This window comes from Actinoplanes sp. NPDC051411 (genome assembly GCF_040682075.1).
GTDB lineage: Bacteria > Actinomycetota > Actinomycetes > Mycobacteriales > Micromonosporaceae > Actinoplanes.
In genome coordinates this window covers 1-50,824 of the sequence record NZ_JBFBAD010000074.1, presented here as the reverse complement: position 1 = coordinate 50,824, position 50,824 = coordinate 1, and the positions used below count along the sequence as shown (strand labels likewise).

Here is a 50,824-nt window from a genome sequence, read left to right as displayed (position 1 = left end):
CGCCGGTATTTAATCCCAGCGGCGAGCCCTCCAGACCCGCCGCGGCTGCCGCGCGCGGGGGGCCCGGCTGGGGCCCGCGCCCCGCCACCACCGAGCTGGTGTCGTTGACCGCCGTGCCGGCGAACAGGCCGAACGCGTGCTGGCTCAGCCCCAGCAGGTGACCCAGAATGGGGAAGATCAGCACGGCGGCGACATTGAAGAGGAAGATCGTCGAGATCGCGTAGGCCACGTCGTTGCTCTTCGCCCGGATCGCCGGCGTCGTGGCGGCGATGGCCGAGGCACCGCAGATGCCGGTGCCGACGCCGATCAGCGTGCGCAGGTCGCGCGGCACGCCGAGCCTCCGGCCGACCAGCCAGGCGAGCAGCAGGCACACCCCGAGCGTGCCCAGCATGACCGGCAGCGATCCGGCCCCGACCGACACCACCTCGCCGAGCGACAGCTGCGCGCCGAGCAGCACCACCGACAGTTGCAGCACCGGCCCTTTGGCCACGTCGACGTTCCAGGCCGACCGCCGGGCCAGCGGGCTCAGCAGCACTCCGGCGGCGACCGCGAAGACGGGCGCGCCGACCACCGGCACCAGCATCCCGATCAGAGTCGCGAAAACCCCGATCACCAGGGCCGCCGCCAGGCCGGCAGCTTTCGGGAGTACGCGGTGACGAGCGGGAGCCTCGGCCAGGACGATCACGATTCCAGGCTTCGCCGCGACGAGCGCACCCGGTAGCGGCTATTACCGGACCACTGTCATAGCCAACTCCTATGACAAGCACCCTGGTTCGACAAGGGGCGGCGTTATGTACGCTCGTACACATGACCGCCACCCTCACCGCCCGGTCCGACGTGCGGGCCGCCACCACGGCCACCTACACCGCGTTCCTCGGCTCGGGCTTCGCGTTCGCCAGCTGGGCGTCCCGGATCCCGCAGGTCCGCGACAGCCTCGGCCTCGATCCGGGCGCGCTCGGCCTGGTGCTGCTCGCGATCGCCGCCGGGTCGCTGCTGGCACTCCCGCTCTCCGGCCCGGTGGTCAGCCGGATCGGCTCGTCCCGCACCGTGCTGTCGATGGCGGTGCTGCTCGGCGCCGGCCTGACCGTCGCCGCCCTGGGCGCGACCACCAACGTCGTGCCGGTGGTGATCGGGCTGTTCCTGCTCGGCTTCGCCAACGGCGCCTGGGACGTGGCGATGAACGTGCAGGCCACCGTCGTCGAGCGCCGCCTCGGCCGGTCGATCATGTCGCGCTTCCACGCCGGATTCAGCCTCGGCACGGTGGCCGGCGCGCTCCTCGGCGCCGCCATGGTCGCCCTGCACGTGCCGGTCGCGGCCCATCTGATCGTGGTCGCCGGGCTGGTGGTGCTGGGCGTGACCGGGCAGGCCCGGCGGTTCATCCCCGACGAGGCCGGCACCGAGCCCGGCACCTCCCCGAAAGCGAGCGCCCTGACCGCCTGGCTGGAACCCCGCACCCTGCTCATCGGGGTGTTCGTGCTCGCCTTCGCCTTCGCCGAGGGCGCCGGCAACGACTGGACCAGCGTGGCCGCCATCGACGGCCACCACGTCCCGGCCGCGCTCGGCACGCTGGCGTTCGCCGCCTTCCTGACCGCGATGACCATCGGCCGGTGGTTCGGGCCGGCCCTGCTCGACCGCTACGGCCGCACCCCGGTCGTCCGGGTCCTCGCGCTGATCGGCATCGCCGGGCTGGCGCTGTTCGTCTTCGGCCCGTCACCGGCCTACGCCTACGCCGGCTCGCTGCTCTGGGGCCTCGGCTCCTCGCTCGGCTTCCCGGTCGGCATGAGCGCCGGCGGCGACGACCCGCGCCGGGCGGCCGGCCGCGTCAGCGTGATCGCCTCGATCGGTTACTGCGCATTCCTCGCCGGCCCGCCCACCATCGGCTTCCTCGGCGACCACGTCACCGTCCTGCGCGCCCTGCTGACCGTCGCCGTCCTCCTGGGCCTCGCCGCCCTGATCTCGTCGAGCGTCGCCAAGCCGGCCGAGCAGGGCTGACCATCGCGGTCAGTCGAGCCAGGCCGAGTCCAGGGAGCGTTCCAGCACCCGCCGCCAGCCGGGCGGGACGGCCGGGTCGCGGCCCGCGGTGCCGGCCAGCCAGAGCAGGTTGACCAGGTCGTCCTCGGTGAAGTCGGGCGAGAGCGACCCGTCGGCGTGCGCCTCGCGGACCAGGCGGCGGCCCAGGTCGGTGGTGACCGTGCAGATGTCGAGGAGGGCCACGGCGTCGGGGTAGCGGCGGAGCACGGCATCGTTCAGGGCCGGGTCGCCGATCTGCTGATCGATCATCCCGCGTACGAAAGCCGCGAGCCGCAGTCGCGGCGTGGGTAACGCGGTCGCCGAGGCCGCGAGGGTTTGGAGCCGGGCCCCGACCACCTCGGGAATGACCGCGTCGATGAGGCCCTCGCGGGAGCCGAAGTGGTTGTAGAGCGTGCCGATGCTGACGCCCGCCGCCTTCACGATCTCGTTGAGTGACACGTCGAGGCCGTTGGCCAGGAACCGGTCGAGCGCGACCGAGCGCAGCTTGGCCGCGTTGTCGCGCGCGTCACGCCGGGGTTCCCTGCGGGCTGCCGCCGGCCCAGGCCCGGGAGATGGAGGAGGGCATGGTGCGGCTCGCCGCCGCCGACGGCCTTCCGTACGCGGTGGACCGCCCCGCCTCGAGCACGCTCGACATGTTGCGGGCCGTCCAGTTCGGCGTCGAGCACGGGGTCGGCTGGGACTATCTGCGGGCCCTGCAGGCCGAGGTCTTCGGCGGCAACCCGAAGGCGTTCGAGCACGACACGATCGTCGAGGCGGGGGCGAAGCTCGGGCTGGACGCCGACGAGATCCGCGCGGTGCTGGCCTCCGACCGCTACGCCGACGCCGTCCGCGCCGACCACAACGCGGCGATCCGGCTCGGCGCGCGGGGTGTGCCGTTCACCGTCCTCGGCGGACGGCTGGGCATCCCGGGCGCGGTCAGCGTCGAGCAGTACGCGGCGGCCATCGACCAGGCCTGGGAGAAGACCCATGCCTGACGCTCCGCTGGAGTTCGTGGTCGTCGAGCCGGCCGGCTATTGCGACCCGGAGACCGGCCTGTGCGTGCCCGAGGCCGAGGAAGCCCCCGACCTCGAGCCCGAAGGATCGGGGTCTCGCCGGCGAGCGCGTGACATCGCGAGGAGGCCATCGTCCGGCGTCCCGGCTCCTGGCCGGCTCCGGTGAGGACTGTCCGATCACGGCATTCGCCGCCGACGCCGGCCACGCCCCGGGCGATCCGGTGCTTCGGCGGGCGTTCGCGGCCCGGATCGTCACCGCTACCACATCCGCCGCGCGAGCGGACCCGCCTAAGTGGTAATGGTTTAGGCTCTCCCCCCGCTCCGGAACGGCGTACCGTGCCCGTGTGCCTTCGTCGTGGAGGTTGTTTCTGACGTACGCCGGGGCCAGCTTGGTCCCGGTGGCGCTGCTGGGACTCATGTTGTCGTTCGCGCTCGCCGGCGAGGCCCACAGCCGCGGCCTCGGCGAGGGCCGCGACGAGGCCGCCATGATCGCCCGCACCGCCGTCGAGCCGCAACTCGACGGCCGCCCCCTCAACCTCGCCATGCCCGGCGGCGAGGTGCAGGCGCTGCGCCGCCTCGCCGACCGGGCGGTCACCGCGGGCTCGGTCGTACGCATCCGGCTGCGCGACACCAACGGCCACGTCGTCTTCTCCGACGACGGCTCCGGCTTCAACGACGAGATCGAGGACGAGGCGCTCGACGCGGCCCACGGCGAGGTCGTGGCCCACCTCACCCGTCTCAACGCCGACAGCAACGACACCGGGCCGGTCGGCGAACGGGTCGTCGAGGTCTACGTGCCGCTCAGCACCGGCGGCCCGGTGCTCGGCGTGCTCGAGATCTACCTGCCCTACGCGCCGATCGCCACCGAGGTCAGCGCCGGCCTGCGCACCCTCTATCTCGTCCTCGGCGTCGGCCTGGCCGCGCTCTGGGCGATCCTCGCCCTCATCTCCGCCTCGACCATGCGCCGCATGGTCCACCTCGCCGAGCACGACGCGCTGACCGGCCTACCCAACCGCATCCTGTTCCAGCGCCGGGCGGCCGCCGCGATCGAGGCGGCCAAGCGCGACGGCGGCATCGCGGCCGTGGTGCTGGCCGACGTCGACCGGTTCAAGGAGGTCAACGACACGCTGGGCCACCACAACGGCGACGCCCTGCTGCGCGAGCTGGCCTCCCGCCTGGCCGCCGGGGTCCGCTCGGGCGACACCGTGGCCCGGCTCGGCGGCGACGAGTTCGGGCTGGTGCTGCCGGGCATCGGAAACGACGAGATCCAGCCTCTGCTGGACCGCCTCCGGGCGGTCCTCGAGGCGGAGGCCATCGTGGGCACGCTCCCCCTTTCGCCGGAGGCGAGCTTCGGGTACGCGCTGGCCCCGGCCGACGGCACGGACGTCGACACGCTGCTGCGCCGGGCCGACATGGCGATGTATCTGGCGAAGGGCACGCGCACCGGCACCGCCCGCTATGACCAGAAACGCGACCACTACGACGCCGGCCAGCTCGCCCTGGTCGCCGAGCTGCGCCGCGCGATCGAGACCGGCGAGCTGGTGCTGTTCTACCAGCCCAAGGCCGAGCTGCGCACCGGCCGGGTCTGCGCGGTCGAGGCCCTGATCCGCTGGCGGCACCCGGTGCGGGGCCTGGTCCCGCCCGACGCGTTCCTGCCGGTGGCCGAGCAGACCGGTCTCATCGACGCGCTCACCCGGTGGGTGCTGGCGACCGCGCTGGCCCAGGTCGTGGCGTGGGGCCCGGCCTTCGAGGGCCTCTCGATGTCGGTGAACGTGTCGGCTCGCAACCTGGCCCGGGCCGACTTCGCCGACACCGTGCTGGCCGCTCTGACCACCGCGGGCGTGCCGGCGACCCTCCTGGTCGTCGAGATCACCGAGACCGCGCTGATGACCGACCCCGAGGTGGTGGCCGACGTGCTGGCCCGGCTGTCGACGGCCGGCGTGCGCATCAGTGTCGACGACTTCGGCCAGGGCCAGACCTCGCTCGGCTACCTGTCGACCCTGCCCCTGCACGAACTGAAAATCGACAAGAGCTTCATCTGCGACCTGCCCGACAACATGGGCCACGCGGCGATCGTCCGGTCGGTCGTCGACCTGGGCCACAACCTGGGCCTGCAGGTGGTGGCCGAGGGCGTCGAGACCCAGCCGACGGTCGACCTGCTGACCGCGACCGGCTGCGACGTCGCCCAGGGCTACCTGCTGGCCCGCCCGATGCCGGCCGACGACCTGGCGCCCTGGCTGGCCGACCACCGGGCGGGCGCCCTGACCGTCGAGCACTAGCCCAAGCCGACCCGCACGCGATGCCGGCCAGCCCGGACCCGACCGCGATGCCGGCCGCACGCGATGGCGGCTGGCCCCGGCCGGGCGCGGTGAGGGCCGGGCGCGGTGCCGGCCGGGCGGGCGCGGCGTGTCGGCCGGGCGCGGTGCGGGCCGGGCGCGGTGCCGGCCGCACGCGATGGTGGCCGGCCCCGGCCGGGCCCGGTGTGTCGGCCGGGCGCGGTGAGGGCCGGGCGCGGTGCCGGCCGGCCGAGCGCGGAGCCAGCCGAGCGCGGAGCCAGCCGAGCGCGGAGCCAGCCGAGCGCGGAGCCAGCCGGGCGCGGGGCCGGCCGCGTGGGGCTGGTCCCTTGACGGGCGGGAGTGGGGCGGAAAGGCTGGGCGCCGTGTCGACATCACAGGTCGGGCCCGGGCGGTTGCGGCAAGCGACGATCTATCGGGCCGGGGTGCTCGGGCGGCGACCGGCGGTGCCGGCCGACTTCGCCACCCTCGAGGAGGCGGCGCGGCGCGCTTCGAGCGCCCGCGCCTGGGCGTACGTGGCGGGTGGCGCCGGCGAGGGCCGCACCATGCGCAACAACCGCCGGGCCTTCGACCGCTGGGTGAGCGTTCCGCGGATGGCCCACGGCATCGGCGGCCGTGACCTGTCCACGCGCGTACTGGGAACGGAGCTGGCGTCGCCGCTCCTCCTCGCGCCGATCGGCGCCGGCGCGCTGATGCGCCGCGACAGCGACCTCGCGATCGCCCGGGCGGCCGCCGCGACCGGCGTGCCCTACATCTTCTCCAATCAGGGCTGCAACCCGATGGAGGACTGCGCCGCCGTGATGGGCGACTCTCCGCGCTGGGTGCAGCTCTACTGGAGCACCGACGAGCAGCTGGTCGACAGCTTCATCCAGCGGGCCGAGAAGGTCGGCGCGGGGGCGCTGGTCGTCACGCTGGACACCACGATCCTGGGCTGGCGGCCGCACGATCTCAACCTCGGTTCACTGCCGTTCGCGCGGGCCGAGGGCATCGCGCAGTACACATCGGACCCGCGTTTCCTGTCCCTCGCCGCCGAGCGTCCTCCGGCGACGTCGAAGACGACGGTCACGCTCGGCGCGCTGCGGACGCTGGCCGCCATGGCCCGCAACTATCCCGGTGGCTTCTGGTCCAACCTGGTCTCCAAGGCGCCGCGCGCGGCCGTCGAGACCTTCCTCGACGTCTATTCCAACCCGGGGCTGAGCTGGGGTCACCTGGCGACGCTGCGGGACCGCACCCGGTTGCCGATCGTCCTCAAGGGAATCCTGCATCCCGACGACGCGCGCCGCGCCTTCGACGAGCTGGGCGTCGACGCGATCGTCGTCTCCAACCACGGCGGCCGCCAGGTCGACAGTTCGATCGCCTCGCTGGACGCCCTGGTCGACATCCGTGAGGCGGTCGGCCCCTCGAAGACGGTGCTGTTCGACAGCGGCATCCGCAGCGGCGCCGACGTCTTCACGGCGCTGGCCCTGGGCGCCGACGCGGTGCTGCTCGGCCGCCCGTACATGTATGGCCTGGCGCTCGCCGGCGAGCGCGGCGTCGCCGAGGTCATCCGGAACATCGTCGCCGAGTTCGACCTGACGATGGCCCTGACCGGCACCCGCCGGATCGCCGACATCGACCGGAGGCTGCTCCGCCGGGCCTGGTCCGCTCAGGCCGACAGCACGTAGATCCGCGGGTTCAGCTTGCCGATCATCTGGTAGACGCCCCACAGGCTGTCGGTGAGCACGTATTCGTACGCGACGGTGCCGAACCGCTCCACGAAGGCCTCGCGGTTGCGCAGCATCCGCGACACCCACAGCAGCTGCTTGGAGCTGGAGGCGACGCCGTCCTCCTCGCTGCGCTCGCGCGCCTCGCCGTGCAGCTGAATGCACTGCGCGACGGTCAATCCGGCGCCGGTGATCGCGGCCTCGATGCGCTGCGGGTCGAGGCTTCCGGCGTGGATGCCGGCCGGTGGCCACATGAACGCCGCCTCGGCCGGTGTGAGCCAGTCGGTGGCGGTCATCTGGTAGACCACCGCCCGGCCGCCCGGCTTGAGGACCCGGCGGAACTCCGCGAACGCGGTCTCCAGGTCCTCGACGTGAACGAGCACGTCCTTGCACCAGATCAGGTCGACCGAGCCGCTGGGGTCGGCCAGCTTCTCGGCGACGCCCTCGTCGATGCGGACCCGGGCCGCCACCTCGGGCTCCTCGACCACCAGCGCGGCGAGGTCGCGGGCCGCGTTGTCGAGATGACGGCGGACCGGCTCGACCCCCCGCACCGTGAACCCGAAACGACGCGACAGCTCGAAGCTGTGACGCCCCTCGCGCGCGCCGACGTCCAGCACGGTCGAACCGGGCGGCAGCCCGGCCTCGGCGACCAGGTCGAACAGCAGCTCGTTCAGGCTGCGCGGCGACAGGCTCTCGTTCAGCGCCGCCTCGACCTCGTCGTCGTCGAACGTGTCGCCGTAGACGTCGTCCATGCTGCGAAAGACCCGAGGAGCCGGAGTGTCGGTCATAGCCGCGGATGCTAGGTGCGGCGATGCGGGCCCGCAACGGACTTTTCGACCGGTTCGTCAGAGGTTCAAGGCCGGCAGCAGGGCGGCCCCGACCAGGCCGCCGGCGACGACGACCGCGGCCGTGGCGGTGGTGACGCGCCAGCCGAAGGTGCGGCCGACCATCGCGATGCCGGGCAGGCTGACCGCCGGCAGGGTGACCAGCAGGGCGCCCGCGGCCCCGAGCGACAGCCCGGCCAGCACCAGGCCCTGCACGATCGGGATCTCGCCCGCGGTCGGGATGACCATGAGCGTGCCCACGATCGCGGCCACGACGACCACGAGCAGGCCGGACCGCAGGTCGCCGCCGAGCGGGAACAGCCAGCCCCGGAACGCGCCGATCAGCATGACGACGACCAGGTATTCGGGGACCAGGGTCAGGACCAGCCGCAGCAGGGCACCCAGGTAACGCCTCAGCGAGGGCGCCTCGTCGGCCGCGGGACCGGGGACGGCCACCTCCTCCGGCACACGCCGGTCGGTCAGCCGCGCGACCAGCACCGCCCCGCCGACCACGACGGCGGCACCGACGACCAGGCGGGTCAGCGTCCACTGCCAGGGCGCCACGAAGACCAGGAAGACCAGGACCGCCGGGTTGAGCAGCGGATTGCCCAGCCAGTACGCCACGACCGCGGCGGTCGGAACCCCGTTACGCCGCAGGGTCACCGCGACCGGCGCCGCACAGCACGTACACATCATCGACGGTGTGGCGGCCAGGCCGCCGGCCACCGCGGCCGACACCGGGCGCCGCCGGTTCAGGACGCGGAGCAGCCAGGTGCGCGGGACGAGGGTCTGGAGGGCGGCGCTGATGAGCAGGGCGGCCACCAGCGCCTTCCAGATCGCCCGCAGGTAGGCCGAGGTGAACGAGGTCGCCGCCGACCAGGACGGCGCGTCGCCCGGCTGGACCCCGCCGACGCCGAAGATGCCCGAGCCGGCCCAGGTGTGCGTGGTCGCCAGGCCGTGGGCCTTCGCCTGGTAGGGCCACCACTTCGCCCACAGCAGCCCGGCGATCGCCACGGCGACCGCGACCAGCACACCGGGCATCGCCGGGTGCTTGCGTTGCTGGACAGACGCCTCGGCCACGATCACCCTCCACTGTCGGTGATCGATCTTATGCCGGCCGCCCGAGGGCGGCGAGGCGGCTGCGGCCGGCCGTACGCTCCAGAGTGATCCGGTCGATCTCGGTGTACGGCTGGGCGCTCCCGGGCAGCGCGTCGGCGAGCGTACGGATCGTGAAGGTGGTGCGCTGCCCCTTCCGGGCCGGCACCACGTCGACCGCGATGAACGCGTAGTCGTCGTAGCGCACCTGCGACCAGTCGACGGCCTCGGGCACCCGGGTGCCGGTCAGATATCCGGACGCGTTGACCGCGGTGCCGTCCTTCGACCAGACGTAGCCGTTGACGATGTTCTCGGTCGTGTTCTCGCCGCCCGGCGCCCGGTATCCGCGGTAGCGCTGCCCCTCCGGCAGCAGCTGCGGACCGGCCGGCGTGATCCCTGGGGGCGCGGGCGCCGCGACGCCGGGGGCGGGCCGGAACGGATACCGCGGGCGGCCGCCCGAGCCGACGCACAGGTAGGTCACGCCGTCGTCGGCCGGCCTGATCGTGGAACCGTCCGGGGCCGCCTTCGACCGCCGGCCGAAACGGATCGGGTCGGTCCGTTCGAGCAGGTGGTTGTGGCCCTGCACGACCAGGTCGACCTGATATCTGCTGAACAGCGGGTCGAGCCGGTCCCGCACACCACCGTCCGAGGCGTGGTTGTTCGCCGTCGAATAGGCGCAGTGGTGGAAGAACGCGACCACGAAGTCGACCGTTTCGGCGAGGGTGCCCTGCCGCCACTTCTGGAGCGTCTCTTCGAGCCACCGCAGCTGGGCGCCGCCGGAGTAGCCGGTGTTGGTCTGCACCTCGTAGGACAGCTCGTTGGCGTCGACCGAGATCACGCCGACGTTGCCGTATACGAAGCGGTAGACCGACGGGCAGCCGTGGGGGCCGTTCCCGGGCATGTCGAGGCGCTTGATATGACCGCCGTACCCGTGGTCGCCGTAGAGCGCCTCCATGTCGTGGTTGCCGGTGGCGAACATCCACGGGGTGGACGCGGCCTGCGGCTCGATCTGGTCGAGGAACACGTCCCAGACGTACGGGTTGAAGCGGTTCCGGCCGCGCGGAGCCTTGGTGATCGCGGTGTTGTCGGCCGGCAGGCCGGAGCCGTCCGGGTCGGCGTAGCAGATGTCGCCGGCCAGCAGCGTGAACACCGGCTTCTGGGTGGCCATCCGGTTGGTCTGGGTGATCGCCGGGTGGGGGTCGAGGCCGGCCACCGGGTCGGTCGGCAGGTAGGCGTTGTCGTCGAACACGCCGGCCGGCCAGGGTCCGCCGGCCGGGGCGACGTTGGTGCCGACGTCGGCGAACGCGGTGAAGGTGAACGGCCGCGGGACACCGGTGGCCGGCGCGGCCGTGAAGTGGGCGTCGCCGCTGACCGTCCCGTCGGACAGCCGGACCCGGTAGTGGTAGAGCGTGCCCGCCCGCAGCCCGGTCATCGTGGTCTTGAGGTAGTACTGGCTGCTCGCCGGTCCGCCGGCGATCGCGTACCGCCCGACCAGGTGCTGGATGTCGGCCTCGTGGCGCTGCCCGTACTGCCCGGGCGCGGTGCCGACCTCGACGAACGCGCGCAGCCCGCGGGGCAGAGTTCCGGTCTTGCTGGCCAGTTGGGCGCTGATCGCCATGGCCGGCTGGAGCAGGCCGTCGGCGCCGGGCACGAACGAGAGGTGCCGGCCGGAGACGACGACCCCGGCCGGGCCGGCCACGCCGCCCGCGGCCGCGAACGCCGCGCCGGCCGCCCCGAACCGGGCGACGACGATGCCGCCGGCCGCCTTCAACATGGAGCGGCGGCTGACCGGTTGTCGCCTCAGGGCCTGGGCGTTCCACTCGGCGTATTCGTCCACGGTGCCGGGTCGCTGGAGGTTCATACCGGAATAATCGGGCAATATTGCCACGCAGTCGGACTATGACTCGCTCAAATAGGCCCTCGCCTGCAGGGCGAACAGCTGGGCGTACGTGCCGCCGGCCGCCAGGAGCTGTTCGTGGCCGCCGGTCTCGGTGATGCGGCCGCCCTCGACGACCACGATCAGGTCGGCGATGCGGACGGTCGAGAAGCGGTGCGAGACCAGCACGGTCACCGCTCCGGCGGCCGAGGAGCGCTCGGCGGCGCCGGCGAAGCGTTCGAACAGGGCCGCCTCGGTCGGGGCGTCGAGGGCCGCGGTCGGCTCGTCGAGAACGGTCAGCAGGGGCGCCGGGCGCATCATGCCGCGGGCCAGGCCGACCCGCTGCCACTGGCCGCCCGAGAGGTCGCGGCCACCGGCGAAGAAGCGGCCGAGCAGCGTCGAAGGGTCGAGCTTCAGGGCGTCGGCACCGGCCCGCGCCAGCGCCGCCCGCAGGGCGGGATCATCGGAGCGCCGCGGCAGGTCGCCCATGCCGACCGCGTCACGCAGGATCATCTGGGGACGCATGAAATCCTGGAAGATGGCCGTGATGTGCCGCCGCCACTCCCCCGGCTCGACCGCGGCCAGGTCGACGCCGTCGACCGTGATGCGGCCGCCGGTCGGTTCATACATCCCGGTGAGCAGCTTGACCAGGGTGGTCTTGCCGGCTCCGTTCTCGCCGATCACCGCCACCGTGGCACCGGCCGGGAGCAGCAGGTCGACGCCGTGCAGCACCGGCTCGTCGCCGCCGGGATAGGTGAACGACACGCCCTCGAACCGGATGCCCTCGCCGAGGGTCTCCGGCACCGGCTCGCCCGCCGCGGCGGCCGGGGCGAGGTAACGCTCGGCCCACACCAGGCGCCGGGCCGAACGCATCGCCGAAGCGAGACTGTCGGCCGTTCCGGTCGAGCGCGAGACCTGGCTCTGGGCCCGCCGGATGAGGCTGGCCGCCATCACGACCTGCCCCGGGCTGACGTTGCCGTGAGCGGCCTGGAGAACGAGCACGACGATCGCGCCGACGAAGCCACCCGCGTACGCGAGCCAGCCGGCGGCCTCCCAGAGGCCGCCGCGAATCGCCGCCCGCACCGACCCGGCCCGGACCTCCTCGCTCAGCGCCGCGTGCCGCTCGGTGAGGGCCTCGGTCATGCCGTAGGTGCGCAGCTCCATCGCCGACGCGGCGGTCGTGGCCACGCTGAACAGGTCGCCGGTGAGACGCTTCTTCTCCGCCAGATCGTCGTCGGCCCGCTGCTGGAGCTTGGCCGCCCGGCGCCCGGCCAGCCAGGGCAGCACCGCGAGCACCGGCACGGCGAGCACCGGCGGATAGATCCAGGCGAGCAGCGCGACCGTGCCGACCGCCTGGACGCCGATCTGCAGCCCGCTGAGCACCTGGGCGGGCGACGAGGCGAGCGCCCGGCGGTTGTCGCGCAACTGGTCGATCTCGCGCAGGTCGTCCGGATTTTCGAAGTGGTTGAGCCGGGGCGCGTGGGCGACCGTGCGGCCGATCCGCGCGCCCAGTTCGAGGTTGATGCGGTCGGTGAGCACCTGATTCTGCTGGGCGCCGACGACCGCGAGCACCCAGCTCGTGCACGCGAGGACCGAGGCGACGAGCACGCCGGCGAGGACCCCGCGGCCGTCGTGCTCGAGCCCGGCGTCGACGATCAGCCGGAAGCCGATCGAGTAGGAGATGCCGGCGACTGCCATGATGAGGCCCCGGATCAGCGCCCAGGTCATCTGCCGCGGCGCGACCCGCCAGCCGAGGGTCAGGAAGAACCAGATGGCGGTGCGGCGGGGAACGTCGTCCGGCCTCATCGGAACCTCGCCGCCTGCTGGTTGAACATGCGCGCGTAGGTGCCGCCGGTTTCCAGCAGCTCGTCGTGGCGGCCGAGCTCGGTGATGTGGCCGCCGTCGAGGACGGCGATCCGGTCGGCGCGGCGGACGGTCGAGAAGCGGTGCGAGATGACGACGCTGGTCACCCCGGCGGTGATCTTCAAAAACCGGTCGTAGAACGCGGCCTCGGCGCGGACGTCGAGCTGGGCGGTGGGCTCGTCCAGCACGAGTACGGTGGCGCCCTGCTCGACGGCGTAGAGCGCGCGGGCCAGCGCGAGCCGTTGCCACTGGCCGCCGGAGAGGTCCTGGCCCCCGGAGTATTGCGGCGACAGCACGGTCTCGAGGCCCCCGGGCAGCCCGTCGATCACCTCGGCCGAGCCGGACCGGCGGATGGCCTTCTCGATCGCCGCCGGGTCGTCCGGCGCGCCGTCCAGGTTCATGGTGATGTTTTCCCGGGCGGTCAGCGGCAGGCGCGTGAAGTCCTGATAGACCACGGCGACCCGGCGCTGCCAGACGTCGGCCGGGAGCGTGGTCAGCGGGACGCCGCCGACCGTGATGCGGCCGCCGGTCGGGTCGCGCATGCGGGCCAGCAGCGAGACCAGCGTGGTCTTGCCGGCCCCGTTGACCCCGACCAGCGCGAGCGAGTGGCCCTCGGCCAGCTCCAGGTCGAGCTCGCTGAGCACGTCGCGGTCGCCCTCGGGGTAGCGGAAGCTCACCCGCTCGAACCGGATCGCGCCGCCCGGCGGCTTCCCGGCCGTCCCGGTGAGTGTCGTGTGCTCCCGCAGCTCCTCGGTGAGCGAGTCGAGGTCGGGCAGCGCGGTCAGCATCGCCTCGATCTTGTAGTCGTTGATCGAGATGCTGCCGACGTTCATCGTGGCCGGCAGCATCGGCAGCATGACCGCGAGCGTGCGCAGGTCGACCGAGCGGTGGTAGGCCGCCCAGCCCAGCGCGCCCGCGACCAGAACATAGGCCCCGAGCACGGGCAGGCAGAGCAGCAGCGCCCGGCGGGTCAGCGCGCGCTGCTGGGCCCACGACTCGGCCATCGCCTCGACGTACGACCCGCGGTAGCCCTCGATCAGCCAGTCGGCGAGCCCGAACGTGCGCACCTCCTTGGCGTGCGGCGCCTTGCCGGCCAGGGCGAAGAGGTACCAACTGCGGCGCAGCGTCGAGGTGGCCCGGCGGAACATGTGCACCCGGGACAGCACCAGCTGGCGCAACGGCCGCCGGACGCCGAGCCAGACCGCGATCAGCACGACCGCGAGCCACCAGTGGAACGTGCCGATGACCAGGCACGCGAGAAATCCCGACAGCCGGTCGCCGACCATCGACAGCGTGGTCATCGGGGCGTCGGCGGGCCGGTCCGAGGAGAGCTCTCCCCCGGCCCGGGCCAGCCGGTCGAGCACCTCGGGGTCTTCCAGGTGGCCGATGCCGGACGGCGCGTTGACCGCCCGCACCAGGCGCCGCTGCATGAGCGCGGTCAGCCGGGCCCGCGACGTCGTGGCGAGCATGTCTTCGGCCGGGCCGCGCAGCAGATAGAGCGCGTAGGCCACGCCGGCCAGCACCAGAGCGCCGTCGAGCCGGTGGCCCTCGGGCGAGCCGAGCCCGTGTGTCACCGCGCCCGGGATGTCACCGGTGACGTGCCCGATGACGATCAGGGTGAACGGCGGCAGCACCGACTCGGCGACCACGAAGATCACGGCGGCGACCAGCAGCGGCGGCGACGCCTCGGCCAGCAGGCGCAGCGCGCGCACCCGCCGGGACCGCCGCAGCGAAGCCAGCGGATGTCGCGCGATGTCGCGCCAGCCGGGCGCTTCGGGTGAAGTCACGCGGCCCAAGGTAGGCCGTTCGGCACGCCGACAGCACCTAGATAACCGTCTTGACAGCTACTCCTCGATCGTGATGGCCAAAGCGGGACAGACCGCGGCCGCCTGGCGTACGTCATCGTCCTGGGCGGCCGGCGGCGCGGGGTCGAGCAGCACGACCACGCCGTCGGAGTCCCGCTGGTCGAAGACGTCGGGCGCGGCGACCACGCACTGCCCCGAGGCGACGCACTTCTCCTGATCCACCAGAACCTTCATCGTATCCTCCCTCACCACGTCACGGGCAGTTCGTAGACGCCGTAGACGGCGCCGTCGTGCTTGAACGGGATCTCCTCGACCGTGGTCGCCAGCCGCAGGCCGGGGAGGCGCTTGTAGAGGGTGCCGTAGACGACCTGCAGCTCCATCCGGGCCAGCGGCTGGCCGAGGCACTGGTGCACGCCGAAGCCGAACGCGACGTGCTTGCGGGCGTCGCGGCCCACGTCGAGCCGGTCCGGGTCGTCGAAGACGCCGGGGTCGCGGTTGCCGATGTCGTTGGGCAGGATGATGCCGTCGCCGGCCCGGATGGTCGTCCCGCCGATCTCGATGTCCTCCAGCGCGACCCGCCGCCGGCCGTTGTGGGTGATGTTGAGATAGCGCAGCAGTTCCTCGACCGCGAGCGCGATCTGCTTCGGCTCCGTGAAACCACGCAACCGCTCGAGCTGGTCGGGATGTTCGAGCAGGGCCAGCGTGCCCAGCGCGATCATGTTGGCCGTGGTCTCGTGGCCGGCGATCAGCAGCAGCACGCCGATCCCGGCCGCGTCGCGCCGGGTCAGCTCGCCGCTCGCGATCCGCTCGACCAGGGTGGAGAGCAGGTCGTCGCCCGGGTTCTCGATCTTGAAGCCGATCAGCTCGTCGAGATAGTCGTAGAGCCGCTTGAACGAGGCGCTGCGCTCCTCGACCGGGATCGAGATGCGAATCAGGTTGCGGCTGTTCTCCTGGAAGAAGTCGTGGTCGGTGTAGGGCACGCCGAGCAGCGTGCAGATGACCAGCGACGGCACCGGCAGCGCGAACACCTCGACCAGGTCGACCGGCTTCGGCCCGGCCAGCATCGAGTCGATCAGGTCGTCGACGATCTTCTGGACCGCGGGACGCATCGCCTCGACCCGCTTGATCATGAAGGGCGCGGTCACCATCCGGCGCAGCCGGGCGTGTTCGGGGTCGTCCATCAGGATAAAGCCGATCGACGTGTCGTCCCCGCGCGGCCGGGCTGGCCCCGACATCGGGTAGCCGGGGCGGTCCGGGTCGGCGCTGACCCGCTGGTCGGCGAGCAGCGCGCGCTGGTCGGCATAGCGCGTGACCAGCCACGCGCTGCTGCCGTCCCAGATCTCCACCCGCGAGAGCGGCTCCTCGCGCTGCAGCTCACCCAGCTCGGGCGGCGGATCGAACGGGCAGCCCTCCGCCCTGGTCATCGGATAGGTCGTCATCGTTTTTCCCTTCCTCGAAGGACAAAACCGACTTGTCGAATGACAGAACCGACTTTCGGAGCCGGGCCTGCTTGGGCATGTTCCAGCCGAGCACCCCGACCGGGCGCCCGGCCCGGTGATAGACGCCGACGAACCGGCCGGCCGCCGGATCGCCCTCGACCACGTCGAACTCGGCCTCCGGCCCGGGAACGCCATAGACGTGGATCCGAGCGTCGAACTGCTCGGTCCAGAAGTACGGAACCGGGGTGTAGGCGCGGGCCGCCCCGAGGATGTTGGCCGCCACGGCATCAGCCTGTTCGACGGCGTTGGTGCGGTTCTCGAGCCGGACCGAGGCGCCCAGACCGGCGTGCCACCAGCGCGCGACGTCACCGACCGCCCAGACGCCGTCGGCCGCCCGGCACTGCTCGTCGCAGACCACGCCGTCGTCGACGGTGAGCCCGCTGCCGGCCAGCCAGTCGGTGGCCGGCGCCGCGCCGAAGGCGACCACCACGACGTCGGCCGGCAGCAGCTCGCCACTGGCGAGCGTGACCGCGAAAGCCGGCGGGCCGGCGGGACCGGCGTCGGGCACCGCGCCGGCCGGCGGCGGGCCGTCGAGACCCGCGACCCCGGCGGGCGCACAACCGGTGACTCCGGAGCCGAGTCGGAGCCGGACGCCACCCCGCGTGTGCAGGCCGGCGAGCAGGCCCGACACGACCGGACCGAGCTGCAGGCGCATCGGGGCGGGCTGCGGGCCGGCCAGGGTCACGTCGGCGCCGAGCTTGGCCGCGGTGGCGGCGATCTCGGTGCCGAGCACTCCGTCACCGACCACCACCAGTCGGCGCCCGCCGACGAGAGCGGCCCGCAACGACAGGGCATCGTCGAGACTTCTCAGCGCGTACGCGTCGAGCGCACCCGGCAGTCGCCGGGGGTGAGCCCCGGTGGCCAGCACCACCGAATCGGCTTGAAAGATCCTGCCGGCGGCGGTGGTGACCCGGTGGGACGCCGCGTCGAAGGCGACCGCCGGGTCATCCGGATAAAGGGTCGCGTCGACCGGGCGCAACCGGGCCCGCTCCGGCTCCCATTCGCCGGCCAGCACCTGCTTGGAGAGCGGCGGACGATCATAGGGAAGGTGCGGCTCGGCGCCGAGGATCGTGATCGGACCGGTGAAACCGCGGCGCCGCAACGCCTCGGCGGTCGCGATGCCACCCGCGGCAGCGCCGACCACCAGCACGTCGGTCATGGCCGTGCTCCCTTCGAAAGGAAGGCGTACGTCCATATTTCCGCCGCTTTGCGAAGCGACGGCCCCAGACTAAGTCAGTTGACTGACTTAGACAACCGCGACGTGACCAGCCAGAATGTCCGCGTGGCGGCGTTTAACCTGCGCACATCGCGGGCCGAGACCACCCGGGAAAGAATCCTGACGGTGGCCGAGCGGCTGTTCGCCGAGCGCGGGGTGTTCGCCGTCTCCAACCGCCAGATCGGCGAGGCGGCCGGGCAGGGCAACAACACCGCCGTCGGCTACCACTTCGGCACCAAGATCGATCTGATCCGGGCGATCATGGCCGAGCACACGCGGCACATCGACCAGATCCGGGCCCGGCTGCTCGCCGCGCACCAGGGCAGTTCCGACCTGCGCGACTGGGTGGTGGTGACGGTCCGGCCGCTGACCGATCACCTCGCCGCGCTCGGCACCCCGAGCTGGTATGCGAGGTTCGCCGCCCAGCTGATGACCGACCCGGCGCTGCGCGACATCATGACCGCCGACGCGCTGCACTCGCCGGCCACCCAGGCCGCCGCGGCCGGCATCACCCGCACGATGCCGGCGCTGCCCGACGAGGTTCGGGCGGAGCGTCACGAGATGGTCCGCGCGCTGATCGTGCACACCTGCGCCGAGCGCGAGCGGACGCTGACGAACGGGAGCGCCTGGACGTCGGTGGAGGCCCACCTCACCGACGCGATCGTGGGCCTGCTGAGTGCCCCGGTCTCCGCCGGGGCACCCGGCGACGGTTAAGCGGGAATCTCGGCCGTGGCCACCAGGGTCGCCCGGCCCAGAATGTGCGAGGCGATGTTGAAGTTGAAGAACGCGGGCGACGCGTCGGCCGGCACGCCCAGGTCGGCCACGTCGAGCGCGTGCACGGTGATGAAGTAGCGGTGCGGGCCGTGCCCGGCCGGCGGGGCGGCCCCGATGAAGCGGGCGCCGCCGCCGTCGTTGCGCAGCTGGAAGGCCCCGTCCGGAAGGCCGGAACCGGCGTCGTCGCCCGCGCCCTCGGGCAGCGACGTGACGCCGGCCGGGATGTTCGCGACCGACCAGTGCCAGAACCCGGACTGCGTCGGCGCGTCGGGGTCGTAGACGGTGACGGCGTAGCTCTGCGTGCCCTCGGGCGCGCCGGACCAGCTCAGCTGGGGCGAGCGGTCCTCGCCGCCCGGCACCCCGAACGCGCCCGACATCTGCGCGGCCGGGAACGGGTCCCCGTCGTTCACGGTCGTGCTGGTCACGGTGAAACTGGCCGCCGGCGGCAGGCCGGCGAACGGGTCGTTGCCGTAGCTCATTCCTCAGTCCTCTCCAAGGCTCGGACAACCGATCATTACACCGTGGGGCGGCGGCCGGCTCACCGCGCCGCTAAGCTCCCCGATCGTGACGGGGATGGATGAAAGCCGGGATATCCGCGGCTGGTTGGTGACACCGCTGGTGACCCTGCTGGTCGCGCCGGCCCTGGCCGTCAGCGTGGGCATCCTGGTCGCCGCCTCGTCCACCTCGACGACGGCCGAGCACACCGCCGACTCGACCCTGGTGCTGCACGCCCGCATCTTCGCGGCCGGCTGGCTGCTGCTGTGGGCCCTGCCGTGGTGGCGCGGCCTGCGGGACATCCGGATCGGCGCGGCCGCCGTGATCGGGGCGGTGCTCGTCGCCGGGCCGTTGCGGCTGATCGACGCGAACCTGGTGTTCGAGGAGCACAGCCCCGACATTCCCGCGTACATCCTGGTCGTCATCGTGCTCATCGGAGTGCCGATCGTCGGCTTCGTCCTGTCGGCGATCAAGCGCCACTTCCTGCTGGCCGGAGCGTTCGTGATCATCGCGCTCGTCATGGGTCTGCCGATCTACGCGCTGGCCGCGCGTCACGCCGGCGGCGAGCACCGCGACCCCGCCGGATCGGCGGGACCGGTGTGCGTCATGCACAGCGGAAGCCACGATGTCTGCCCCGGCGGCTGAAAACCCGGGAGGCTAGAGGAGGGCGCGCAAGGCGCGCAGGGCTCCCGCGTACGCGTGATCCGGCGGCCGTGCATAGCCGACGACCAGCCCGCCCGGGGTCCCGAAGGTGCCCAGCCCGTGCAGCGCGAGGCCCCGCCGCGCGCCCCGGGCGACGACCGCGTCCTCGTCGTCGACCGGCACCAGCGCGTGCAGCCCGGCCGAGACGCCGGTGACCGAGGCACGCCCGTCGAGCGCCCGCACCAGGGCGTCGCGCCGGCGCCGGTAGCGCAGCCGGGACCGGCGGATATGCCGGTCGTAGCCGCCACTCCGGATGAACGCGGCCAGCGTGAGCTGGTCGAACACCCCGGCCCCGCCGCCGCTGAGCAACTTCGCGCGCACCACCCCGCGCAGCAGGCCGGGCGGCGCGGCGATCCACCCCAGGCGGAGCCCCGGCGCCAGGGTCTTGCTGACCGTCCCGACGTAGGCGACCTGCTCCGGGTCGAGGCCCTGCAACGCGCCGACCGGCCGCCGGTCGTACCGGAACTCGCCGTCGTAGTCGTCCTCGATCACCAGACCGCCGGTGCGCCGGGCCCAGGCCAGCGCGTGCGCCCGCCGGGCCGGGGACAGCGCGACGCCGAACGGGAACTGATGCGCCGCGGTCAGCACGACGCCACGCTCCGAGCCGAGCACCGACACGTCCGCGCCGTCCTCGTCGACCGCCATCGGCACCAGCCGGCCACCGCCCTCCTCCAGCACCCGCCGGTGATAGCGCAGCCCGTGCGACTCGACCGCGACCGGTCCCCCGCCGAGCGCCTTGGCCAGCAGGAAGAACGCCTGGCTGGTGCCGGTGCAGACCACGATGTGGTCCGGCCCGGCGCGCACGCCGCGCACGCGCCCGAGGTACGCCGAGAGCTCCTCCCGCAGAGTCAGGGAGCCGAGGGGGTCCGGGTAGTCGAGCGTGTCGTGTGGCGCGTCGCCGAGCGCCTGCCGGACGGCCCGCAGCCAGGCCGCCCGGGGAAAGGCGCTGACGTCCGGGACACCCGAGGTGAGGTCGTACGCGGGCTTGGCCGAGGCCGGCCCGGCCGGGGTGACCGAAGGCGCCCGGCCGTGGGCCGCCACCCGGGTGGCCGACCCGTGCCGGGCCACCAGCCATCCCTCGGCGACCAGTTGCGCATAGGCGTCGGCGACCGTGTTGCGCGACAGCCCGAGCTGGACCGCGAGCGACCGCGACGACGGCAGCCGGCTCCCCTCGGCCAGGCGCCCGCCACTCACCGCGGCGCGCAGCGCGTCTTCGAGCCCGGCCCGGCGCGGCCCGCCGGCGGGCAGGTCGAGCAGCAGATCGAGCGAAGTGGCCCAGGATTCCCGCATCGGAGTGGATCCTAACTCCGGTCCGCCTGGGCCCTAGCGTGGGAGAAGGCGGGACGGGGGATCCGGACGGCGGGCCTGCCGTCCGGATGCCCGCCACACAGTGCGAGGCTCAGCCGCCTATGGCGCGCAACTGTTCGGTCAGCCGCTCACTTTCCCCCGCCTCGGCGGCCGAGGTGCCGAGACCTCGCACGGCCGTCGGGCTGCGCAGGAAGCGCCGCAGCAGGGCCGCGACCAGCCCCTCCGGCAGCACCCGCAACCCACCGAACGCGCGCGGGACCGGCGGCGCCGGCAGGTAACGGCGCATGAGGCGGATCATGCCGCGTACGGCCGCCGGGTCGCCGGCCAGCGCCTGCGGGCCGGACGCCGCGATCACCGCCTGCCCGAGCGGCGCGACGAACGCGGCGTGCGTCGTGAGCCAGGCTTCGATCCGCGGCTCGGCCCGGGCGTTGATCCCGGTGCTGCGGAACACGTGTACGGCCCGTTCCAGCCGCGGAGTCGCGCGGCCGTCCGGCTCACCGATCGGCATCGAGACCAGCCGGGTCATGAGGCTGGTCGCGCGGTAGCGGACCAGATCTCCGTCCAGTCGGCCCCCGGCCGCGGGGAAGCCGAGCAGTACGCGCTCGGGGCCGATCACCGCGCCGAGCGGTCCCGCGCCGGCCGCCCAGTTGATCAGGAACAGCACGTCGCCCTCGCGGCCGGCGAGTGACTCCAGCACCGCCTCCACCTGATGGGCGCGGACGAAGACGGCGGTCAGCTCGTATCCGCCGTCCGGGTGCTGGACCACCGGCACCGGCACCAGCCGGACGGCCGGGCTGTCTTCCTCGGCCAGTCGCACGCCGCCCTGCCGGCGCAGGACGGCCAGACGCTCTCCCCGGGCGAGGAGCGAGACGTCGTGGCCGGCCTCGTGCAGGAGGGCGGCGTGCAGGCTGCCGAGAGCCCCGGCGCCATAGACCAGCAGTTTCATGACGGTCCTCGCTTCACTCATACGTTCGTTTGAATCGAACGTATGACTAGTATGCACCCATGGCGTCCCCCGGCACCCGCACCCAGATCCTCGACGCGGCCGAGCAGCTCTTCGCCGAGCGCGGCTTCCGCGGCACCTCGATCCGCGCGATCACCAACCTCGCCGGGGCGAACCTGGCCGCGGTCGGCTACCACTTCGGCTCCAAGGCGGAACTCCTGGCCGCGGTCGCCCGCCGCGCGATCGAGCCGATCAACGCCGCCCAGAGCGCCGGGCTCGACCGGCTGCTCGCGGAGACCGCGGACCCACCGGTCGCCGACCTGGTGGAGGCCTTCGCCGGCCCCCTGTTCGACGAGATGCCGGGCGGCGCCCGGACGTCCCGGCTGATCGTGACGATCCTCAGCGATCCGGCCGAGGAGATGCGCGGCTGGACCGGGCCGGCCGAGGACGCGGTCCGCGATCGCTACTTCGCGGCCTTCCGGCGCGCGCTGCCCGGCCTCTCCGAGAGGGAGTTGGGGTTCCGGCTGCGGGGCATCCTCGCCGTTGCGGCGGTGGACCGCGTCGACGCCGATAACACCCGGTCTCCGGTGACCGGCGAGGCGGCCCGGCACTGGGCGATCACGTTCCTCGCGGCGGCGATGAGCGCGCCGCCGACCCGGACCTGACGACACCGGGCAGTCACCGGGCGGTCACCGGCCGGCCGGCTCGGCGAGGGCCGGCTCGGCGTCGCCGGCGACCGGCTCGACGGGCTGGTGGCGGGGCAGGAAGGCGACCGCGGCCAGCGCGGGCAGGGTCAGGGCCAGCGCCCACCAGAAGGCGTGGTCGAACGCGGTCGCCGGGTCGGCCGGGTGGCTGGACAGTCCCCGCTGCAGAGCGACGGCGAGCAGGGCCGTGCCGAACGAGCCGCCCAGTTGCTGCAGGATGCGGGTGGCCGTGCTGGCGTGCGGGACCAGATCGCGCGGCAGTCCTACGTACGCCCCGAGCAGCACCGCCATCAGGATCGCGCCGAGCCCGGCCCCGCGGATGACCAGCGCCAGCCCGAGCACCCACTGGCTGCTGTGCGGCCCGGCGAAGGCGAACGGAAGCGTGCCCACGATCAGCAGCAGGGTCGAGAGCAGCACGACGACGCGGATGCCCCAGCGGTCGAGCAGGCCGCCGGCCAGGCGCGAGAGCCCGATGCCGATGCCCTGCGGTGCCATCAGCAGGCCCGCGGTCAGCACGCTCTCGCCGCGCAGCTGCTGGTAGTAGAGCGGCAGCAGGAGCAGCGCACCGAACGACGCCAGACCGGAGAGGAACATCAGGCTGCCGACGGCCGAGAACGAGCCGACCCGGAACAGCCGCAGGTCGACCAGCGGCTCGGCCGCCCGCAGCGCGTGCACCGCGAACGCCGCCACCAGCAGCGCTCCGCCGATCAGCGGAACCAGCACGGTCGGGTGGCCGAAGCCGCCCCGGTCGCCGAGTTCGCTCAGGCCGTAGATCAGGGCGGCCAGGCCGGGCGAGAGCAGCAGCAGGCCGGTGAGGTCGAGCCGGGCGCCGGGCCGGCCGGTGTCGCGAGGCAGGTAGCGCACGGCCAGCACGATGGCGAGCACGCAGATCGGCGGGTTCACGTAGAAGATCCAGCGCCAGTCGAGGTGGTTGAGGATCAGGCCGCCGATCACCGGGCCGAACACCGGCCCGAGCAGGGCGGGCAGGCTGACCAGGGCCATCGTGTTGCCGGTGGGCCGCCCGGAGGCCGTGCCGAACAGCAGGGTCTGCATGATCGGGATGAGCAGCCCCGCGCCGACGCCCTGCAGCGCCCGGAAGCCGATCAGCGCCTCGACGTTCCAGGCCAGGCCGGACAGAACCGAGCCGGCCAGGAAGAACACGAGCGCGACCAGCCACACCCGGCGCGCCCCGTACCGCTGGGAGGCCCACCCGGTGACCGGGATGGCCAGCGCCATGGCGAGCAGGTAGGCCGTGCTCACCCACTGGATGGTGGCGACCGACGCGCCCAGGTCGTGCCGCAGTGTGGGGATGGCGACGTTGACGATCGTGCTGTCGAGCAGCGGTGCCACCAGCCCGAGCACGAGGACGAGGGCGAGCACGAGCAGGCTCGTTTCGCGACGTTCAGTCATGACAGTTCCCTCCTAAGAGACGGTCCGTCTCTAAGGAGGGATGCTAGGCTCCGAAAACAAGAGACGCAACGTCTCCTAGCGAGAGAACGGGAGAAGGGGCGTGACGGGCACCCGACGCCGGGGCGACGAGCTGGAGGCGACGATCCTCGACGCCGCCTGGGCCGAGATCATGGAGAACGGCTATCCCCGGCTAACCATGGAGGGCGTCGCCGCGCGGGCCCGGACCGGCAAGCAGGTCATCTACCGCCGCTGGCCCGACCGCGCCCAGCTGGCGATCGCGGCGATCCGGCACACGCTCGGCCCGCTGGTCTCCGAGGTGCCGCGGACCGGCTCCCTGCGCGGCGACCTACGCAGCTTGCTGCTCCGGATGGCCGACCGAGGCCGGCAATACCGCCCCGACCTGTTCTACGGCCTGCTCGCCGAGGCCCCCGAGTCCGACACCGGCTTCGGCACCGTCATGCCCGGGGTGATCCGGGCGATCCTCGAGAACGCAGTCGCCCGCGGTGAACTGGCGCACGCCGACCTGCCGTCGCGCGTCGTCAGCCTGCCGGCCGACCTGCTGCGCTACGAGGCCCTGCGCAACGCCCCTCGCTGGGGGCAGGTAGCCGGCGAGGGCGAGATCGAACAGCTGCTGTCCGAGATCCTCGACGACGTCTTCCTGCCCCTGGTGCTCGCCCTGGCCGGCCCGGAAACCTAGTCCTTGACGGCGCCGCCCAGGCCGGCCACCAGGCGCCGCCGGACGAGCAGGAAGAAGACGAGGACCGGGACGGGCTCCTGCTCGGGCTCGTGCCGTACGCCCGCTCCCGCGACCTGCTCCCGCCCGACCTGCCGGTCACGGTCACCCGGTCGGCCGCGCTCGACCTGGCCCTCGCCTGGGCCAAAGTCCTCCGCAACGGCTGGCCCGCCACCCCGGTCAGCATCGACACCTTCGACCGGGCGACGGTCGACGAGGTCGCGCAGGCGCTCGGCCTCGACTCCACCGAGATCGCCACGTTGCCGTTCGACCCCGACCAGACGGCGCGTTGATCGGCCTGCAACACCTGCTGGTCAACACGCCCGAGTTCGCCGACGCCTGGATCGACCCGCGCGGCCGGCACGAACTGCTGGTCTTCGCCCCGGCGGCCCTCTTCGAGGCCGCCATCCACCACTGGGTCACCCTGCCGGTGCTCGCCGAGGCCCGCACCCGCCTGGGCGTACGCGTCGTGGCCGGCTTCGGCATCGGCGGCACCGCACGGCAGAGCGTGACCCTGGCCGAACGGGCCGCGACCCGGGCCGGGCAGGACGCGCAGCCGGGTGCCTACCTGTTCACCGACACTCTCTCCCCCAGCGACCTGGCCCGCACGCTCGGCATCACCGATCCGAGCGGCCGCCGCCTGATCCGCAAACTCGGCGAGGCGCGCCTGATCGTCCGCGAGGGCAGCACCCAGGTGAGCCGCAAGGGCCGCCCGACCCGCCTCTACCGCCTCGCGATCACCCCGGCCCTGGAATCTGTCACATCCGAGCCGCCTGCCCGGTCATAGCTGACGAACCACATCGACCAGGAGGCCGAAGATGAGCTCTGACAAGCTGCTCGTGCTGCTCGACGACCCGGAGAGCCGGGAGATGATGTTCGCGCTGGAGCACAGCTACCCCGGTGGCCTGCACGGGCTGGCGGCGTCCCGCGGCCAGGTCCTGCTGACCGACGTCGTCGTGGGCGACGTGGCGGCCGTCGTCGAGTCCGAGCCGGCCGAGGTGGCCCGGCAGCTCCGTCAGCTGCTCCCGGACCTGCTCGACGCCGTGTGCCCCGGCGGGCAGATGCTCCCGGCCCCCGAGCTGGCCCGCCTCATGCGGATCGACATCGTCCTCGACGAGGACGAAGCGGGGCCGTTCGGCGAGTGAGCCCGCGCCCGGCGTCCCGGCGCCGCCGTCCCTGACGATCCGGGCGGTCACCGAGGCGGGCGAGCTGACAGTGATGAACCACTGGACGCCTTCCGCCCGGGCCGGACGACGGCGACCGCGATCGCCCACAGAAGTCGCGTGTCTCCCCATACCGGCAGGATCATCACGGCCAGACCGGTGGGGCTGCCCGCGGAAATCGCCGCGAGGACCAGCCAGACCTGGTGGTGCGTCCATGACACCGGCGACAGGACCACGCTCGCCGCGCCGACCGCCACGGTCGCGGCGAGCGGGTCCGGTTGGCGGGCGCGATGCAGCGCGATCAGGGCGACCGCGCCGCCGATCAGCAGGACGATCACCTCCCGGCCGGCGGACGGCAGGCCCAGCCGGATCAGGGCGCCGTTGAGGCTCTGGTTGCCGGCCGAGTCGATGAAGCCGAGCCGATCGACGTCACGCACCTCGATGGTCCAATAGCGCCACGAGTCGCCGGGCAGCGCGACCGCGGCCAGCGCACCACAGGCCACAAAGGTCGCGGTGGCCACGACCGCCGCGCGGCGCCGGCCGCGCATCCACAGCATCGGAATGAAGATCAGCGGCGTCAGCTTGATCGCCGCGGCCAGACCGGTCAGCACGCCTTGGGCCGGCCCGGGCGGCCGCAGCACGTCCACCAGCACCATCAGCGCGAGGAAGAGACTGACCTGTCCGTAGCGCAGATCGGACGACACCGGTGCCGACAGGAAGAGCACCAGAGCGACGGCCGGCGCGTTTTCCCGGCCGGCCAGGCGGGCGATCGCCACGACCGTCGCCACGGTGGCCAAGGTCCAGAGAACCTGCAGGCCTATTTTGGGTACGCCGGTGAGCGGCGCCATGACCAGCCCGGCGAACGGCGGATAGGTGAAGGGCGCGTTGCCGAGGATGAAGTCGTAGAGGCTGTCGCCGTGCCGCAGCCCCTCGACCGCGCCGAGGTAGACGTCGAGGTCGGACAGCCGCCGCCCGGGCGGCCGGGTCAGCGCGACATAGCCGGTGACGACGGCGACCAGGAGGGCCGGTTGCCACCCCATGGTCTGTTCACTACATAGGGTGGCCGACTTCGGCGCCGGGGACACGAGCACGGCTCAGGCCCGCCGGCGCACGCCGAGATGGGTCGCGATCAGCCCGGCGACCAGCGCGGTCACGACCCGGCCCGAGGTGTCGGCCAGAAACCCGAACCCGAACACGGCCGAATTGTCGAGCAGCCGGTGCCAGGTCGCCTCGAACCCGCCCACCGGCATCCGGCGGAACACCTCACCCCCGGCGAGCGCCGCGATCGCGGCGGCGACACCCCAGAGCGTACGGGCGTCGACCCGCGCCAGCGTCCGCACCGACGAGTGCTCCGCGGCGGCCGGCCCGAGCGCCCGCGTGAGCACGAACACCGAGCACAGCAGCATCGGCCCGATCATCGCCGAGGCGTTGGCCAGCAACAGCTCCGAGGCCTGCGGCGGCCCGAGCGTGACCGTGCCGCCGGGCAGCAGCGCCAGCGGGAACCAGGCCGGCGCCGAGCTCAGGGAGACGCCGAGGCCGCCGGCGGCCCGCACGGAACCGGCGATCGCCGCCAGATCGAGGATGAGCAGACCCCCGAGAACGGCGACGGCCCGGCGGCGGGTGCGGCTTATGACGTACGCGAAAAGGGTCGTCAGAACCGTCCACCCGAGCACCGCCGGCAGAACGTCCCGCCAGCCCATGTACGGCATGACCGCGACCCGGTTGCCGGCGAGCAGAAACCCGAACAGTGCCGCCCCGACGCCGGCCGCGCGCGCGAGCACCGAGGCCCGGGAGCGGCGCGCGACCTGCCCGACGACAAGCACCGACAGGATCCACACTCCGGCCGAGCCGAGCGGGCCGGCCCGGTGCTGGGCGACGTGGGCGGCGTTGGCGAGCGCCCCGGCCAGCAGCACGACCCCGGCCGCGCCGGCCAGCGACCGCGCCCAGGCCTCGACCCGTGGCGCGGCCTCGATCGGCGAGACCGCGAGGCTGACCGCGAACCGCAGCCGGCGGATCGCCGGCTGGTCGCGCATCACGGCCAGCTCGGCCCGCCACTCCCGGGCCATCTCCCCCGGCCACCGCCGGGCCGCCAGCTCGATCAGCACCCTCACCAGCCGGTCGATCATGCCGGCCGCTCTCTCGGAGCGGATGCCGTGGGCATCCGGGCGCGCATCGCGTCGACCTCGGCCCGCGCCACCGCGACCCCTTCCGCGGTCAACCGGTAGTACCGCCGGTTGGGCCGCCCCTCGGCCACCGGATCGAGCTCCTCCCACCGCGACGTCACCCATCCGGCCCGGTCGAGCCGCATCAGAATCGGGTAGAGCGTGCCGCTGGGCAGCCCGGTGTCCTGCATCAGCTCGAGCCCGTAGTGCTCGCCGTCCGGCTCGGCGAGCAGCGCGAAGATCACCTTCAGCACCGGCGCGGTCATCCGCAGGCTACCCATGTACGCACTCTACATAGGGTCGACAGTACTGGCGAGGGTCAGGGCACAATCGCGTCGACGGAGCCAGGACGTCCATCGTCCCCGGCCCGGACAGCGGCACCGGATAGCGCCTTGGAGTTCCTAACACAGTGGGGCGACTTGGGCCGGTTTGGCGGCAGCGCGGTCATGATCATGCGTTGTCGATGGTGTGAGACGTGGTGAGCAGCCGCCGTGGATCGTGCCGGATGAGTTGTGGCAGCGGATCGAGCCGTTGCTGCCGGTCAAGCCGCGCCGGTATCGCAGCCCAGGTCATAGCCGGCACCGGCGGGAACCGCGACGACATCACGCAGCTGCTGCCCCTGCTCGATGCTGTCCCACCGGTGCGCGGCCGCCGGGGCAGATCCCGCAGCCGCCCGGACGCCGTCTTCGCTGACCGCGCCTACGACCACGACAAGTGCCGCAAGCCGTGCGAGCAAAGGGGGTCCGGCCGTTCATCGCTCGCCGCGGTCAAGCCCACGGCTCAGGCCTCGGCACCATCCGGTGGGTCGTGGAACGCACCATCGCCTGCTACCACGGCCTGAAGCGTCTGCGCATCCGTCGGGAACGACGCGACGACACCCACGAAGCGTTCCTCGCCCTCGCAACCTGCGTCATCACGTACCGGCACGTCAGACGACTCGGTTAGGAACTCTTAGTCCCGGCGGGAGGCCCACCAGCTGGCGAGCACGGTGGCGGCCAGCGTCGCCAGGATGACGCCGAGCGAGAGGGCGATCCCGACCGTCGGCACCGCGACGCCGGACGACCGCAGCGCCTCCAGGAGCAGCTTCACGCCGATGAAGCACAGGATGACGCAGAGGCCCACGTCGAGATAGCGCAGCCGGCGGAGCAGCCCGGCGACCAGGAAGTACAGCTGGCGCAACCCCATCAGGGCGAACGCGTTGGCGGCGAAGACGATGTAGGGGTCGGTGGTGAGCCCGAAGATGGCCGGGATCGAGTCGAGGGCGAAGACCACGTTGGCCACGCCGATCGCGAGGATGACCACCAGCATCGGGGTGAAGACCCGGCGTCCGTCGCGGCGCACGACGATGCGGTCACCGGCGTACGCGTCGGTCATCGGCAGCACCCGGCGGGCGAGCCGGATGACCCGGTATTCCTGGAACGCCACCGGGTCGTCGCCGGGGCCCGCGACCAGCCGCACCCCGGTGTAGACGAGGAACGCGGCCAGCCCGTAGAAGACCCAGCTGAACTGGCTCAGCGCGACGGCGCCGGCGACGATGCAGACCGTACGCAGCAGCAGCGACAGCACGATGCCGATGTAGAGCCCCTTGTCCTGCAGGCGAGGCGGCACCTGGAACCTCGACATGATCAGCAGGAAGACGAACAGGTTGTCGACGCTGAGGCTGTACTCGGTGAGGTAGCCGGCGACGAACTCGCCCGCCTGCTGCCGTCCGCGCACCCACAGCAGCATCAGCGCGAACGCGACCGCGAGCCCGGCGTAGAGGAGGATCCAGCGGGCCGCGCCGCGTACGGTGACCGCGTCCCGGCGCCGCGCGATGACGCCGAGGTCGACCGACCCGACCACTGCCAGGCCGGCGACCGTGGCGCTCCATCCTTCCCAGGGCATCAGACGGAGGCGGACGCGGCCGCCCCCGCGCCGGCGATCCGGCCGAACACCGAGCCGCTGGTCAGCCCGCTGCCGCCGGGGTAGTTGAAGTAGAAGATGCCGCCGACCAGTTCGCCGCAGGCGTACAGGCCGGGCATCGGGTCGCCCTCGGAGTCGATCACCTGAGCGTCCTCGGTAATCCGCAGGCCGCCGAAGGTGAACGTCACGCCGCAGGTCACCGCGTACGCCTCGTAGGGCGGTTCGTCGAGCCGGTTGGCCCAGTTGGACTTCGGCGGTTTGACCGCGGCCCGCCGCCCGTCCTTGACGTTGGGGTTGAACGGTTTCGCGACGTCGACGGCGGCGTTGAACTCCTCGACCGTCCGGAGGAAGGCCGCGGGGTCGACACCGTCCATTCTGGACACGAGCTCCTCCAGCGTGTCGGCCTTGACCTTGGTGACCTGACGGATCCGGTACTCGTCGCGGAGCAGGTGGCTGACCTTGGCGTCGAAGACCTGCCAGGCGAACTGGCCGGGCTGGGCCAGGATGCGGCTGCCGTACTTGGCGTAGGTGTAGTTGCGGAAATCCTCGCCCTCGTCGACGAACCGCTCGCCGAGCGCGTTGACCATGATACCCAGCGGGTAGCTGTGCTTCTGGAATCCGTCGCCCACGGCCAGGTCGCCGAAGGCCGGGGCGTTGAGGTCCCAGCCGACCGCGTGCGCGCCCGACCAGTGTCCCCACGGCATGGCCCCGATCTCCAGCGCCATCCGGATGCCGTCGCCGGTGTTGAACCGGCTGCCGCGCACCTTGGCCAGGTCCCAGCCGGGGCCCAGGCTGCGGGCCCGCCACTCGGCGTTGGCCTCGAAGCCGCCGCTGCCGAGCACGACCGCGCCGGCCCGGATCTCCTCGACCCGGCCGTCACCCCGGGCGCGTACGCCGACCACCCGGCCATCCTCGGTGAGCAGGCCGACCGCGGGTGTGCCGTAGCGGATCTCGATGCCCTCGGCCGTCGCGGCCTTGGTGAGGAAGTCGACCAGGCCGGGCCCACCGCCCGACACCTCGAGCGTGAGCCCGCCCCAGAAGGTGAACGAGCCGTCGATCTGGTAGGCCTGCCGGCCGTAGATCGGCTCGAACCGCACGCCCTTCTCCCGCATCCACGACAGCGTCGAATAGCTGCGCCGCACCAGGATGTCGGCGAGATCGGGATCGGTGCGGTACTCGGTCACCCGGGACAGGTCGTCGAGGAACCGCTCCTCCGGATAGCTGCCGAAGTCGGTGCGCTCGACCAGGTCGGCCGGCAGGTCGGGGGCGAGGCGCAGGACGTCCTCGCGCCCCGCGTACGCCACCCGCATCGCACCGGCGGTGAAGGTCGAGTTCCCGCCGCGCTCGGCGTAGGGCGCTCGTTCGAGAACCAGGACCGAGGCCCCGGACTCCCTCGCGGACAATGCCGCACACAGGGCGGCGTTTCCTCCGCCGACGACCACCACGTCGTATTGCACAACAGCCTCCCCAGGCAGTTAGTGGGATTGCGGCTCGGCGGTTTCCGCCTCGACATCCAGAAGGCCCTCGTCCGGCGAGGCCGGGGGCCGGCGCCGGCTGCGCCATTCGCTGCGGATTCCGTACGCCAGGAGCAGTGCCGCGAGCGCGAGGACCACCGCGGTCACCGGCCGGGACACGAAGGTCAGGAAGCTGCCGTCGGCGATCAGAATGCCCTGGCGCAGCGTGCTCTCGATGTCGTCGCCGAGGATGACGCCGAGCGCGGCCGCCGCGACCGCATAGCCGTACCGCAGCATGAAGTAGCCGACGAAGCCGAACACCAGGCAGACGCCGACGTCGAACATGGACTGGTCGACCGAGTAGACGCCGATCAGGGTCAGCGCGAGCGCCAGCACCAGGATCACCGACCGGTCGACCCCGGCCAGCCGGGCCGCGACCTTGGCCATCATCCAGCCGATGAGTGCCAGAAAGACCGCCGCGCCGAGCAGGCCGCCGACCGCGCCGAACAGCAGTTCCGGGCTCTGCTTGATCAGCAGTGGTCCGGGGACCAGGCCGTGCAGGGTCAGCGCGGCCAGGATCAGCACCATGGTCGAGCCGCCCGGGATGCCGACGGCCAGGGTCGGGATCAGGTCGCCGGCCTGGGACGCCTGTTGGGCCGACTCGTTGGCGGCGATGCCCTCGATCGAGCCCTTGCCGAACTCCTCCGGCGTCTTCGACATCGCCTTGGCCTGCTGATAGGCCATGTACGACGCGGCCTCGGCGCTGGCACCGGGCGCGATGCCGATGATGACGCCCAGCGTCGTACCGAGAAGCGCGGGCCGGAGGATCCGGCGCAGCACCGCCCGGTTCGGGAACTTGATCGACCGGAGCCGGATCTTGCCGACCGACCAGGGATAGACCTGGCGGCACTGCCGGATCACCTCGCTGACCGCGAGCAGGCCGATCACCACCGCGATCGGGTTGACGCCGTCCTGCAGGTCGGTCAGCCCGAGCGTGAAGCGGGGCACGTTCTCCAGCGGGTCGAGTCCGACCAGCGCGACGGCGAGTCCGACCGCGGCCGAGATGACGGCCTTGACGATGCTGCGGCCGGCCAGCCCGACCACCGCGGTCATGCCGAGCAGGGCCATCGCGAACAGTTCGGGCGACAGGAAGAGGTAGGCCAGGTTGGACAGCGGCACCACGAACGCGACGAAGAAGATGATGCTGACGAACTGGCCGAAGATCGACGCCAGGTAGACGATGCCGAGCGCGGTGCCGGTCTCGCCGCGCTGGTGCAGTTGGAACCCGTCCTGGGCGGTGAGCACGGCCGACGGGGTGCCGGGCACGCCGATCAGCACCGACGGCAGGCTGTTGGCGAAGTTGATGCCGACCAGCACCGAGAGCAGGAAGGCGACCGCCTGCGGGCCGTTCATGACGAAGGTGAACGGCAGGGCCACACCGACCGACAGCGTGGCGCTGCCGCCCGGGTGGACGCCGCCGATCACGCCCCAGAGCGTCCCGGCCACGATGATCAGAAGGAAGATCGGGTCGGTCAGGTAGGCGGTGCCCTGCGCGAGGCTGTGCAGGAAGAACGTCATGACCCCTCGATCTTCTAGAAGTGGAACCAGAGGTAGTAGTCCCAGGTGGACAGGACGCCGAGCGGCAGCAGCACGCCGAAGAAGCCGACGAACAGGACGTACGACGCGACTGTGTAGAGCACCGAGAGGGCGACCAGCCGCAGCCACGACGCGACGCCCATGACGTACAGGGCGACGCCGACGAAGATCGGCGTGGCGATCGGGTAGCCCAGGTAGCGGACGCCGAACGCGTACGCCACCAGCAGGCCGAAGATGCCGAGCCCGCGCCGGGTCGACGCCGGGTGGTCGGGGTTGTCGGTGCTGCCCTCGGCCGGCACGGTGGCCCCGGGGGTGCGCCGCCAGCCGACGACCCGGCGGGCGACCAGATAGCCGGCGGCCAGGATGATGACGACCGCCAGGACCCGGGCCACCCCGCCCGAGCCGATGCTGTCCGGCACCGAGCCCTGCGGAATCCGGAAGGACGCCACCAGAAGCCAGATGCCGAAGGCCAGGAAGCCAGTGGCGACCGTGAGATCGACCCGCTTGTCCATCGCACTCCCGTCCGGTGCGGGCCGGGCTCGCGGTACGCGCCCGGCCCGCGGTGATCAATTGCCCTTGTAGAGGTTGAGCTGCTTGAGAATCGGGGTGGCGATGTCCTGCGCGTCGTGCACGTTCTTCATGACCTCGTCGTGGTCGTAGACCACGCCGGTGGCGCCGGGCACGGTCTGCAGCCGCTGCGCGTAGGCCGGGCTCGACTGGGCCGCCTTGAAGAGCTCGAACAGCCATTGCCGGTGCAGATCACTGGTCTCCGGGGTGGCCATCAGCCCGCGCAGTGAGCCCCAGGGCTCGTCGAGGCCGAGTTCCTTGGTCGTCTGGGCCTGGGGGAACACGGCCGGCTTCTGCTCGCCGACGACCAGCGGCACCTTGATCTTGCCGGCCTGGAACTGGCCGGCGATGACGTCCGGCAGCTCCATCGAGAAGTCGCCCTGACCGGCCGCGATCGTGGTGGCGACCTGCACGTTGTCCTTGAGCGGGATCTTCTGCGCGGTCCAGCCGCCCTTCGCCATCAGGCTCATCATGCCGATGTCGAGTTGGCTGCCGGTGCTGACCGCGATGTACTTGAGCTTGCCGGGGTTGGCCTTGGCCGCGTCGACCAGGTCCTGGTAGGTGTTCCACGGCGCGTTGCCGCGGGTGACCACCACGAACGGGACCCGCTCGGTGGCGATCACGGGGTTCATGTCGTCGGTCTTGTAGCCGTAGCCGGTCGCCACCGTGTCGGCGATGAAGTCCAGGCCGGCCCCGGTGTAGGCCATCACCTGCACCATGTAGCCGTCCTTGGCGTCGGGGCGCGACTGCATGTACTTCAGGCTGGCCCAGTTGCCGCCGCTGCCGGCCGGCTTGTCGAGAACTTCGACGTTCACCGGCGAGATGTTCGCCAGTGCCTTCTGCATGGTGCGGGCGTAGATGCCGTCGGAGGAACCGGCCTCGTCACCGTTGAGGATCGTGATCGGTTTGTTGGGGAAGCCGTCGGGCAGCGGCTGGAGTTTGCCGTCCTTGAAGACCGGCTTCCAGTCCGCGGCGGCGCTCGGGTCGGAGGATTCAGCCTGACGGCTACCCACGCTGCATCCGGTCATCAGGCTCATGGTCGCGACTGCGGCGACCACTGCGGTTCTACGAGAAATCATGGCCGTACCTCTCCGTCGACGCGGAGGCCGATGCCGGTCAGCCGCGTCCGCCAGAAGTTGTATCCAAGCGGGATGCACGGATGCTACAGCCGGGTTACCAGCGTGACAAGCTTCTCAACGCTTCATGCTGGCGATTGGACGCAGGTTGGATACAATCTGCCGACGCGGCTCGACGAACGGAGAACGCAGTGGAATTCGCCTTCAAGCTGAGCATCCACGGGCAGCGCCCGCAGACCCGCTTCCCCGACCTGCTGGGTCTCGCGACCCACGCCGAGGACGTCGGATTCGACGGCGTCTACGTCATCGACCATCTGCTGCTGCCGGGCTCGCGACTGACCGGCTACACCAACGCGCCACCCGCCGAGCCGTACTTCCTGGACGCCTGGACCTCCCTGGCCGCGATCGCCCAGGCCACCTCGCGCGTCAAGATCGGACCGCAGGTCAGTCCGGTCGGACTACGGCACCCGGTGTTCCTGGCCAAGTGGGCGGCGACCGTCGACCAGATCAGCGAGGGCCGCCTGCTGCTCCAGCTGGGCGCGGGCCACCAGCGGATCGAATACGAGTCGTACGGCTTTCCCTTCCCCAAGCTCTCCGCCCGCATCGAGGCCCTGCGCGAGGGCATCGAGGTGATCCGGGCGCTGTGGGAATCGGACACGGTGGCCAACTACGAGGGCGAGCACTACGTGCTGCGCGACGTGCCATTCTGGCCCAAGCCGGTGCAGGCGCGCCCGCCGATCTGGATGGGTGGCGCCTCCCCGGCGGTCCGCCGCCTGGTGGCCGGCATCGCCGACGGCTGGACCCCGGCCTCACCCCAGGGCGACGGGCTGACCCCGGCCACCTTCGGCGCCGCGCTCTCCGAGATCCGCGCCGGGGTGACCGACGGACGCCACGTCACCGGCGGAGCCCTGTTCTACGCCGTCGTCGACGACTCCCCGGCCCGGGTCGACGAGGCGCTGTCCATCCTGCGGCGCCGCAGCGACTGGGCCGGCTACACGCTCGACGACTTCAAGGCCAAGGCGATCGCGCTGGCCGGCTCGGCGGCCGAGGTCACCGACCAGATCCGTGCGTACGCCGCTCAGGGCCTCGAACACATCACGGTGGCGTTCGTGCCGCTCGACGACCTCGACGGGGCGCGCCGGTCACTGACCCGGTTCGCCGAGGACATCATCCCGAATCTGCGTTAGGAGTCCCGTGCCCACCTACTTTCGCCACGAGACCGACGGGGAGGCCCGCGTCGGTGCCTGGCTGGACGACGGAACCGCGTACGAGATCTGCGGGGTGCTGCACCCCGACGGCCCGCATGATGCCGACGCCTGCCTGATCTCCGCCGTACTTGATCGCACCGAACCCGGTGACCGGATCGAACCGGGCCGGATCCTGCCGGTGGTCGGCCGGCCCCGCAACGTCTTCGGCGCACCGGTCAACTACCGGGCGCACAGCGGCGAACTCGGCGCCCGCAGCCCCAACCCGGGCAGCACGACCAAGGAGCTGGGCCTGTTCGTCAAGGCCGGCGGCAGCGTCTCCGGCGCCGCCGACCCGATCGAGCTGCCCGACCGGCCGGACCGCGAGTTCCAGTACGAGGGCGAGATCGCGATCGTGATCGGGCGCCCCGGCCTCGACATCGACCCGGCCGACGCGCTCGCCCACGTGGCCGGCTTCACCGGCGCGCTCGACGTGACGATGCGGCTGGAGGAGGGCAAACGCGAGGAACGCTCGATGCGCAAGTCGTTCCGCACGTTCGCCCCGACCGGCCCGGCGGTGCTGCCGCTGACCGATCCGGCCCTGGCGACCTCGCTCGAGCTGACGCTGTCGCTGAACGGCGAGCAGCGTCAGCACGGCAAGCTCGAGGATCTGATCGTGGACGTGCCCGGGCTGGTCGCGCTGGCCTCGTCGATCGTCCCCCTCGAACCGGGCGACCTCATCCTCACCGGCACGCCGGCCGGGGTGGCCGGCCTGCATCGCGGCGACGTGGTCGAGCTGGCCGTCACCGGGCTGCCGGTCCTGCGGCTCGACGTGACCGTGCGGGGGCAGTCGTGAGCGAGCGGATGACCGTCGTCATGAGCGAGCGGCTGGGCGCGATCGGCGAGGCCGAGCAGGCGATCGTGCGGGCCGGGGCAACGTTGCGGTCGGCACCACTGTGGACCGAGGACGACCTGGTGACCGAGGGTGCGGACGCGGACATCCTGATCGTCGGCGCGTCCGAGCCGGTGAACCGGCCGGTCCTCGCACGGTTGCCCCGGCTGCGACTGGTGGTGCGCCGCGGCGTGGGCGTGGACAACGTCGACGTCGCCGCCGCGACCGAGCTCGGGATTCCGGTCGCCTATGTGCCGTCGGCCAGCGTCGAGGAGGTGTCCGACCACGCGCTGGCGCTCCTGCTCGCCTCGGAGCGGCGGCTCTTCGACATCCACGACGCGGCCCGGGCCGGTGACTCCGCCGAGGCGGCCAAGGTCGGCGGGCAGAGCCGGCGGTTCGCCGACCTGACCCTCGGCATCATCGGGTTCGGACGGATCGGCCGCGCGCTGGCCCGCAAGAGCCGCAGCGTTTTCGGGACCGTCCTGGCGTACGACCCGATGCCGGCCTCCCCGGAGGCCGGCGTCACCGCGGTCAGCCTGGATGAGCTCCTGGCCTCTTCCGACCTGATTTCGTTGCACGCGCCCGGAGGGCCGGTCGTGCTCGACGCGGCGGCCTTCGCCCGGCTGCGGCCCGGCACCGTCGTGGTCAACACCGCCCGCGGTGAGCTCATCGACGAGGACGCGCTGCGGGCCGCGATCGCCGGCGGGACGGTGGCCCGGGCCGCGCTCGACGTGACCCGCGAGGAACCGCTGCCGGACGGCAGCCCGCTGAGGGCCGAGAGCCGGATCCGGTTGACCGCGCACACCGGGGCCAAGGGCAGCCGCTCCGGCCCGGCACTGCGGCAGGGCGTGGTCGACGCCGTGCTGGCCGCGCTGGCCGGCGAGACACCGGCCTATCTGGCCGACCCGTCCGTCACCCCGAGGGAGATCTGATGGTCGACATGACCGGGCTGCGCGCCAAACGACTGGACCGCCTGCGGAACGCGATGGCCGACAACGACCTCGAGGCCGTCGTGGTCTTCGAGTACGCCAACGGCCGGTACGCCGCCGACCTCCGCCCCCTCTACGCGCCCAACTTCCTGGTGCGCCAGGCCGTCGTGGTGACGACCCGGTCCGACGACGTGATCTGTTTCGTGCACCAGGACGACACCCCGCACCGGCGGTCGACGATGACCTGGCTCGAGCCGGAGAACGTCCGCGAGTTCCCGACCGGGGTGATGCTCGAGGGCGGCGGCGCCCAGGCCCTCGCCCCGATCGGCTCGGCACTGCGCGAGCTGGGCTGGCGCGGCGGGCGGGTCGGCACCGACATCGGCACGCCGAACAGCCTGGCCAACCTGTCCGATCTGATCGGGGCGCCGGTGGTCGACGCCAACGCGGTGCTGCACCACGTGCGCTCGGTCAAGTTCGAAGAGGAGATCGTCCTGCTGCGCGCCGCCTCGGCGGTGGTCGACGAGGCGTTCCGGGTGGCGTGCGAGGCGGTCCGGCCCGGCATCCGCGAGTGCGAGATCCTGGCCGAGGTCATGCGGGTGTTCTACCGGCACGGCGCCGAGGTGCCGCAGTGCAACCTGATCGTCTGCACCGGCCAGAACACCGCGCCGATGCAGCGGTTCGCCGGCGAGACCGAGGTCGCCGAGGGCGACCTCGTCTTCATGGACATCGGCGCCTGCTTCAACGGCGTGTTCAGCGAGGCCACCCGTACGGTCGTGTGCGGCGAGCCGAACGAGGAGCAGCGCCGCATCTACACCGCGGTCTCCGGTCTGCACGAGGCGATGATCGCCGAGCTGGCACCGGGCCGGACCGCGGCCGAGCTGCAGCGGGTCGCCGGCGAACTGCTGGACGCCGGGCCCTACCGGGGCTATCTCCAGAAGATGATCGTGGCGCACGGCATCGGGGTCGGCTACGCCGAGCCGCCGTTCATCGCGCCGCCCGGCCGCCCCACCCCGGAGCTGGCCTTCGAGCCGGGAACCGTGCTGGCCGTGGTGCCGACGATCATCGTGCCGGGGGTGCCCGGCGGCGGCGGGGTGCGCCTGGAGGACGTCGTGGCGGTCACCGCCGACGGTGTCGAACGGCTGACGACCTATCCCTACGCCGAGGAGCTGCTGCTATGAGTTGGCCCGGAGGAACGCCTCGAGCCGGGCCTCGCGCGCCCGCCGCATGTGGCTGCGGGCGTGCACCTCGGCATCTTCGGCCATGCCGTTGACGATCGCGTTGAGGATCGACTCGTGCTCGTAGATCGTGGCGTCGACCCGGCGCGAGTCGCGGAACGTGCTGTTGCCGAAGCGGCGCACGGCGTGCTCGACCTGGGTCAGGAACCGCTCCAGATAGCGGTTGTCGGTGGCCACCCGGATGGCGCGGTGGAACTCCAGGTTGAGATCGGACAGGACGCCCGCGTCACCCGACGCGGCCGCCCGCTTGAACTTCTCGTGAATGTCTCGCAGGCCGGTGCGGAGCTGCTCGGAGGCGCGCTGGGCGGCCAGCCGGGCGGCCAGCCCCTCCAGGCTCTCGCGGACCGTGTAGACGGCGAGGATGTCCTCCATCGCCATCGGCGCGACCTGGGTGCCGTGGTTGGGCATGCGGACGGCGAGGCCCTCGGAGGTGAGCCGGCGGATCGCCTCGCGCACCGGCGTGCGGGACAACTGCAGCTCGGCCGCGATCTCCTCCTCGCGCAGCCAGGTCGAGGCCGGGATCAGGCCGTCGAGGATGGCCTCGCGCAGCGCGTCGGTGGCGGCATCGGCGGTGGAACCGCGATCGGGAGTGGCGACGAGATAACGACCCAGCTCCCCGGTGGGCCTGGGGCGAGTGCCCTTCGACTGGCCGCTTCCGGGGCTGCCCGTGCCACGCGCCGCCATCACGGCATCCTAGCCGACACGGGCCGCCGGGCGGGGGTTCCCAGCAGCCGGGCGGCGTTGACGCCGATCACTGCGTCGCGCTCGGCCCCGGACAGCCCGGCGGCGGTCACCGCGGCCACCGGGTCGGCCGCGCCCATGTCGGCCGGGTAGTCGCTTCCCAGCAGCACCCGGTCGGCGCCCACCCGGGCGGTCAGCGCGGCCAGCCCGGCCGGATCGTGGGTCAGGCTGTCGAACCAGACCTGGCGCAGATATTCCCCCGGCGGCCGGCGACTGCCGGCCACATCGGCCCGTACGGCGTACGCGTGGTCGAGCCGCCCGGCCATGGTGGTGATGTAGCCGCCCCCGTGCACGAAGCAGACGTTGAGCCCGGGCACCTCGTCGAGCACTCCCCCGAGCACCAGCGCGGCGAAGGCGAGCGTCGTCTCCAGCGGGTTGCCGACGACGTTGGACAGGTAGTCGCGGCGCAGGGCGGGCCCACCGCGCGGGTGCGCCGGGTGGATCAGCACGAAGCAGCCCAGTTCCCCGGCCCGCCGCCACACCGGCCGCAGCGCCGGGTCGTCGAGGTCCCGCCCGCCGACGTGGGTGCCCACGGCGATGCCGGACAGGCCCGCGGCCATCGCCCGGTCGATCTCGTCGACCGCGGCGCCCGGCGCCTGCAACGGCAGGGTGGCCAGGCCGAGGAACCGCTCCGGCCACCGCTCCCGCATCCCCGTGATCTCGTCGTTGATCGCCACCGCGGCGGCCGCGCCGACCTCGGCCGGCAGGTCGTAGCGGAACAGCGGGGGCAGCACCGACACGACCTGCACGTCGACGCCGATCCGGTCCATGTGGGCGATCCGGTGCTCGGGCGGCTCGCGGTGCTCGGGGGCACCCATCGCCGACCGCGTGTCCCCGGTCAGCACGACCGGCGGGGCACCGGGCGGCACCGCCTCGAAGGTCGAGCCGAACCACGCCTCCCCGGCCGCCTCGGCGCGGACGGCACTCTGCGGGAACAGGTGCGCGTGCACGTCGATCGCCTTGTTGTATCCAACTGTCGGCGTGCCGGGTGGGTGCTCGTCGTCCCTCGTCATCGCACCTGTTCCCCTTCCCGGTCGGGTTTCTAGCGTCTAACCTCCCGACATTGTATCCAACCGGGATGCAGCTGGAAACTCTCCGGCGGCGGTGTCAGTTCTCATGCCGGATACACGCGCGAGCGGCCCGGTTCGCTCCCGACCTTTCCGGACCGCTTTCACGCCGCTCGATTCGCCGCGCACCTGTCGATCATGCCCGCCGGGCTGAACTCCGGGCCCTCGGCACCGTGTTTGCTGCAGTGACGACCCTGCAGAACCAGTCCTCGGTCCGCTCTCTCACCCTGGGGGCGGTCCGCTTCACCTACGTCGTCGACGGAGCCATGGCGTTCCCGCCGGCCGGCTTCTTCCCGGCGGTGCCACCCGAGGCGTGGGTGCCGGGGCTCCTGGACGACGAGGGAATGGTGCCGATGTCGGCCGGCGGGCTGCTCGTCGAGATCGGCGAGCGGCGGGTGCTGATCGACGCCGGGTTCGGGCCGGTCCAGGGCCGGCGGCCCGAGGGCGCAGTCAACTGCGGTTCGCTGCTCGACACACTGGCCGTGCTCGGCCACGACCCGTCGACGATCGACGTCGTCGCGCTGACCCACCTGCACGCCGACCACGTCGGCTGGGCCGGGGCGTTCGAACGTCACGTGGTCGGCGCGCTGGAGTGGAATTCGGCACCACCGCCGGCGGCCCTCGACAACGCCACCCTGGTCGAGGACGGCGACGAGGTGGTCCCCGGCGTACGGGCGATCGTCACCCCCGGCCACAGCCCGGGCCACACGTCGTACCTGGTCACGTCGGGGGCCGTACGCCTCCTGGCCTTCGGCGACGCCTTCCATCACCCGCTGCAGCTCAGCCACGTCGAGTGGGGTTCGGGCCCGGACTGGCAGGGCGACCGCGTCCCGGCCGCGCGGCGCCGCCTGATCGAGGAGATGCTGGTGCCGGGCACGGTCGGGTTCGCCTTCCACTTCGGCGACCAGCCGTTCGGGCGGGTCACCCAGGCGGCGAACGGGACGATCGCCTGGAACCCGGTGCCCAGCACCGTCATCTGCGGCCCTCCGCGTCTTCTGGTCTGATGTCTCCTGCCGATCCCCGCAAGGACGTCACTGGTCGTTCCGAGTCTGGTCGGAACGAGGCCGCGCTCGCGTGAGCCGGGGACCTGGCGATCAGCGTGCGGTCGCGTCCAGCGGCGGCGTCACCCCGTCGAACCAGTTCCGGGAGCCGACGGCGTCCTGACCCTCGCGGTCGCCGTCGACCGTGATGGCGTCGAGTTCGGCGAGTTCGCCCGCGGTCAGCGTCAGGCCGGCCGCCGCCGAGTTCTCCTCGAAGTAGTTCAACCGCCGGGTGCCCGGGATCGGGACCACGTCGGGCCCCTGGGCCAGCAGCCAGGCCAGTGCGACCTGGCCCGGGGTGGCCCGGTGTCCGGCCGCGACGCGGCGGACGGTCTCGACCGTACGCAGGTTCCGGTCGATGTTCTCCTCGGAGTACCACGGCATCCCGAGCCGGTGGTCGTTCTCGGCCAGGTCGGCCCGCGACGTGATGGTGCCGGTCAGCGCGCCCCGGCCGAGCGGGCTGTAGGGCACGACACTGATCCCGAGCTCGCGGGCCACGGGCAGGATCTCGGCCTCGATGTGCCGCGTCCAGAGCGACCACTCGGTCTGCAGCGCGGTGATCGGGTGCACCGCGGCCGCCCGCCGCAGGGTGTCCGGCGCCGCCTCGGACAGCCCGAGGTACCGCACCTTGCCCTCGGCGACCAGCTCGGCCATCGCCCCGACGGTCTCCTCGATCGGCGTGTCCGGGTCGACGCGGTGCTGGTAGTACAGGTCGATGTGGTCGGTGCCGAGTCGCCGCAGCGACCTCTCGACGGCGGTGCGGATGTAGGCGCGGGTGCCGTCCATCCGCGCGGGGCCGCCGGCGAACGGGGACTCGACGATGCCGAACTTGGTGGCCAGCACGACCTGGTCGCGCCGCCCGGCGACGGCCTGGCCGAGCAGTACCTCGCTGTCGCCGTAACCCTCGGCGGTGTCGAAAAGCGTGACGCCGAGCTCCAGAGCACGGTCGACGATCTGCCGCGCCGCCAGCGCGGCGTCATAGCCGCTCTGGCCGTACGGGTTGGCAAAGCTCATCGCGCCGAAACCGATCGGGCCGACCTCGAGCTTCTCCGGTCCCAGGTGTCGAGACATGGTCCCGCCTCTCGTAGTATGTCCTCACTCGGGGACAAGCTTTGTCCTCAGGCGGGGACATGACAAGGGTAGGCCGTACCCTGAAAACGTGAGCAGCGCCTCAACCCCCGCCCGGCGGGACTCCTCGGCCACCCGCCGGGCGATCCTCGACGCCGCGGCCGACCTCTTCTGCCGGCACGGTTACGACGGCGCCGGCACCCGCGACATCGCGCGTGAGGCCGGCGTCGACGCGCGGCTGATCACGCGCTACTTCGGGTCGAAGGAAAACCTGTTCGTCCAGGTGGTCGAGGAGGTCTTCGCGAAGACGCTGCTGATGACCCCGGGCAACAACGACGCGGTCGCGCTCGAACTGCTCACCGCCGAGCCGCCGGAACGCGACGGCATGATGCTGACGCTGCGCTCACTGGGCAACGCGCGGGCGGCCGAGATCATGCGGGACAACATGGAACGCAACTATCAGAAACAGCTGGCCTCGGAGCTGCCGGGCGACGACCGGGCGGCCCGGGCCGCGCTGCTGATCGCGATCTGCGCCGGGGTCCAGCTGGTGCGCAACGTCCTGCACAACTCGGCCCTGCCGGCCACCGACGCCGCCCGCTTCGCCCCGCACCTGGCGGCCGCCCTCGACGCGATCGCGTCCGCCGGCCTCGACCGTCACGACCCCGCGTCGCCCGGCTCGGCGGCCTCCGGCCGACCCGAGCACCGATAGACCCCGGGCACCGGTAGGCCCCGATCACCGACAGGCCCCGGGCACCGGTAGGCCCCGAGCACCGACAGGCGCAGTTCACCGATAGGCGCGGTTCACCGGCCGGCGCGAGCCGACGGGCGCCGCCCGTCGTCGGCCAGGACGGCCCGCCGCAACGCCCGCATGCCGTGGTGGGCCCGCGACTTGACCGTGCCGAGGGGAATGCCGAGCTCGCGCGCGACAACGGCCATCGGCTTGCCGTCGCAGTACACCTCGATCAGGACCTCGCGGTGCCGTTCGCCGAGCCCGCTGAACGCCGTGCGCAGGCTCTCCCGGGCGATGACCCAGTCGCCGGGCTGCTCCCCGCCCGCGATCCGCGACGGCTCCAGCAGGCAGACCTCCAGCGGGCGCGCCTGGCGCCGGCGCTCCCCGTCGATCATCAGTCGGCGGGCGACCGCGAACAGCCATCGCCGCGTGCCGTCCCGGTCGCCGGGCATGTTGTCGAGGTTGCGCCAGACCCGGAACATCGTTTCCTGGAAGATGTCTTCGGCGCCTTCCGGGCTCTGCCCGTTCCTCCCCAGGAAGCGCAGGAGCATCGGACGATAGGTTTCGATCAGCGCGCCGATTCGTTCCGCTCCGTGTCCCGATTCGGGTGGTGGTTTGCGATTGGCCGGCATGACGCCGGCACCGTCGATGAACAATTTTTCGTCCCCCGGACGTCAGGAAAGGCCGCCCCCGGCCATGAAACCTGTGCGATTCCGGTACGAATACTCCCTGCACCGGCGGACCGGTCGCTTCTCAGAAAACGAGGAATCGCGACCCATCTTCCGGTGGAATCCACCAAGACGCCCTCGGGGCTACCGCTTGTCGGCCACCATGGTCAGCGCCGAGCGCAGCATGCCGTCGAGCGTGTACACGTCCCAGCCGGTCACCTTCTGCCAGCGGGCCAACCGGTAGCGGACCGTGTTCGGATGCAGGTGCAGAGCCTCGCCCGCGCCCGCGATCGAGAAGCGGCTGTCGAGGAACGCGGCCACCGCCTCGGTCAGGTGCGTTCCCGAGACATCGGTGCCCGGCGTGACCAGCGGGCGCAGACGCGGCAACTGCGCCACCAGCGTCACCATCGCCCAGTCGTGCTCGAAGAAGACGACCCCGGAGCGGATCTCGGCCAGCGTCCGGGCCTGCTCACTGTCGGTCAGACTCTCGGCGGCGCCGGTCAGCCCCGGCCGGCGCAGCCCGACCCCGGCGACCGGGCGCTCGGCCAGCAACGGCAGCAGGTGCTCGGGCCGGCAGTCCTGAACGACCACCACGAGGAGCGAACCGTGCACCAGGGCGATCGCCTGCAGCGACCGGCGGTCGATGCCCTGCCGCAAGCGGGCCATCCGCTCGTCGGGCCAGTCCAGGGCGGAACTGCAGATCACCTGGAATGAGCCGTCGGGGTCGAAGCCGAGCCCCCGGGCGGCCTGCACGACGGCGCTGCTGTTCGGCACGCCGCCGGACAATCCGGAGATCAGGGTGCGCGCGAGGGCGGTGCCCGACTCCTCGCGCAGCGCCATCGCCCGGGAATAGCCGTCCGCCGCGGCACTGGTCACCGTGCGCAGCCAGGTCCAGAACAGGCTCATCAGCGGAAGAAGCTGATTTTCCCGTCGCCGGCCGTGCGCCATCATCCGCTGGCGCAACTCCTCCCACGTCATGCGGTAGCCGATGTGATAGGCACCGACGAGGGTGTCGACGTGGATGCCCTGCTCCGCGCGGCGCAGGCCGGCGATCCGGCCGTGGTCGGCCTCGGCGGGACTCGGCGGCCGACGCTCGATCAGCCCGGCGAGCAGGGCACCGACTTCCTGCCGGACGTGGTCGAGCGTGTCCGATTCCTCGATCATCGCGTAGTTGCCGGCCAGCTCGGCCCGGATCTGCGCGGTGATCCGCGTCGAGAGCTCCTCCACGTCGGCATACAGCTCGTGGCAGACCATTTCGATGAATTCCCAATCGGGACGCACGATCGAGCTCACGCGGACCCCCATTGCCCGGTCGACGACATGCGTAGCAATACGCACTCGGGACCGCGAAATTCATCAAAGCGAGCAGAATCACAATAGCGGGCGCCTCACCGCGGCCGCCGAAATCATCCCTATCGCGCGGACACCTCCAGGGCGACCCGCGCCGCCGACTCCAGGGCGCCCTCGATCCAGGAGTGCTTCAGCGAGGTGTGCTCGCCGGCGAAGTGCAGCCGGCCCTCGGCCCGCGGGATCACGGGATGGTGCTCGGTGAACTGGCCGGGGGCGAAGGTCGCGGCCTCACCGAACGCGAAGTCGTCGCGGGCCCAGCTCTGCGTGGCGCCGCGGCCGGTCCAGAACGCCGCGATCCGCTCACCGTGCAGGTCCTGCAGGCCTCGCAGCGCGTACGCGTACCGGTCGTCGTCGTCCATCGAGTCCCACCGGCGCGCGTCGTCGGCCCACGTGTAGCTGGCCAGCACGACCCCGCCCGGGCTGCCGGGCACCGGATGCGACGGGTAGTAGGCGAACCGGTTCGGGTTGTCGGTCGTCGACCCGCCGCCCACGATCAGGTCGCCCTCCCCCGCCCCGTACCGGTCGTACGAGCCCGGCTCCTGCTCCTCCAGCTCGCGCTTCCAGTCCTGCTCGCTGAACTCCCACCACCGGCGCGAGAACTCGAGCAGCACCTTGGTCGCCGCGTCGTAGTGCAGCTCGATCACGGCCCGCCGCTTCGGGTAGGACAGCAGCGGCTCGATCTCGACGTGGCGCAGGGCCGAGAACGGCACCGTGACGATCGCGAGGTCCCCGGTGAACGTCTCCCGGGTCCCGCCGTCCTCGGATTCCGCGTCGATCGAGACCGAGTCGGCGGACTGCCGGATCGCGATCACCCGGCGGTCGAACCGGATGTTCTCGCGCAGGAAGGGCTCGAACGCGTACGGCAACTGCCAGCTGCCGCCGTCGAGCTCCCAGAACCGGGCCCCCGGGTTGATCATCGAGCGGGCGATGTAGCTGTGGATGAAGGCCAGCGGCATGCGGGACTGGATGTTCTCCAGCGTGCCGATGGCGTCCACCGCCCCGACGCCGAACCCGGCCACCTCGGTCAGGAACCGGCTCATCGACAGCGAGTCGAAGTCGTAGATGAGCCGGGCCCAGCCGGCGATCCGCTCGTCGAGCGCCTTGTCGACCCGGCCTTCCGGGGTGACCTGCGAGTAGTAGTCGTGGACCGGGGCCAGCGCGGCGTCGAGGCTCTCGCTCGCCGTGCGCACCAGCGGCTCACCGAGGCTGAAGCTGCGGTTGACCACGCTCGGATCGGCGTTGTAGTCGGCCCGGCGCATCCGTACGGCGTTGACGTCGACCCAGGTCCGGCCGGCCGGAGCGCCGGTCGCCGGGTCGATGTCGACGTTGTGGAACGGCCGGCGGCGAAGGCCGAACTTGTCCACGAGGCCGAGCGTGAGCAGGTGGCCGTCGGGGATGCGCATGGCGCCGGCCTCGGCATACTGCGACCGGTCGAGGAACGGCGCGCTCATCCCGCGGTCCGGGTCGTGGCGGAAGGTCTTGATGCGGCCGCCGACGCGGCGGGTGTCGGCCTCGATCAGGCGTACGTCGTGACCCGCCCGCTTCAGCAGGTAGCCCGCGGCGAGCCCGGCTATCCCGGCCCCGGCGATGAGAATCCGCCGTGGGGTGGTGGCCTGCGGCAGGGTCCCGTCGATCAGGACGCGCCGGTAGCGCTCCCGCAGGTCGGTGCCGTCCTCGTCGATGAGCAGCAGATCGCGGGCGAGCCCCAGACAGACCTGCCAGCGCGCGTCGTCGTAACCCTTTGGTGTCTCCACGTCCGTTTGGACGCAGCGCGAGGCCGCAGGTTCACGTCCTACCCGAATCGGCCCGGCGCTCAGTGGACGCTCAGTAATCGGTCAGTGGTCTCCTCCTAGTGTTCCCGGCCAACGGGGAGGGGACGATCGACCGTGCGGGACGACGAGCGAATCATCAGCCGGGCGGTGGCCCATGCCCTCCGCTGGGCGAGCAGGACGGGCGCCGGGTGCGAGGCCGACATGACGGCGATCGAGAAGGGTGAGCTGCCGTACGATCCCGGCGACCCGGCGGAGGTCGTCGAACAGCTCGCCCGGCTCGCCGAACCGGGGCTGCGCGAACCGGGGCTGCGCGGTGCGCCGCCCCGGCGCTCCGGCGGGGCGGCGGCCCTCGGCGCCGACTGGCTGACCAGCGCCTGGAACCAGAACACGGCGACCCACGAGGAAAGCCCGGCCACCGCCGCCATCGAAGCGGCGGCGGCGCGCTGGCTGCGCGACCTGCTCGGCCTGCCGGCCCGGTCCGACGTCGGATTCGTCACCGACGCCACCATGGCGACGTTCACCGCGCTCGCCGCCGCGCGCAGTGCGCTGCTCGCCGACGAGGGCTGGGACCTCGACAATGACGGCCTGGCCGGGGCACCGCGGATCGCCGTACTGGCCGCGGAGGCCCCGTCCGGCCTGGCCGGGGCGCTGCGCTATCTGGGTCTCGGCCGTGCCATCCCGGTCGGCACCGACGGCCAGGGCCGGATGCGCGCGAGCGCGCTGGCGACCGCGCTCGACCGCCTGGCGGGCCGGCCGGCGATCGTGTGCCTGCGGGCCGGGCACCCCGCGACGGGGGCGTTCGACCCGTTCCCGGAGGCGATCATCTGGGCCCGGTCGTACGGCGCCTGGGTGCACGTCGACGGCGCCGCCGGCCTGTGGTCGGCCGCGTCGCCGGCCCTGCGTCACGTGGTCGAGGGAAGCGAACGTGCCGACTCCTGGACCTTCGGCGCCGACGAGATGCTGGGCGTGCCGTACGAATGTCATGTCGCCGCCGTCGCCCGGCCGGAAGCGTTGCGGGCGGCCATGGGCGGCGCCCGGGGCTATCTCGTGGAGCCGCTGCCGGTCGCCGCGGATCCGGATCCGGCCGAGATGGTGCCGGAATTCTCGCGGCGGGCCCGGGGTGTCCCGGTCTGGGCGGCCCTGCGCGCGCTCGGCCGCCTCGGCGTGGCCGAACTCGTCGAGCGGCGGGTCGAACACGCCCAGAGTCTGGCCGCCGCCCTGTCCACGGTTCCGGGCGCCGAGGCCGTCAACGACGTCGTCTCGACCAGCGTCTGCGTCGCGTTCGGCACCGACGCGCGGACCCGCGGTGTCGCGGCCGGGGCGCGCGCCCACTGGGCACAAGTCCGGCTGAACGGACGGGTCGCGCTGCGCTTCACCACCCACGCCGGCGCCGACCCGGCCGCGGCCCTGGCGACGCTGCGCCAGGCCGTTCGGGACGTCAGTGACCGCTCAGCGTGACGAGACCCGCGCGGTGGCGAGGTCCCACAGGCGATCCGCGGCCCGCGGATCGACGGCCCAGTCCGCCACCCCGGCCACGTGCGGGTCGGCTCCACCGGGGATGACCGGGGCTTCCTGGTTGTCGCGGAAGTAGCGGCCGGTCACGCCCTCCGGCAAGGGCGATCAGCGCGAAGTGCCCGAGGAAGTTGGTCGCGAGCTGAAGCTCCCAGCCCTGCGGCGAGCGCTGAAGCCCGGGCAGCGCCATGATCCCGGCGTTCGCGACGACGCCGTCCAGCGGCCCCGACCAGCCGGCCACGAACGTCGCCACCGAGCCGAGGTCGGCCAGGTCGAGTCGACGGTCGCCGCCGGACGGGTTGCGGGTCGCCACGACGACCTCGGCGCCGGCCGCGCGCAGCGCCTCGGTGGTCGCGAGTCCGATGCCGGAGGCGCCGCCGGTCACCAGGTAACGCCGGCCGCTCAGATCGACGCCGGCCAGGATCTCGGATGCCGTCGTCTTGGGCCCGTACGGCGTGGTGATCAGTGTCATGAGTCAAAGCTAACCGGCGAATTTGCACGGACAATCATTCAGAGTCCAGAATAGTTGCGTGAGCGTCCAGACCGATCCGCTGGAAGACGTCCTCACGCTCGTCGGCACCACGAGCCGCATGTCCACCAGCATGATCGCCGGCGGCGAGTGGGCGCTGGCCTTCGACGCGCCCCCGCCGGTGAAGTTCAACGCCCTGCGCCGGGGTCGCTGCCTCCTCCGCATCGGCGGCACCGAGCGGTGGCTCGACGAGGGCGACTGCTTCCTGCTCACCCGCGCCGAGTCGTTCGTGCTCGCCAGCGGCCCGGACGTGCCGCCGGTCCCGGCCGGGCCGGTCTTCGCCCGGGCGGTCGACGGTGTGGCCCACGCCGGCGAAGGCGACGACCTCTACATGATCGGCGGCCGGTTCGGCCTCGGCGACCGCGCCCACGAGCTGCTGCTGAACGGCCTTCCCCCGGTCGTCCACGTCCCCGCCGGCACTCCCGAGGCCGCCACCATCGACTGGACGCTGGGCCGGATCGACACCGAACTGCGCGAGCGCCCGCTCGCCTCCACCCTGGTCACCGAGCATCTGGCCCTGGTCATGCTGATCCAGGTGCTCCGCGCCCACCTGTCCCGCGACGGCGCGGCCACCGGCTGGCTCGCCGGCCTCGGTGACCCGGTCGTCGCCCCGGCCCTGCGCGCCCTGCACTCCCGGCCCGCCCAGGCCTGGACCGTCGCCGACCTCGCCGCCGAAGCCGCCGTGTCCCGCTCCACGCTCGCCGCGCGCTTCAAACAGGCCGTCGGCCAGAGCCCGCTCGACTACCTCACCGGCTGGCGCATCGAACTCGCCGCCGACCGCCTGCGCCGCGGCGACCAGACCCTCGCCGCCATCGCCCGGGCCGTCGGCTACGGCTCGGAGAGCGCCCTGAGCAACGCGTTCAAACGAATCACCGGTCGTTCGCCGCGCGCCTGGCAGCGCGCGCCCGCGTCCCGGGCCTGACTCGTCAGCCGATCCGGGCGGCGAAGAGATGCAGCGTCGTCGCCCCCTCGCGCGCCGGCACGGGGCCGGCGAACGGAAGGCGTACGGAAGCGACGCTCTTGCCGGCGGCCAGCGGGACCGTCACGCCGAAGACGCCGGCCGGGGATTCGTAGGGTAGGCCGTCCGCGCGGTTCTGATATTGCGCCACCGCCACCGTCGACGGGTCGCCGACCTCGTTCCAGTCGGGGGTGGACAACGTGTACGCCTGGACCGTGCCGTCGGTGTAGGTGATCTGGCCGCCGGCCGAGACGTCGCCGTAGTCGGCCGCCGCGAGGAACGCCAGCGTGCGCCCGGAACCGGGCACCCCGATCGTCTGACCGGCCGCGATGGCGTTGTCGGCGTGGCCCGACCCGGCCGCCGAGGGCCAGGTCAGCGTGACCCCCTTGACGGTCAGCGAGGCTCCGGGGCGGGCGCCGCCAGCGGCCAGTGCCTGCGCCGAATAGGTCGCCCCGCCGCCGTCGAAGTTGCCGGCGGTGGGGCGCGCGTCGTCGGTGACCGCCACGTTGTTGAAGAACGCCGCGAGGGTCGGCTTGACCGGCTTGACCACGACGGCCGCCTCGCCCGCGGTGGGCGGTCGCGTCGCGACGGAGGCGGGCCCCGACGGCGGCCGGCTCTCGCGTTGACCGGCCGGCATCGACATCGACGCCGAGGGAACGCCGCTCGGGGCCGGACCGGAGGCCGCGGGCAGGCCCGGCGGTTGCCGGTTCGCGTCGGCCGAGGCCAGCGGTGCGGCCGGCGCGGCCGCACCGGGCGACATCCGGTGGGCCAGCGCGACGACAACCGGCACCGCGACGACGATCGCGGCGGCGACGGTCGCCAGCAGGACGCGCCGGCGCGGCACCGGGGAGGCGGTCGCCGACGGCGCACCGCCTTCGGGCGACGCCTTGTCGAGCCCCGGGGCGGCGGTGGCGAAGCCGGGGGGCCCGCGCCGCCCCCCCCAACCGCCCGGGCCGCCCCGC

Annotated in this window: 49 protein-coding genes and 2 pseudogenes; 21 read left to right on the top strand and 30 right to left on the bottom strand. The window is 72.4% G+C overall.

What is annotated here, in order from left to right:
• Positions 1 to 685: putative sulfate exporter family transporter (locus AB0M88_RS33710; protein ID WP_364109644.1), on the bottom strand; the 685-nt coding region annotated here is incomplete at its 3' end.
• A 122-nt stretch (positions 686 to 807) separates the two neighbouring features.
• Here AB0M88_RS33710 and AB0M88_RS33705 point away from each other — a divergent pair.
• The gene (locus AB0M88_RS33705) at positions 808 to 1,992 is read left to right on the top strand and encodes an MFS transporter (RefSeq protein ID WP_364109642.1); all 1,185 of its coding nucleotides are present in this window, start codon (positions 808 to 810) and stop codon (positions 1,990 to 1,992) included.
• 9 nt (positions 1,993 to 2,001) lie between these two features.
• Here the strand turns inward: AB0M88_RS33705 and AB0M88_RS33700 are convergent, their stop codons facing one another.
• A complete protein-coding gene (locus AB0M88_RS33700) occupies positions 2,002 to 2,514 on the bottom strand; it encodes a TetR/AcrR family transcriptional regulator (protein ID WP_364109646.1) in 513 nt (170 codons plus the stop codon).
• An 80-nt stretch (positions 2,515 to 2,594) separates the two neighbouring features.
• Here AB0M88_RS33700 and AB0M88_RS33695 point away from each other — a divergent pair, with 80 nt between their 5' ends.
• The 4 genes from AB0M88_RS33695 to AB0M88_RS33680 all read left to right on the top strand — a co-directional run bounded on the left by AB0M88_RS33695 (position 2,595) and on the right by AB0M88_RS33680 (position 6,981).
• The gene (locus tag AB0M88_RS33695; protein WP_364109640.1) at positions 2,595 to 3,005 is read left to right on the top strand and encodes a DsbA family protein; all 411 of its coding nucleotides are present in this window, start codon (positions 2,595 to 2,597) and stop codon (positions 3,003 to 3,005) included.
• On the top strand, positions 2,998 to 3,189 hold the full coding sequence (locus tag AB0M88_RS33690) for a hypothetical protein (protein ID WP_364109638.1): 192 nt from the start codon (positions 2,998 to 3,000) through the stop codon (positions 3,187 to 3,189). The genes AB0M88_RS33695 and AB0M88_RS33690 overlap by 8 nt, the downstream gene beginning before the upstream one ends.
• A gap of 232 nt (positions 3,190 to 3,421) precedes the next feature.
• On the top strand, positions 3,422 to 5,302 hold the full coding sequence (locus AB0M88_RS33685) for a bifunctional diguanylate cyclase/phosphodiesterase (protein ID WP_364109636.1): 1,881 nt from the start codon (positions 3,422 to 3,424) through the stop codon (positions 5,300 to 5,302).
• 380 nt (positions 5,303 to 5,682) lie between these two features.
• Positions 5,683 to 6,981 (top strand): alpha-hydroxy-acid oxidizing protein, encoded by a 1,299-nt coding sequence (locus AB0M88_RS33680; RefSeq protein WP_364109634.1) that lies wholly within the window; start codon positions 5,683 to 5,685, stop codon positions 6,979 to 6,981.
• Here AB0M88_RS33680 and AB0M88_RS33675 read toward each other — a convergent pair.
• From AB0M88_RS33675 to AB0M88_RS33640, 8 genes are read right to left on the bottom strand one after another with little or no spacing between them, the layout of a single operon-like run.
• Positions 6,963 to 7,808: a class I SAM-dependent methyltransferase gene (locus AB0M88_RS33675; protein WP_364109631.1), complete on the bottom strand. Its 846-nt coding sequence runs from the start codon at positions 7,806 to 7,808 to the stop codon at positions 6,963 to 6,965. The genes AB0M88_RS33680 and AB0M88_RS33675 overlap by 19 nt on opposite strands.
• Before the next feature lie 57 nt (positions 7,809 to 7,865).
• Entirely contained in the window at positions 7,866 to 8,924 is a 1,059-nt protein-coding gene (locus AB0M88_RS33670) for a permease (protein WP_364109629.1), read from the bottom strand.
• A gap of 28 nt (positions 8,925 to 8,952) precedes the next feature.
• Positions 8,953 to 10,800, bottom strand: a complete 1,848-nt coding sequence (locus AB0M88_RS33665) for a metallophosphoesterase family protein (RefSeq protein WP_364109627.1) — start codon at positions 10,798 to 10,800, stop codon at positions 8,953 to 8,955.
• Between the two features lie 36 nt (positions 10,801 to 10,836).
• Positions 10,837 to 12,621, bottom strand: coding sequence for an ABC transporter ATP-binding protein (locus AB0M88_RS33660; protein WP_364109625.1), 1,785 nt, complete (start codon positions 12,619 to 12,621; stop codon positions 10,837 to 10,839).
• Positions 12,618 to 14,465, bottom strand: a complete 1,848-nt coding sequence (locus tag AB0M88_RS33655; protein WP_364109623.1) for an ABC transporter ATP-binding protein — start codon at positions 14,463 to 14,465, stop codon at positions 12,618 to 12,620. Before AB0M88_RS33655 ends, AB0M88_RS33660 begins: the two co-directional genes overlap by 4 nt.
• 57 nt (positions 14,466 to 14,522) lie before the next feature.
• Positions 14,523 to 14,717 carry a ferredoxin gene (locus AB0M88_RS33650; RefSeq protein WP_364109620.1) on the bottom strand — a complete coding sequence of 65 codons (195 nt, stop codon included), beginning with the start codon at positions 14,715 to 14,717 and terminating at the stop codon, positions 14,523 to 14,525.
• An 11-nt stretch (positions 14,718 to 14,728) separates the two neighbouring features.
• Positions 14,729 to 15,922, bottom strand: coding sequence for a cytochrome P450 (locus AB0M88_RS33645; protein ID WP_364109618.1), 1,194 nt, complete (start codon positions 15,920 to 15,922; stop codon positions 14,729 to 14,731).
• On the bottom strand, positions 15,858 to 17,141 hold the full coding sequence (locus AB0M88_RS33640; RefSeq protein WP_364109616.1) for an FAD-dependent oxidoreductase: 1,284 nt from the start codon (positions 17,139 to 17,141) through the stop codon (positions 15,858 to 15,860). Before AB0M88_RS33640 ends, AB0M88_RS33645 begins: the two co-directional genes overlap by 65 nt.
• Positions 17,142 to 17,219: 78 nt before the next feature.
• Here AB0M88_RS33640 and AB0M88_RS33635 point away from each other — a divergent pair, with 78 nt between their 5' ends.
• Entirely contained in the window at positions 17,220 to 17,912 is a 693-nt protein-coding gene (locus AB0M88_RS33635; protein WP_364109614.1) for a TetR family transcriptional regulator, read from the top strand.
• Here the strand turns inward: AB0M88_RS33635 and AB0M88_RS33630 are convergent.
• On the bottom strand, positions 17,909 to 18,451 hold the full coding sequence (locus tag AB0M88_RS33630; protein WP_364109612.1) for a YbhB/YbcL family Raf kinase inhibitor-like protein: 543 nt from the start codon (positions 18,449 to 18,451) through the stop codon (positions 17,909 to 17,911). The genes AB0M88_RS33635 and AB0M88_RS33630 overlap by 4 nt on opposite strands.
• A gap of 94 nt (positions 18,452 to 18,545) precedes the next feature.
• Between AB0M88_RS33630 and AB0M88_RS33625 the strand changes: the two genes are divergently transcribed.
• Positions 18,546 to 19,112, top strand: a complete 567-nt coding sequence (locus tag AB0M88_RS33625; RefSeq protein ID WP_364109610.1) for a hypothetical protein — start codon at positions 18,546 to 18,548, stop codon at positions 19,110 to 19,112.
• Between the two features lie 12 nt (positions 19,113 to 19,124).
• Here the strand turns inward: AB0M88_RS33625 and AB0M88_RS33620 are convergent, their stop codons facing one another.
• Together AB0M88_RS33620 and AB0M88_RS33615 are read right to left on the bottom strand one after the other, a co-directional pair.
• Positions 19,125 to 20,459 (bottom strand): PLP-dependent aminotransferase family protein, encoded by a 1,335-nt coding sequence (locus AB0M88_RS33620; protein WP_364109608.1) that lies wholly within the window; start codon positions 20,457 to 20,459, stop codon positions 19,125 to 19,127.
• Between the two features lie 109 nt (positions 20,460 to 20,568).
• A complete protein-coding gene (locus tag AB0M88_RS33615; RefSeq protein ID WP_364109606.1) occupies positions 20,569 to 21,423 on the bottom strand; it encodes a 2-dehydropantoate 2-reductase N-terminal domain-containing protein in 855 nt (284 codons plus the stop codon).
• 59 nt (positions 21,424 to 21,482) lie between these two features.
• On the opposite strand from AB0M88_RS33615, the gene AB0M88_RS33610 reads away from it, so the two are divergent.
• Positions 21,483 to 22,085 (top strand): TetR/AcrR family transcriptional regulator, encoded by a 603-nt coding sequence (locus AB0M88_RS33610; RefSeq protein ID WP_364109604.1) that lies wholly within the window; start codon positions 21,483 to 21,485, stop codon positions 22,083 to 22,085.
• Between the two features lie 24 nt (positions 22,086 to 22,109).
• Here the strand turns inward: AB0M88_RS33610 and AB0M88_RS33605 are convergent, their stop codons facing one another.
• Positions 22,110 to 23,534, bottom strand: coding sequence for an MDR family MFS transporter (locus AB0M88_RS33605; RefSeq protein WP_364109602.1), 1,425 nt, complete (start codon positions 23,532 to 23,534; stop codon positions 22,110 to 22,112).
• 100 nt (positions 23,535 to 23,634) lie between these two features.
• Here AB0M88_RS33605 and AB0M88_RS33600 point away from each other — a divergent pair, with 100 nt between their 5' ends.
• The 4 genes from AB0M88_RS33600 (at position 23,635) to AB0M88_RS33585 (ending at position 25,412) form a co-directional block, all read left to right on the top strand.
• On the top strand, positions 23,635 to 24,231 hold the full coding sequence (locus tag AB0M88_RS33600; protein ID WP_364109600.1) for a TetR/AcrR family transcriptional regulator: 597 nt from the start codon (positions 23,635 to 23,637) through the stop codon (positions 24,229 to 24,231).
• Positions 24,232 to 24,320: 89 nt separating this feature from the next.
• Positions 24,321 to 24,560, top strand: a complete 240-nt coding sequence (locus AB0M88_RS33595; RefSeq protein WP_364109598.1) for a hypothetical protein — start codon at positions 24,321 to 24,323, stop codon at positions 24,558 to 24,560.
• On the top strand, positions 24,557 to 25,054 hold the full coding sequence (locus AB0M88_RS33590) for a hypothetical protein (RefSeq protein WP_364109596.1): 498 nt from the start codon (positions 24,557 to 24,559) through the stop codon (positions 25,052 to 25,054). The genes AB0M88_RS33595 and AB0M88_RS33590 overlap by 4 nt, the downstream gene beginning before the upstream one ends.
• A 31-nt stretch (positions 25,055 to 25,085) precedes the next feature.
• Positions 25,086 to 25,412: a hypothetical protein gene (locus AB0M88_RS33585; protein ID WP_364109594.1), complete on the top strand. Its 327-nt coding sequence runs from the start codon at positions 25,086 to 25,088 to the stop codon at positions 25,410 to 25,412.
• 47 nt (positions 25,413 to 25,459) lie between these two features.
• Here the strand turns inward: AB0M88_RS33585 and AB0M88_RS33580 are convergent, their stop codons facing one another.
• From AB0M88_RS33580 to AB0M88_RS33570, 3 genes are read right to left on the bottom strand one after another with little or no spacing between them, the layout of a single operon-like run.
• Positions 25,460 to 26,470, bottom strand: coding sequence for a glycosyltransferase 87 family protein (locus AB0M88_RS33580; RefSeq protein ID WP_364109592.1), 1,011 nt, complete (start codon positions 26,468 to 26,470; stop codon positions 25,460 to 25,462).
• 54 nt (positions 26,471 to 26,524) lie between these two features.
• Entirely contained in the window at positions 26,525 to 27,556 is a 1,032-nt protein-coding gene (locus AB0M88_RS33575) for a hypothetical protein (RefSeq protein ID WP_364109590.1), read from the bottom strand.
• Positions 27,553 to 27,873, bottom strand: coding sequence for a PadR family transcriptional regulator (locus AB0M88_RS33570; RefSeq protein ID WP_364109587.1), 321 nt, complete (start codon positions 27,871 to 27,873; stop codon positions 27,553 to 27,555). The genes AB0M88_RS33575 and AB0M88_RS33570 overlap by 4 nt, the downstream gene beginning before the upstream one ends.
• A 299-nt stretch (positions 27,874 to 28,172) precedes the next feature.
• Between AB0M88_RS33570 and AB0M88_RS33565 the strand changes: the two are divergent.
• Positions 28,173 to 28,537: pseudogene (locus AB0M88_RS33565) on the top strand (transposase); the annotation flags it as partial.
• A 6-nt stretch (positions 28,538 to 28,543) separates the two neighbouring features.
• Here the strand turns inward: AB0M88_RS33565 and AB0M88_RS33560 are convergent.
• The 5 genes from AB0M88_RS33560 to AB0M88_RS33540 are packed head-to-tail and all read right to left on the bottom strand — an operon-like array spanning position 28,544 to position 34,190.
• On the bottom strand, positions 28,544 to 29,476 hold the full coding sequence (locus AB0M88_RS33560; RefSeq protein ID WP_364109582.1) for a TerC/Alx family metal homeostasis membrane protein: 933 nt from the start codon (positions 29,474 to 29,476) through the stop codon (positions 28,544 to 28,546).
• Positions 29,476 to 30,951 (bottom strand): FAD-dependent tricarballylate dehydrogenase TcuA, encoded by a 1,476-nt coding sequence (gene tcuA, locus AB0M88_RS33555; RefSeq protein ID WP_364109580.1) that lies wholly within the window; start codon positions 30,949 to 30,951, stop codon positions 29,476 to 29,478. Before tcuA ends, AB0M88_RS33560 begins: the two co-directional genes overlap by 1 nt.
• 18 nt (positions 30,952 to 30,969) lie before the next feature.
• Entirely contained in the window at positions 30,970 to 32,526 is a 1,557-nt protein-coding gene (locus AB0M88_RS33550) for a tripartite tricarboxylate transporter permease (RefSeq protein WP_364109578.1), read from the bottom strand.
• 14 nt (positions 32,527 to 32,540) lie between these two features.
• Entirely contained in the window at positions 32,541 to 33,056 is a 516-nt protein-coding gene (locus tag AB0M88_RS33545) for a tripartite tricarboxylate transporter TctB family protein (protein WP_364109576.1), read from the bottom strand.
• A gap of 54 nt (positions 33,057 to 33,110) precedes the next feature.
• A complete protein-coding gene (locus tag AB0M88_RS33540) occupies positions 33,111 to 34,190 on the bottom strand; it encodes a tripartite tricarboxylate transporter substrate-binding protein (protein ID WP_364109574.1) in 1,080 nt (359 codons plus the stop codon).
• 188 nt (positions 34,191 to 34,378) lie between these two features.
• Here AB0M88_RS33540 and AB0M88_RS33535 point away from each other — a divergent pair, with 188 nt between their 5' ends.
• The 4 genes from AB0M88_RS33535 to AB0M88_RS33520 are packed head-to-tail and all read left to right on the top strand — an operon-like array spanning position 34,379 to position 38,370.
• A complete protein-coding gene (locus AB0M88_RS33535) occupies positions 34,379 to 35,374 on the top strand; it encodes an LLM class flavin-dependent oxidoreductase (RefSeq protein ID WP_364109572.1) in 996 nt (331 codons plus the stop codon).
• Between the two features lie 7 nt (positions 35,375 to 35,381).
• Positions 35,382 to 36,227, top strand: coding sequence for a fumarylacetoacetate hydrolase family protein (locus AB0M88_RS33530; RefSeq protein ID WP_364109571.1), 846 nt, complete (start codon positions 35,382 to 35,384; stop codon positions 36,225 to 36,227).
• Positions 36,224 to 37,195: a C-terminal binding protein gene (locus tag AB0M88_RS33525; protein ID WP_364109569.1), complete on the top strand. Its 972-nt coding sequence runs from the start codon at positions 36,224 to 36,226 to the stop codon at positions 37,193 to 37,195. The genes AB0M88_RS33530 and AB0M88_RS33525 overlap by 4 nt, the downstream gene beginning before the upstream one ends.
• The gene (locus tag AB0M88_RS33520) at positions 37,195 to 38,370 is read left to right on the top strand and encodes a Xaa-Pro peptidase family protein (protein ID WP_364109566.1); all 1,176 of its coding nucleotides are present in this window, start codon (positions 37,195 to 37,197) and stop codon (positions 38,368 to 38,370) included. The genes AB0M88_RS33525 and AB0M88_RS33520 overlap by 1 nt, the downstream gene beginning before the upstream one ends.
• Here the strand turns inward: AB0M88_RS33520 and AB0M88_RS33515 are convergent.
• Both AB0M88_RS33515 and AB0M88_RS33510 read right to left on the bottom strand, forming a co-directional pair.
• Positions 38,365 to 39,111: a GntR family transcriptional regulator gene (locus AB0M88_RS33515; protein ID WP_364109564.1), complete on the bottom strand. Its 747-nt coding sequence runs from the start codon at positions 39,109 to 39,111 to the stop codon at positions 38,365 to 38,367. The two genes, AB0M88_RS33520 and AB0M88_RS33515, sit on opposite strands and share 6 nt — an antisense overlap.
• On the bottom strand, positions 39,111 to 40,181 hold the full coding sequence (locus tag AB0M88_RS33510; RefSeq protein WP_364109562.1) for an amidohydrolase family protein: 1,071 nt from the start codon (positions 40,179 to 40,181) through the stop codon (positions 39,111 to 39,113). The genes AB0M88_RS33515 and AB0M88_RS33510 overlap by 1 nt, the downstream gene beginning before the upstream one ends.
• A gap of 239 nt (positions 40,182 to 40,420) precedes the next feature.
• Here AB0M88_RS33510 and AB0M88_RS33505 point away from each other — a divergent pair, with 239 nt between their 5' ends.
• A complete protein-coding gene (locus AB0M88_RS33505) occupies positions 40,421 to 41,239 on the top strand; it encodes an MBL fold metallo-hydrolase (RefSeq protein WP_364109560.1) in 819 nt (272 codons plus the stop codon).
• Between the two features lie 90 nt (positions 41,240 to 41,329).
• Here the strand turns inward: AB0M88_RS33505 and AB0M88_RS33500 are convergent, their stop codons facing one another.
• A complete protein-coding gene (locus tag AB0M88_RS33500; RefSeq protein ID WP_364109558.1) occupies positions 41,330 to 42,346 on the bottom strand; it encodes an aldo/keto reductase in 1,017 nt (338 codons plus the stop codon).
• An 88-nt stretch (positions 42,347 to 42,434) separates the two neighbouring features.
• Between AB0M88_RS33500 and AB0M88_RS33495 the strand changes: the two genes are divergently transcribed.
• Complete coding sequence (locus AB0M88_RS33495) at positions 42,435 to 43,052, top strand: helix-turn-helix domain-containing protein (protein WP_364109557.1); 618 nt, start codon at positions 42,435 to 42,437, stop codon at positions 43,050 to 43,052.
• A 92-nt stretch (positions 43,053 to 43,144) separates the two neighbouring features.
• Here AB0M88_RS33495 and AB0M88_RS33490 read toward each other — a convergent pair whose 3' ends face one another.
• From AB0M88_RS33490 to AB0M88_RS33480, 3 genes are all read right to left on the bottom strand, one after another.
• Positions 43,145 to 43,705, bottom strand: a complete 561-nt coding sequence (locus tag AB0M88_RS33490) for a sigma-70 family RNA polymerase sigma factor (RefSeq protein ID WP_364109555.1) — start codon at positions 43,703 to 43,705, stop codon at positions 43,145 to 43,147.
• A 180-nt stretch (positions 43,706 to 43,885) separates the two neighbouring features.
• The gene (locus AB0M88_RS33485) at positions 43,886 to 45,034 is read right to left on the bottom strand and encodes a helix-turn-helix domain-containing protein (protein ID WP_364109553.1); all 1,149 of its coding nucleotides are present in this window, start codon (positions 45,032 to 45,034) and stop codon (positions 43,886 to 43,888) included.
• A 119-nt stretch (positions 45,035 to 45,153) separates the two neighbouring features.
• The gene (locus AB0M88_RS33480; protein ID WP_364109551.1) at positions 45,154 to 46,845 is read right to left on the bottom strand and encodes an FAD-dependent oxidoreductase; all 1,692 of its coding nucleotides are present in this window, start codon (positions 46,843 to 46,845) and stop codon (positions 45,154 to 45,156) included.
• 132 nt (positions 46,846 to 46,977) lie between these two features.
• Between AB0M88_RS33480 and AB0M88_RS33475 the strand changes: the two genes are divergently transcribed.
• Positions 46,978 to 48,321 carry a pyridoxal-dependent decarboxylase gene (locus AB0M88_RS33475; protein WP_364109549.1) on the top strand — a complete coding sequence of 448 codons (1,344 nt, stop codon included), beginning with the start codon at positions 46,978 to 46,980 and terminating at the stop codon, positions 48,319 to 48,321.
• Here AB0M88_RS33475 and AB0M88_RS33470 read toward each other — a convergent pair.
• Positions 48,302 to 48,847 carry an SDR family NAD(P)-dependent oxidoreductase gene (locus tag AB0M88_RS33470; protein WP_364109547.1) on the bottom strand — a complete coding sequence of 182 codons (546 nt, stop codon included), beginning with the start codon at positions 48,845 to 48,847 and terminating at the stop codon, positions 48,302 to 48,304. The two genes, AB0M88_RS33475 and AB0M88_RS33470, sit on opposite strands and share 20 nt — an antisense overlap.
• Before the next feature lie 58 nt (positions 48,848 to 48,905).
• On the opposite strand from AB0M88_RS33470, the gene AB0M88_RS33465 reads away from it, so the two are divergent.
• Positions 48,906 to 49,826 (top strand): AraC family transcriptional regulator, encoded by a 921-nt coding sequence (locus AB0M88_RS33465; RefSeq protein ID WP_364109545.1) that lies wholly within the window; start codon positions 48,906 to 48,908, stop codon positions 49,824 to 49,826.
• Positions 49,827 to 49,830: 4 nt separating this feature from the next.
• Here AB0M88_RS33465 and AB0M88_RS33460 read toward each other — a convergent pair.
• Positions 49,831 to 50,824, bottom strand: a pseudogene (locus tag AB0M88_RS33460) (hypothetical protein); the annotation flags it as partial.

Bases quoted from the DNA above. Each gene is read 5' to 3' on its own strand.
- AB0M88_RS33705 (WP_364109642.1), top strand. From the start codon at position 808: ATGACCGCCACCCTCACCGCCCGGTCCGACGTGCGGGCCGCCACCACG.
- AB0M88_RS33695 (WP_364109640.1), top strand. From the start codon at position 2,595: ATGGTGCGGCTCGCCGCCGCCGACGGCCTTCCGTACGCGGTGGACCGC.
- AB0M88_RS33690 (WP_364109638.1), top strand. From the start codon at position 2,998: ATGCCTGACGCTCCGCTGGAGTTCGTGGTCGTCGAGCCGGCCGGCTAT.
- AB0M88_RS33675 (WP_364109631.1), bottom strand. From the start codon at position 7,808: ATGACCGACACTCCGGCTCCTCGGGTCTTTCGCAGCATGGACGACGTC.
- AB0M88_RS33665 (WP_364109627.1), bottom strand. From the start codon at position 10,800: ATGAACCTCCAGCGACCCGGCACCGTGGACGAATACGCCGAGTGGAAC.
- AB0M88_RS33660 (WP_364109625.1), bottom strand. From the start codon at position 12,621: ATGAGGCCGGACGACGTTCCCCGCCGCACCGCCATCTGGTTCTTCCTG.
- AB0M88_RS33650 (WP_364109620.1), bottom strand. From the start codon at position 14,717: ATGAAGGTTCTGGTGGATCAGGAGAAGTGCGTCGCCTCGGGGCAGTGC.
- AB0M88_RS33645 (WP_364109618.1), bottom strand. From the start codon at position 15,922: ATGACGACCTATCCGATGACCAGGGCGGAGGGCTGCCCGTTCGATCCG.
- AB0M88_RS33640 (WP_364109616.1), bottom strand. From the start codon at position 17,141: ATGACCGACGTGCTGGTGGTCGGCGCTGCCGCGGGTGGCATCGCGACC.
- AB0M88_RS33630 (WP_364109612.1), bottom strand. From the start codon at position 18,451: ATGAGCTACGGCAACGACCCGTTCGCCGGCCTGCCGCCGGCGGCCAGT.
- AB0M88_RS33625 (WP_364109610.1), top strand. From the start codon at position 18,546: ATGGATGAAAGCCGGGATATCCGCGGCTGGTTGGTGACACCGCTGGTG.
- AB0M88_RS33620 (WP_364109608.1), bottom strand. From the start codon at position 20,459: ATGCGGGAATCCTGGGCCACTTCGCTCGATCTGCTGCTCGACCTGCCC.
- AB0M88_RS33615 (WP_364109606.1), bottom strand. From the start codon at position 21,423: ATGAAACTGCTGGTCTATGGCGCCGGGGCTCTCGGCAGCCTGCACGCC.
- AB0M88_RS33610 (WP_364109604.1), top strand. From the start codon at position 21,483: ATGGCGTCCCCCGGCACCCGCACCCAGATCCTCGACGCGGCCGAGCAG.
- AB0M88_RS33605 (WP_364109602.1), bottom strand. From the start codon at position 23,534: ATGACTGAACGTCGCGAAACGAGCCTGCTCGTGCTCGCCCTCGTCCTC.
- AB0M88_RS33585 (WP_364109594.1), top strand. From the start codon at position 25,086: ATGAGCTCTGACAAGCTGCTCGTGCTGCTCGACGACCCGGAGAGCCGG.
- AB0M88_RS33580 (WP_364109592.1), bottom strand. From the start codon at position 26,470: ATGGGGTGGCAACCGGCCCTCCTGGTCGCCGTCGTCACCGGCTATGTC.
- AB0M88_RS33575 (WP_364109590.1), bottom strand. From the start codon at position 27,556: ATGATCGACCGGCTGGTGAGGGTGCTGATCGAGCTGGCGGCCCGGCGG.
- AB0M88_RS33570 (WP_364109587.1), bottom strand. From the start codon at position 27,873: ATGGGTAGCCTGCGGATGACCGCGCCGGTGCTGAAGGTGATCTTCGCG.
- AB0M88_RS33560 (WP_364109582.1), bottom strand. From the start codon at position 29,476: ATGCCCTGGGAAGGATGGAGCGCCACGGTCGCCGGCCTGGCAGTGGTC.
- AB0M88_RS33550 (WP_364109578.1), bottom strand. From the start codon at position 32,526: ATGACGTTCTTCCTGCACAGCCTCGCGCAGGGCACCGCCTACCTGACC.
- AB0M88_RS33545 (WP_364109576.1), bottom strand. From the start codon at position 33,056: ATGGACAAGCGGGTCGATCTCACGGTCGCCACTGGCTTCCTGGCCTTC.
- AB0M88_RS33540 (WP_364109574.1), bottom strand. From the start codon at position 34,190: ATGATTTCTCGTAGAACCGCAGTGGTCGCCGCAGTCGCGACCATGAGC.
- AB0M88_RS33520 (WP_364109566.1), top strand. From the start codon at position 37,195: ATGGTCGACATGACCGGGCTGCGCGCCAAACGACTGGACCGCCTGCGG.
- AB0M88_RS33515 (WP_364109564.1), bottom strand. From the start codon at position 39,111: ATGGCGGCGCGTGGCACGGGCAGCCCCGGAAGCGGCCAGTCGAAGGGC.
- AB0M88_RS33510 (WP_364109562.1), bottom strand. From the start codon at position 40,181: ATGACGAGGGACGACGAGCACCCACCCGGCACGCCGACAGTTGGATAC.
- AB0M88_RS33500 (WP_364109558.1), bottom strand. From the start codon at position 42,346: ATGTCTCGACACCTGGGACCGGAGAAGCTCGAGGTCGGCCCGATCGGT.
- AB0M88_RS33490 (WP_364109555.1), bottom strand. From the start codon at position 43,705: ATGCCGGCCAATCGCAAACCACCACCCGAATCGGGACACGGAGCGGAA.
- AB0M88_RS33470 (WP_364109547.1), bottom strand. From the start codon at position 48,847: ATGACACTGATCACCACGCCGTACGGGCCCAAGACGACGGCATCCGAG.